Here is a 56,725-nt window from a genome sequence, read left to right as displayed (position 1 = left end):
GTTGAGTTTGTTCAGATACTGTATTTACAAGATCAGTCTTGTTCATTCCATTCACCTCCTCTCAAAGAACGCTATTATCTATGCATTTGTTTTTCGGCTGTCTTACTATCATAAAGCGCTGGGCCCTGTTTTATACAAGATTTACTAAATACTTTCGTAACAAGCCTTATATTAAACGATAAGTCATAAGAATTCAATATTTTTATGCGGAAAATAGCGAAAAGCCGACTTTTATAGAGTCTTTTTGCCTATTTCCAACAAAAAAAGACTCCATTTAAGGAGCCTCTCATTATAAAATAATAGCGATTAATCCTCCAGAGCCTTCGTTTATAATGCGCTCAAGGGTTTCCTTCAGCTTGTATCTTGCATTCTCCGGCATAAGTGAAATCTTGCCCTGAATTCCTTCCCTCACGATGGAATTCAGCGATCGTCCAAAGATATCAGAGTTCCAGATGGATAGCGGATCCTCTTCAAAATCCTGCATAAGATACCTTACGAGTTCTTCGCTCTGTTTCTCTGTGCCGATGATCGGCGCAAATTCTGATTCCACATCAACTTTAATCATATGAATAGAAGGCGCTACCGCTTTCAGCCTGACGCCGAACCTGGAGCCTTGTCGGATGATTTCCGGTTCATCGAGGCTCATGTCGGTCAAGGCTGGAGCAGCTATTCCGTAACCTGTTTGTTTGACCATTCTCAGTGCATCAGCTACCTGGTCATATTCCTGCTTTGCATAGGCGAATTCTTGCATCAGCTGCAGCAAGTGATCTTTGCCCCTGATCTCTACTCCTACGACTTCTTTTAAGATCTGATCATAGAGGTCATCTGGAGCAAACAGGTCAATCTCTGCAATCCCCTGACCCATTTCAATGCCTGCAAGCCGTGCTTCGTCTATAAATTCGAAGTCGCTGAAGCTGCCTACTACCCGGTCGACATCCCTCAGCCTTTTGATATCCTTCACCGTTTCCCTTACTGCTTCTTCATAGCTTTCCCGCAGCCAATGTTCGTCCCTCAGCACCATGACCCAGCTTGGCAGGTTCACATTGACTTCAAGAACCGGGAACTCATACAGCACTTCTCTGAGAACATTGTTTATATCATGCTCTGTCATGCTCTCTACACTCATGGCCAGAACTGGAATATCATATTTCTCGCACAGTTCTTTGCGCAGCTGCTCTGTATCAGGATGATGCGGCTGCACAGAGTTGACCACCAGGATGAACGGCTTGCCGACTTCTTTCAATTCATCGATAACTCTTTCTTCCGATTCGATATAGTCGTACCTTGGAATCTCTCCGATCGAACCGTCTGTGGTGACAACCACTCCGAGAGTGGAATGCTCCTGGATGACTTTTCTTGTGCCGATCTCAGCAGCTTCATGGAAAGGAATCGGTTCATCATACCATGGTGTATGAATCATTCTTGGCCCGTTCTCATCCTCATAGCCTTTTGCGCTCGGCACTGCATAGCCTACACTATCCACCAGCCTTACATTAACATCCAGGCCTTCTCCGACATGGATTCTGACCGCATTGTTCGGAACAAACTTAGGTTCCGTTGTCATGATGGTCTTTCCTGCTGCACTTTGAGGAAGCTCATCCTGTGCCCGCTGGCGCTCACCGTCATTTTGGATGTTCGGCAGCACGACCAGCTCCATAAACCGTTTAATAAAGGTAGATTTCCCTGTACGAACAGCACCGACTACTCCGAGATAAATGTCTCCTCCTGTCCGTTCAGCGATATCTTTGAAAATATCGATTTTTTCCATTCATTTCCCTCCCGATCCAAATAAGTTCCGGATGCTATTCTTGGACATTACATAATATGATGTTGTCCCAAAAATATGATAAGGAATGAAAGTTTTTTCATACAAAAATCAGCGATGGACCTCAGTTCGTTTTATAGACCGGGAGAGAAGCACAATCAATTGTGATCTTCCGTGTGCAAACTGTCCAGGTTATCACCATGTCCGTTTTTATATAAAAAACCCTCCTCCTTTTCTATGAATGTATTAAAAAGGAGGAGAGTTCATGCCAATTATTTATCTCGTGTTGTATAAAGTTATTGATCAGATGCCAAAAAAACAGGCTCTCCGTTCTTTACAGTATAGGGAACGGAACGCACCGGCACAAAAAATGAGTCCTGCACAAGGAGCGGACGGATGTCTTCTCCTTTTTTTACATGCTGCCCCTTTTTCAGCAGATGGTAGAGATCGATAGAATAATCCACATGAACTTTTGAATCATTATCTACAATAAATGGAAGGTTCTTGCCGGAATAAGGGCTTACTGCGTATGGTGCTTCTTTGTAGCCCATCTTTTTATAATCAAGGGTATACCTGCCATTAGTCAATATCTTTTGATATGGCGGATATTTATGGGTTCGAATATATTCTTTCAATCTGGTTTCCAGATCCTGAGCTTTGTTTACGATCACCAGGTCAATCAGCCTTACTTTTGGTTTCGTTTCCGCATCGATGAGCACATATTGAAACGTACCTCCTTTTTCGAACGAATTGCCGGGAGGCTGCTGCATGTATTTTGGAATCAGCCTTCCAAAATCAATCGGATACTTTTCATAAACGTCTGTGGAGGCGTCTTTGTTTTTGATCGGAAGCACAGACGTGTCTTTATGGTAATCATCCACTGCGGACTGAACCATGGCCATCTGATCCTTGTATGGTATACGGTTTTCGCTTTTTTGGCTGTCTGGATACAGGCAGCCCGTCAGGCTGAAGAGCAGGCAGACTAAGAACGTGAGAGAACAGATTTTTTTCATGGTTCTGGCGTACCTATCCTTTCACCGGTCCGCTAAAGACTACGAGAACAATTAAGATGCCTGCTGTAATCATGCAAATATATGCGATAGCCGCCAGTATGTATTTAAAGATTCCTTTCAGTTTCGATCTGCTGATCATAATAGAAAAAACCGCAATAAACATCAATGCGATGGATGAAAGCGCAACCCACATTTTCATTAATCCTGCGTCCATATGTATCCCCCTTTGCATACAGCGTAAATTATAGCATAAAACAAAAGAAAAGCGTAAGCGCTCATGTTTTGGTCCGACAAGCGCTGGAGCAATTACACAGCAACACGCTCTTTGTGTTGTGGCGGAAGTGTGAAGCGACCAAAGACGAATTGTTTTCAATTCGTCCTCCGAGGGCTTATGCTGAAAACAAGAAACACGTTTTCAGCCTTGGGCGCTGTAGCTAGACATTACTTCTTTCTTACAACAAAAAAAGGCAGGCCGATGTCTGATACACCGCCTGCCGAACGACTAAAAACCCCAATTTGCAGATTGATTGGCTATCCGTTAAAGTTGTCCCTACTTGTTCTCGAACATTTTAGATAATGTGCTGAAATCAAGAGGCACATTGTTATTGATTACAGCACTGACAATTTGGTCTTCTTTTTGTTTGGAAACAGGGACACCGGCCAAGGAGGCTACCTGGGAAATCAGTCTTCTTAGAGTGCGCTCATCCCGCAGATTTTCATTGCTGACGGTCTGGGCAAGTTTAAAGATATCTTCTTTCTTAACGTTTGTTTTCTTTTCAACTTTATCAAAAAATTGATTGTTACGATCCATTTTTCGTCCTCCTCCAACAACCTATTCACCATTATCCTATGCGTTAGTCTAATAATCGTGAAAGAAATCGGAGAGATAAACCAAATGGATTATTCCGTAATATTTAAATTAGATAAAAGAGAAGAGACGTCTTCCACTTCATGGGTCCTGCTTCTTCTCATCAGTTCATCCACAGCTTCTTTCGCATTTTTTCCGTCGAACAGCACGTCATGAAGAACATTTGTGATCGGCATCTCTACATTTTCCTTCTGAGCCAGCTGGTAAGCCGCTTTTGTTGTTCTGACTCCTTCGACAACCATGCCCATTTTTTCAAGTACCGCATCGAGCGCTTCCCCTTTGCCGAGCATGTTTCCGGCTCTCCAGTTCCTGCTATGGACACTCGTACATGTAACGATGAGATCTCCGATTCCTGTCAAGCCTGCGAATGTCAGAGGGTTGGCTCCCATTTTCGTTCCAAGCCTGGCGATTTCAGCAAGCCCACGCGTGATAAGAGCGGCTTTGGCATTGTCTCCATAACCAAGCCCGTCAGACATACCGGCTCCAAGCGCGATTATATTCTTCAGTGCTCCGCCGAGTTCAACCCCTACAATATCCGGGTTCGTGTAGACCCTGAAGTTCTGGTTAATAAACAGATCCTGAACAAACTCCGCTTCTTCTACATCGACTGAGGAAACCGTAACCGTGGTCGGCTGCCGTAATGAAACTTCTTCCGCATGGCTTGGCCCTGAAAGCACAACAATGGATTTGCGCACTTCAGCAGGTACTTCTTCTTCAATGATTTCAGATACACGCTTATACGTTTCCGGTTCTATTCCTTTGCTGGCATGGACGATCGTTACCGGATGATCCAAGTGCGGTACCAGATCGCCAAGCACTTCTCTTATCGCCTTTGTAGGAGCGACAAGCAAGATCATGCCCGCGCCTGAGACCGTTTCCTGAAGATCGGTAAATCCGCGGAGCTCTTCTGGAAGCGAGATACCCGGCAAATATTTTTCATTGGTATGTAAAGAATTGATTTCGTTGATCTGTTCTTGTCTTCTTCCCCATAACCGGACATCGTGTCCATTATCCGCTAAAACGAGGGCCAGCGCTGTACCCCAGCTGCCGGCACCGATTACTGCTACTTTTTCCATTCCTACTCCACTCCTTACTTAATGCCCTATTTTTCTTTCATTTCCTTTTAAAAGTCTGGAGATATTGGTGCGGTGCCTCCATATGGAGAGAACACCGATCAGTGAAGCGCATAGCGCCGCGTCAAAAGGGATTGTTTTTAAAATAAACATTAATGCAGGCGTCAAAATCATAAAAACGATGGAACCTAAAGAAACATAACGGGTAGCTGCAATGAGAAGAATCACAACGATCCCAGATATGAGTGAAGGGATGAACGAAGCTACCATAAAAACACCGATGGTCGTCGCTACCCCTTTACCTCCTTTAAATCCGTAATAGATGGGCCAATTATGCCCGATAATGGCCATCGCTCCCGCAGCGATGGCTGCGGTCATATTGTAATGGAGTCCAATTGCAGCCCACACAGGGATCATCCCTTTTAGCCCGTCCAGCAGGAGCACGCCGATGGCAGGTCCTACACCGATAACCCGCAGCGTGTTCGTGGCTCCTGCATTTCCGCTCCCCAATTTGCGTATATCCTCTTTTTTCAGCCCTTTAGTGATGATATAACTGAAACTGAAGGAGCCTAATAAATAAGCACCGATAAACAGCAAGACAATCTGCATGCCGTCTACCTAATCATTTTTTTTGCGGGCAACGATTCTGATCGGGGTACCAATAAAGCCAAACGTCTCCCTTACCTTGTTTTCAAGGAACCTGCGGTATGAAAAGTGAAGAAGTTCAGGATCATTGACAAAAAGAGCGATCGTAGGCGGCTTAATGGCTACCTGAGTGGCATAGTTAATTTTCAGGCGCTTGCCGTTGTCCGTAGGTGTAGGATTCATTGCCACAGCATCCATGATCACATCGTTCAGAACGTTCGTCTGAACACGAAGGGAATGGTTTTCGGCCACTTGATTGATCAAAGGATAGAGAGTATGAAGTCTCTGTTTTGTTTTTGCTGATACAAAAAGAATCGGAGCATAGCTTAGGTACAGGAAATGATCCCGGATCTTCTGTTCAAATTCACGAAGTGTTTTATCATCTTTTTCAACGGCATCCCATTTATTCACGATGATAATGACCGCTTTTCCTGCTTCATGGGCAAAGCCTGCCACTTTTTTATCCTGCTCGATGATTCCTTCTTCCGCATTCAGAACAACACAGACAACATCGGCTCTTTCAATGGCTTTTAAAGCACGAAGAACACTATACTTTTCGGTATGCTCATAGACTTTTCCTCTTTTTCGCATCCCTGCAGTATCAATAATCGTATATTTCTGTCCTTCACGGGTAAATTCTGAATCGATCGCGTCTCTTGTTGTGCCGGCAATATCGCTTACAATCACACGCTCCTTGCCTAAGATCGCATTAACGAGTGAGGATTTACCAACATTTGGGCGTCCGATTAGGCAGAAACGGATCGTTTCATCATCTTCCTCTTCCTCGGGCTGTTCCGGAAAATGGCTGAATACCGCATCGAGAAGGTCTCCAAGGCCAATACCGTGCGAACCCGAAACTGGAAAAGGCTCTCCCATTCCAAGGGAATAAAAATCATAGATCAAATCCTTGCGTTCAGGATTATCTATTTTGTTGACTCCAAGAACAATGGGTTTCTTTGAGCGATGAAGAAGTTTTGCCACCTCTTCATCTGCGGCGGTTACCCCTTCTTTCCCATCGGCAAGAAAAACAATAACATCCGCTTCATCGATAGCGACCTCAGCTTGCTGTCTCATCAGATGCAATAACGGTTCATCTCCGATTTCAATTCCGCCCGTATCAATTATATTAAATTCACGGTTCAGCCATTCAGCTGAACTATAGATTCTGTCTCTTGTCACACCTGGCATATCTTCCACGATAGAAACCCGGTCTCCGACAATACGGTTAAATATTGTGGACTTCCCCACATTTGGTCTTCCGACGATGGCCAAAACTGGCTTTTGCATGTCGACACATCCTTTTTACTTAATAGTCCAAAAAAAGAAAACCCTTCCGCGATGAAGGGCCGCAATAATAGCTAATTTATTTTAGCAGATAAAAGTATAACCCACAACCGTCATTCAGCGCAGACTCACCTTGATACACGTCTTATCATTTTTCCTCTCCCTGCTTCTGCGGACAAAAAATGTCCGAATTGCTTTACGCCTTCAAAGACTAAGCACAGGGCAACTGACAAGGAAACAACATCAAGGAAATTAAGACTTCCCAGTTCAATGCTCCACGTTAGTTTTTTAATAACAACGTGATAGACAGCCTCCCCTTCGCAATATCCCGCTGCGAGCACGATGGGACGAAAACGCGGATGTTTGATTAATAATAAAGAAAGAACAAAGAGAGCACCGGCAAGCAGCCATTTTACTTGTACAACCATCCAAACTGGATCATACATCGAGAATAGAAGCATGGCATTATAGGAAAGAGCGATCAGAAAAGAACAAAATACGTAATATAGGACCATCTTAAACGGCAATCTAAAAATCCATAAATAACAGCTTAAAAACAGAAATAGAAATGTAAAATTAATGCTCACAAGACCGGTGTCCAATACGAAGCCATGCGCGATCAGCAGGGTGAGAAGCGAGGCTGAATAGACCGTCCGCAGGGGCGATGCTTTCATTAAAAACGTACTGTAGGCCCATCCAATCCATGCAAACCAATAAAAGAAAATTCCATCCATCATGCTCTCCTCCTCTACCCCCATTATGGCTCAATCGAATAAAACCTAATCATGCAGTCATAATAAAAGCAAACAGAAAGGAGGCAGCAGCATGGGAAAAGACCGCCAGGAAAAAAAACTCCGCGAATCACACAGAGTAGAATCCGACCGTGACCAGAGTCTGAAATATTCTGGAGCTACATCGCTGGAAGGCCCGGAAGAAGCCAAAAGAAGAAATAACCAAAAAAGCTGAAACAAAAGAAAAGAACTCCGCAGCGGGAGTTCTTTTTTATCTTAATCTTTTTTTAATCCTTTAAGCTGGTCACCGATCATATCGGCAAGCGAGAAGCCTTTTTCTTCCTTCGGGAAGTTCTCACGGATGTTCTGCTGCTCTTTCGCTTCCTGCGCAGCACGGATACTGAGGGAAATTCTTTTTTCTTTCCGGTCAATATCCAACACTTTTACAGTAACCTTCTCACCTTCAGAAAGCACTTCTCCAGGACTTCCAATGTGGCGGTTGCTGATCTCTGAGATGTGTACAAGCCCTTCAACACCTTGTGCGATTTCAACAAAAGCACCGAAGGAAACAAGACGTTTAACCGTACCCTGGATCACTTTGCCTGGGGCAAGACCAGATTCAAGGCTCTCCCAAGGTCCTGGCTGGGTCTCTTTAATGGAGAGAGAAACACGCTCATTATCCCTGTCAACGGAAAGGACCTTAACTTTGACAGCATCCCCTTCTGAGACGACTTCAGACGTATTATCCACCCGTTTATGGGAAAGCTGAGAAATGTGAACGAGGCCGTCAAGACCGCCGATGTCAACAAATGCACCGAAATCGGTTAAACGCTGTACAGTGCCATCAAGCACTTGGCCGGATTCCAAATTGTTCAGGAGCTCTTGTTTCCGCTGTGATTCCAGCTCTTCCTCGACGGCGCGATGGGAAAGAATGACGCGGTTTTTCTCTTCATCGAGCTCCATAATTTTAACCGTCAGAGAGCGGTTTTTGTAATCACTGAAGTCTTCAATGAACCTTTTTTCGACCATGGATGCGGGGATGAAACCGCGTACGCCAAGATCGGCGACGAGTCCTCCTTTTACAACTTCATGAACCGTTACTTCAAATGTTTCATTCTGATCAAACTTTTGTTTCAGTTCTTCCCAGGACTTGACAGTGTCGACCGCTTTTTTGGAAACGGTGAGCTGTTCTTCAGTAAGAGATGTGACTTTTACCGCCACTTTATCTCCTTCTTTTAGAAAATCTGATGCTTTTTCTACGAAAACATTGGAGATTTCATTCACAGGCAATACAGCATCCTGCTTGTAGCCCACATCTATAATGGCCAGCTTATCTTCAACCTTTAAGACAGTCCCTTCAACTACATCTCCAACTTCGAGCACTTTTGTCTCTTCTAAACTTGTGTTCAACTCATCAGCCATTCAACAATGCCTCCTCAATTTCGTATAAGTATATATTTCAACCTTCAATATGAAGGAAGTATACAGTATTCCTTTTACGATACAGAATCCATAAGAAGCTTTTCTATATTTAACATTATAAGGTTTGTTGCATCTTTTGCGGAAGCTTTTTGCTCTCTCATTTCTGTAAAATCGATCGGCTTCCCGAAAATAATGGTGATTTTTTTGCCGCGTTTATACTCGCCTTTAATGGCACATGGCACGACAGCTGCTTCTGATTTAAGAGCGAAAAAACCTGCGCCTGCAAGTCCCTGACCCAATTGGCCTGTTTTGCTCCTCGTGCCCTCAGGGAATAACCCGAGTACTTTTCCCTCTTTCAGTATGCTCAATCCATTCCTTAATGCCTGTTTGTCGCTCATTCCCCGCTTTACAGGAAACGCATTGATTTTTGGAAGGATTGTCTTTAAGACAGGCATACTGAACAGTTCAGCTTTGGCCATAAAATGAACATCTCGTGGTGCGGCCACTCCGACTAGCGGAGGATCAAAATTATTAATATGGTTGCTGCAAAGAAGAATTCCGCCATCGGCAGGTACATTTTCAAGCCCTTGAATATCAATTTTGTACATACTTTTCAAAAAAGCACCGCACACCGCTTTACCGAATTTGTAAAGGTTCACTTTATCCAGCCCTTTCACTCACCAAATGAAGGATTTCATTAACAACATCTTCAATGGACATTGATGTGGTGTCAAGCTCAATCGCGTCATCCGCTTTTTTTAACGGAGCAAACTCGCGCTCTGAATCGCGTTTATCGCGGAGGCTGATCTCTTCTTTCAGTTTCTCAAGATCGGTTTCATACCCTTTGCTTTTATTTTCATCATATCTTCGTTTCGCACGCTCTTCTACAGATGCGATCAAAAACACCTTCAATTCAGCATCAGGCATAACATGGGTGCCGATGTCACGGCCGTCCATTACTACTCCGCCTTCGCTTGCAAGTTCCTGCTGCCGCCTGACCATCTCTTCTCTGACCTCTTGCGGTGTAGCGACAAAGGAAACGTTGTTCGTCACATCCGAGCTTCTAATTTCTTTGGAGACATCACTTCCATCAAGGATGACAGCCTGGCCGTCTCCTGTAATCTCCAATTCTATGTTCGTTTCTTTTAGAAGAGATTGCAGCATGCTGCCGTCATGCAGATCAGACTTGGAAGACAGGGCTTTGTAGGTTAATGCCCGGTACATTGCACCCGAGTCTATGTATATATAGGAAAGCTTGTCCGCGACCAATTTTGCAACTGTACTTTTGCCCGCTCCTGCTGGGCCGTCAATGGCGATTTTTAATTTCTTGTTCATGTTTCCTCCTGCATACACAAAAATCTTTTTTTTTTGAAACCATACGAATAAAAGCAGGTATACACCCTGCTTTTTATAGTTAAGAAATTATATTATTCAACTCCGCTTACAAGGGTATTGTCTGGCTCCAGCGCTTCTGCTTTTCTTAACTATTCATAGGCAACTTTTCGCCATTAACTATAACATAAACGCATCTAGCGGTCTATGGTTTCCATAGTGCCTGGGTTCTTTCCTTTAATGACGCCTTCATAATAAATACTTTTGTTTACGTTCCGTTTCCAAGTGTCATGAGTCAGTATCCATTGTGAAAGGATCAGGAATACAAAATGGATAATGGCCAGCCTTATGAGCAGACCTTCAATTTTTTTCAAGCCGATCAGCCTCCGATACATGAAAATAATATATCCAAGCCTGAAAGGTTCTATTCGTTTAAAAGCTTCTTTTTCTCAGCGAGTTGCTGTTCAAAACAATAGCGGACAAGGTTTTGCTGTGCGGCTTCCCGCAGATTTTCAAAATGGACAGATGCTTTTTCTCTCTCTCCGTCATGCAGGATCCGCAGCACTCTGCATTCTGCTTTCAGATAATGGATAGCGCCTGTCCGCATAGGAAGAACCACACCGCATAAAACCTGCATCCCTTCCTGTAAAGGATGTCCCTCCTGCAAAACAATTCTTAGCCCTCCCGCACTGATATCCGAAGTGACAGTAGTGAAGGGATCAAAAGAAGAGGGTTCCTCTAATGGATGAACCGCAATATCCAGCATGGTTTCGATTCTAATAAATCGCCTCCGCTGCAGCTTTACCAGCGAATTTTCAACCGGATAATGGATGGCCAAGAGCGGAATCCTGTCGATCTTGCGTCCGCATAGTTTTGTATGAAACATATATACATTATGATCATCATGATAAAATGTTGCTTTGAATGCTGTTCCATTCATGAAAAATTCCATTTTCCCTGTTTTTTCATTGAACGGATAATCAATATAGATCTGTTCATCCGACAGTTCCATCACTTTACATTTGTAGCGCGTACCGTGATCCGATACTGCCGGCTCTAAAAATAGAGTGTCTCCTATAGCAAACAACCAAATCCCCCATTATAAGACTATTTTACCATTAATTATGACATATTTCCCAGAAAGTACAAGACCATTTAAAAAAGGGGCCGTCCTGAAAGTCGAAAATTGACCTTCAGGCAGCTCCTTTGACGTGAAAAATCTTCAATGAAAAGTTGATTGGAGTGCAAGGTGCGAGACTCCTACGGGACTAGCGTGGCAGGTGAGACTCCCGCAGGCGCTTGCGCCAAGAGGCTCACCGCACGCCCCGCGGAAAGTGAGCAGCCTGGAGCGGTGATCAACAGCTACCAGACTTCTTGGACAGCCCCTTTTACTATCTTACATGGAGCTGTAATCCGGTTCTCCTTCTTTCAATTTCTTAACCTGTTCTTCGTCTCCGTTTAGTGCACTGATGTAGATTACATACGTTTCGTCGCCGAGAAGACCTAAGAACTCATAACAGTAAACTTCCTGCTGCACATCATTCTTGATGATCGCCATGTGTTTTTCCATGACCTTGAATTTCGGGTTAAGCTTCGTTCTTGCCTGTTTTTCATTGATTTTTGCAGGAGGAATGGTCCGGTCGTGATGGGAAGTCAAGAAATCGGTTCCCTGGTACCCCATTATATCTCCATTGTCCAGAGCAACTTTGATGGAAATGCTGTCCGGATAAATCCTTACGCCATCCTGAACACTTACGAAAGTGAAGACAGCGATGTTATCGTACTGGTTGGCTGAAACGACCTCCATCTTACTTTTCATATGAAGAGTAAGGAACGAAATGGCTTCCTTCTGTGCATCGTTCAAGCTGATCTTCTGGGCCGCTACTTTCCTGTCTTGCAGCACCCATAAAGGATAACCGCCTTTTTTCGTCACATCCATGTAGGTTGTGGCTTTTGTGTCAGGATTGTACATCGTGATGGAATATGCTTTATATTGCGAGCCCTTTCCCGTTTCCTTTACGTTGATCCTTACATTTTTCTTGAGCTGAAAGAACTTGATCGCGAGCTTTTTCGCCTCCTGTTTCGTGATGTTCTTTCCTTCAAGCTTTGATACATTTCGCTTTTTCGCATTATGCATATTCGAAACTTCAGGACCAAAATCCGTCTGAGAAAAACCTTCTGAAGATTTGTCCACGGTCTTAAAACCATCGATAATCGTATTGTCCTCCGGCTGTTTGTTGTTAGCGAGCGCCATTTCAACATCCATCCAGCGAAGGTTGTTTTTTGAAGCCAGTGCTTCGGTCCTGCGAAGTTCATTCTGTATTTCTGAAGAGTTGGCATACAATTTTTTGAGTGTAGCATGTTCTTTATCCGAGAGCGGCTTCTTTTCAAGATCTCTCAGTGAGACACGATAACTGAAATCCCCCATCTTGGTTAAAAAATCTTCCGTCTTATTAAATGGAAGCAAAGAAAGCGGCAATTGCCCAACATTGTTATGTGCTTCTGACGTAAGCCTCCACACTTGGGCCAGTGTCGGTGAAAGCTGGCGCTTGGAGTTCATGGCCAATGTTTCCCCAATTTTGTCATGCAGAGCATCTACATTAAAGTTTAAGTCATGGAATGCACGCTGATAGTTATTTTCTGCCTGAATGAGGATAGCGTTCTTTTGCTGGTGTTCACTGTATCCCCAATACCCTGTACCCGCTATGGCTAATACTAAAAGAGCAATTAATACTGTTCGTATCAATGAAATCACCTCCGTTATTTGGTATAGATGTGCTTACCAATTTTTTTGATTTGAGGCCTTGTCCAGATCCATCCGGATGTCGCTGTATCAGGATTGAAATAATAAAGCGCTTCTCCTGTCGGATCCCATCCGTTCAGAGCATCCATCACAGCTTTTTTCGCTTTCTGATTCGGCGTCAGGTAAATCTGTCCGTCTGCAACGGCTGTGAACGCACCTGGTTCAAAAATGACGCCTGATACGGTATTAGGAAACTCCGGACTTTCCACCCGGTTGATAATGACAGCTGCTACAGCAACCTGGCCGATATAAGGTTCTCCTCGAGACTCACCGTAAACAGCGTTTGCCATCAAATTAATATCATTCTGAGAATAGCCATCGGGGATGTTTTTGCCTGGTCTCGGCTTGCTTACCTTAGCAGCCGGCTTGTTACCTGGCTTTGCCGATGCAGCTTTTTTCCCTGGTCTTGCAGGCTGGGCTGCGTTCTTCCCGCCTCCCTGTTTGACTTGCTTTTCTTTTGGAACGCCGCCATAAGTGGTAAACTTATTGCCTTTGCGAATCTGCTTATGAACCCATCCATAATTGAATTTTGTCTGGTCCGCCAGCTTCTTCTTTGTTGTAAACCCAGCGAGCCCATCAATCTTTAACCCGTTCTCATACTGGAAATTGCGCAGAGCCCAATAGGTTCTCCAGCTGAAGACACCATCTATGGGGCCATTGTAATATCCGATATACTGCAGCCTTGACTGCAGCTCCACTACGTCTTCACCCGTGGCACCTTTTTGGATGACTTGGGGCGTAAAGGCATGAGTGGTCTCCGGAGTGTATCCGGCCATAATACACGACATAGCAACTAAAAAAAACAGCGTCCTTTTTATGTAACGCATTGGTTTTTTCATGAGAAAGTGCCTCCTGTGAAATATTCTCAGCTTTGTATGATAAAAGTAGCTTTTGTAAATCTCAGCATTTTATGCAACGTATTGTACAAGAAAAGCGCACGCGTCCTGCTTAGGTCTGACAAGCGCTGGAGGTCTTACACAGCAACACGTTTTTTGTATTGAGGTGTAAGAGCGAGCGACCAAAGACGAAAACAGTACTCTATTTTCGTTCTCCGAGGACTTAGGAAGAAATAGCTATTTCGTCCTTGGACGCTGTAGCTAGACAAGAATTAGACATAAAAAAACCCGGAGATTTTTATCTCCGGGTTAGGATCCTACATTTTTCTGCCGTGTCAGCCAGGCTGTTTTATGGGCATTTGCGAGCTTCACTTTTTTTAGTCCCAGCCACCATAAGAACAGCATGAAAGGCAGCATGGCGATGAGAAAGTCTTTTTCAAAAACAAGCAGAATCCAGTTATAGATTCCATGCAGTCCGAACGGAATTATGATCGAAAGACTTAAAAACACCTTTTTCCGGGAACCGGATGAAAACTTGGCCTTCCCAAAGTAATATCCACTGATGACTCCGAAAAGAGCATGGCTGGAAACCGGCATTAAAGCTCTGCCCATCGCTTCGTTAACCCCATGCACGTACAGGTAAAAAATGTTCTCCATTGAAGCGAACCCAAGGGATAAGGCCACGGCATAAACGATACCGTCATAAGGCTCATTAAATTCGGCATGCTGATAAGCGCAATAGAAAACAAGAAACCACTTTAGAAACTCTTCGAGCAGAGCAGAAAGAAAAAAGCCTTCTGTAAAAGAAGAAACCATCATTTCCTCTTTAAATCCAAATTGGATGACCATAATCGGAAAAACAAGCAAAGCTCCAAAAATATATAATCGAATGACCATGGAAACAGGCTCGGTTTCATATTTATCTTTTAAATAAAAGAAAGCAAGCAGGGCGACAGCAGGAGCGACCCCTGCCGAAACAATTCCTAACATAGCAGCCCTCTTTTCAGCTGTTTTTTTACAATGGTATCATGGAACACCCAGAATGGAAACCCTAGCTGATGTTTATGAAAAAATTGTAACATCTTCCTAGAAAATATTTTGGATGCGATCTCCCTCACCGGCAGCCAGGAGCACAGCCAGACGAATCCTTGCTTTCTTGCTGTCATAGTCTTTTCCAAGGATAACCCCGTGTTCAGCAAGATCAAACGTACTTCCAAGATAATCATAAGTCGGATATACTTGGCCCTCCTCAGAACTGGTCGTAATGACGACCTTTATGCCAGCATCAACTGCTTCAATAATGGAATTCATCATCAGCGGAGCTACCTGCCCTCTGCCTGCTCCTTCTAGAACAATGCCCTGAACGCCGCTTTCGATGGCCGCTTTAATAAATTTGCCGTCTGCGCCAATATAACATTTGATGATATCAACGGGAGGCACTGCTTTTTCTACAGTATAATATTCCCTTCCGATCGGCTTTTGGTAGGCTACGACCTTATCGTTATCGATAATTCCTAAGTACCCAAAACCAAAAGAATTAAAGCCCTGCAGGTTGGATGCATGGACTTTTTTTACATACCTGGCCGTAAAAATTCTCTCGTTAAATACAACTACTGTTCCCGAACCTTTTAAATCAGGGTCACATGCAGTATAGATGGCGTGCCTCATATTCGTATAAGAGTCACTGCCGATTTCTCCGGGTGAACGCTGTGAACCCGTAACGACTACTGTCCTCGGATCTGCGATGGTCAGATCAAGAAAATAAGCGGTTTCTTCAATACTGTCTGTTCCATGGGTAATGACTACACCATCATAATCTGAATCCTTAAAAAGGTTTTCAATGGCTTCCTTAAGCACGTTAAGATGTTCAAACGTCATATGCATACTCGGGACCTGAAACAGTGAAAAAATACTAACTTCAATATCGTTTGGCAGCTCAATCATTGCCGCCAGCTCTTCCCCCGTCAGAGCGCCTGAAGATAGAAGGCCTGACGTTTCATTCGGCTTGCTGGCAATGGTTCCGCCAGTAGTTATCAACGCTACTTTTTTCATATGTAAACACCTCTTAAGTATCATAACACATGCTTTTCACCGCAAAAACCCACCAATTAATCGGCTTACATAAATAAAAGCAGCACCTGTTTTTATTTATGAGATGCCGATAACGTATCGGCGATCAGTCCGCCATGGAACCTTCCATTCTCAATAAAGATCTCATTAGCATTGTTGCCTGCAGCAATGACACCGCAGATGAACACATTTTCCACATTCGTTTCCATCGTCTCAGGATTGTGGGCGGGCCGGCCTGTTTCATGGTCAATATGGATACCGATTTTTTCAAGGAACCCGTGATCCGGATGATATCCTGTCATGGCAAACACAAAATCTGCCTTGACCGTTTCTTTTTCTCCGTTTTTATCAAAGGTTACTGTATTTTTTCCGATTTCAAGAACGTTGGACTGAAAATGCATGGCGATCTTGCCGCTGTTTACATGCGATACAAACTCTGGCAATACCCATGGTTTTACACTCTTCGAATAATCCTCACCCCGGTAGAGAACCGTCACCCTCGCACCGGCTTTTTGAAGTTCAAGCGCTGTATCGACCGCCGAGTTTTTTCCGCCGATCACCGTCACGTCTTTATCATAATAAGGATGACCTTCCTTAAAATAATGAAAAACATGCTGCTGCTCCTCACCTTGTATGTTCATATAGGTCGGATTATCATAGTATCCTGTCGCAATTATAACAGCCTTCGCCTCGTATTCATTGGAGTCACCTTTAGCCGTTTCTGTCTGGACATGATAAGTTGTACTGTCCCCTTTTTGTACAGCAGTTACTTTCTCAAACGTGCGGATGTTCAGTTCTTTCCGTTTGGCCACCTCGCGATAGTAAGTCAGTGCGTGGATTCTTCTCGGTTTTCTTTCCTCATTGACAAAAGGTACATCACCAATTTCAAGTTTTTCACTAGTGCTGAAAAACGTTTGGTGAGTCGGGTAGTTATAGATTGACTCCACGATATTCCCCTTCTCGATCACCACATAGGAAAGCCCTTTTTCCTTCACAGCGATGGCTGCGGATAAGCCGCACGGCCCCCCGCCGATAATACAAACATCGTACTTCATTTCTCCACTCTCCTGGTTCACAAATCTATAGCTTGCTCTATTTATATAGGCTCACACATAGCCTTTCATTAATAAAAATGATTTATCCCTTAAACCATAAAAAACCCCTATCAATTAATGATAGGGGATTCTGCTGGCATTTGCAAAAGATTAAATCCATCCTCTGAAACGGGAGGCTTCAGCCATCTTGCGCACGCCTACCATATAGGCTGCGAGGCGCATGTTTACTTTACGGTTCATGGCCGTTGTGTAAACGTTATTAAAAGATTTCACCATTACAGTTTCAAGCTTCTCTTCTACTTCTTCTTCTGTCCAATAATATCCCTGGTTGTTCTGTACCCACTCGAAATAGGAAACCGTTACACCGCCGGCACTTGCCAGTACGTCCGGTACAAGAAGGATGCCGCGTTCTGTTAAAATCTTTGTTCCTTCAAGTGTTGTAGGCCCATTGGCTGCTTCGACTACGATGGAAGCTTTAATATTATGGGCATTTTCTGCTGTAATCTGATTTTCAATCGCTGCAGGAACAAGAATATCGCAATCCAGTTCTAAAAGCTCTTTGTTGGATATGGTATCCTTGAATAATTTAGTAACCGTACCAAAGCTGTCGCGCCTTTCCAAGAGATAGTCAATATCAAGCCCTTCTGGATCGTGGAGTGCACCATAAGCATCAGAGATCCCAATGACTTTTGCGCCTGAATCATGCATAAACTTTGCTAAGAAGCTGCCTGCGTTTCCGAATCCCTGGATAACGACTCTTGCACCCTCAATTTCAAACCCGCGTTTTGCAGCTGCTTCTCGAATGCAGATCGTTACTCCTTTTGCTGTAGCTGTTTCACGGCCGTGTGAACCGCCTAGAACTAGCGGCTTGCCTGTGATGAAGCCAGGTGAGTCGAATTCTCTGATCCGGCTGTATTCATCCATCATCCAGGCCATGATTTGAGAGTTGGTAAACACGTCTGGTGCCGGAATGTCCTTTGTTGGACCAACAAGCTGGCTGATCGCACGTACATAACCGCGGCTTAGACGCTCCAGTTCACGGAACGACATGTTGCGGGGATCACAAATGATTCCCCCTTTACCTCCGCCGTATGGAAGATCCACAATTCCTGCTTTTAAGCTCATCCAAATCGAAAGTGCTTTCACTTCTGTCTCTGTTACACTCGGGTGAAAGCGGACTCCCCCTTTAGTCGGGCCGACTGCGTCATTATGCTGGGAACGGTATCCCGTAAATATTTTAGTAGAGCCATCATCCATTTTTACCGGGATGCGGACAGTCAGCATCCGGATCGGTTCTTTGAGAAGTTCATATACTTCTTCAGGGTACCCTAATTTATCAAGTGCTTCCCCAATCACTGATTGTGTTGCGGTTAGCACGTTATTATTTTCATGGTTATCAGATTTGTGATCTGCTGCGTTTTGGGCAGTCATTTGGTTACCTCCCATTATTGTCACCTCTAAAGTTTAGTCAATCTTCAGAGACAGTATACACCTTTGTTAGTCCTATGAGAAGGGGATTTTCAAGATAATCGCGAAAAAGGTAAGCGCTTTCGGTACTTTTTTACTATCAGCCGGCCGGCATAATGAAGCCCCCCCTAGACTTGAAGGGAGGGCGGCCGTTTATTTTTGAAGCGAAAGCTGAATGAGCTTCTCGATCATATCAGGGTAAGAAAGACCTACTTCTTTCGCCGCGTCCGGGAATAAGCTGGTTGGTGTCATTCCCGGCAGCGTATTGACTTCAAGAATGACAGGTTCACTTCCGTCGCTCGGTATAATGAAATCAACTCTGGAATAAACTTCGCACCCCAATACCTCATGAGCCAAAACGGCTTGTTTCTGAAGCAATGATGTGGTTTTTTCATCAAGGCGTGCCGGTACATAATGAACACTTCCGCCTTCCGCATACTTGGATTCATAATCGTAATATTCATTTTTTGGGACAATCTCAACGACAGGGAGAGCATTGACATTTCCTTTTTCCCCCATAACCGCCACTGTCACTTCTTTGCCGGAAACAAATTCTTCAACCATTACTGTATGATCATGCAAAAGGGCTGATGCGATGCCTTTCAGCATTTCATCTTTGTTTTTTGCGATGGTCAATCCGATCGTAGAGCCCTCATGATTCGGTTTGACGACAAGTGGAAATCCGAAAGGAACATCGAGTTTATCCTCGCGGTAGAGCTTTTTCTCCAAAACAACCTCTTTAGCTGTTCTGATTCCAGCATTTTTAAAAAACTGTTTGGAACGGGCTTTATCCATTGCCAGTGCCGATGCAAGAACACCAGAACCAACATAAGGAATCTTCAGCATATCAAGCAAGCTTTGCAGCCTGCCGTCCTCACCGTATTTTCCATGCAATCCGATGAATACGATATCTGCATTCAGCTGAATGATTTCTTCCAGTCGATCAGGATGAAAGTCCACTCCGATTACTTCATGCCCTTTCGCTTCCAAAGCGTTCATAATCTGTTTTCCACTAGATAAGGATACCTCGCGCTCAGCGGATACTCCTCCGTATAAAACTGCAATTTTCATTTGTGTAATCACTCCCACCCCAAAAATATATGTAGTTCATTATATTCCCTGCCACTTTTTGTGAGCTTTTCTATAAGGAAATCCCATATATCATACCATGTTTGCAGGTTGATGTAATGGCTAATGTGTTTTTTTTAAATAAAAAACTCCCGGATTTTCGGGAGTTTAATTAAAATAAGAATTGATTTGGGAAATTGCATTGCTTTCCATCAGGGCTTTGCCGTATTCGATCACTCTGTAGCTCGTAATGGTAGAAGAACTGCCAAATTCAGCTAATAATGCAATGAGTGTATCCAGTTCAATATCGGGAAGATCCTGTTCTTCAAACTTCAGATAGAAACAGTTTTCAAATGAATAGAGTGTTCCACCGTCAATGCTGAGCTGACCAAGGCGTTTTGCCAATGATATGACATCTTCAAAGGAAGAAAATTCATAGAAGATTTCGTCACTTTCATCCAAGGTTACTTGCATTTCAATATAGTCTTCATCATATTCATCTTCGAGTTCATACTCGTTATGACCTTTTGTCACAATGACCACCATTCCTTGCGCCGGTAAAGCAAAAACTTCAACAGCAATCGGTCCGTCTGCTTTGAATCCCACTTCGTCGTCTGCTTCGGTCATCATATCTCTGAATAGTTGGTGAACTTTAGGAATATCCTGCCATATTTCATCTTTGGAGATTCCGCGTTCTTTTAAATCATCAAACGTTAGGAAGATCTTGATCTTGTTATAAGTTAATCGCTCTACCCGCATTTCTGGTCCCCCTTACGATCGATTCCGCAACTCTTTAATACACTATATGAGTGAGAAGGAAGTTGGTGCTAAACTTCTCTTACCACACTTTAATGATCAAGAGCCGGTCGCTTTTCTTGTTTTAATTTTTTATGAATCCATTGTTCCCAATCTGTTTTGGTGTTCCCTATTATGATGTCTTTAAATTTGGTTTTTATATCATTGGATAAATATTCAATTCCCAGTCCTCCTAAGCCGATTTGAAGGTTTGGATACTCTTTATCCACCTTTTCAAGCCATTTTAGGGTCTGAGAAGTATGTTGTTCCATCGTACAGGAAACAACTAGCAATTTAGGGTCGATTTCTTTAATGACAACATTAAGATCCTCGGGAGGGATTCCTTCACCGAGATAGATGACTTCAAACCCTTTTTGCCTCAAGTACAGTGTGAAGATCAGTAAACCTAATTCATGGGTCTCTTTTAATCCGCAAACCGCCATTACTTTTGGCAAGTAACCGTCGACAGGAAGATGATAGAGTATGTTCCCGATCTTCGCCTTCAAAAAAGAGGTCGAATAATGCTCATGGGCAACCGTAATTTTATGGTTCTCCCACATATGGCCGATTTTTACGAGTAAAGAGCCTAGTATATCAATCGTTACTTTTTCTATGGTAAACAGGCTGAATGCACGGTCCAAAACTTCCTTGGCTTTGTTTTCATGGAAAGAAAGGAGTGCTGACAGCAGCTCGTCCGCCAGTTGGACAGCCTTATCCTTCTGGCTGCTGTTCTCGACGACGAACTGATCGATGTTATTTTCATGATGTTCAAGCAGATCTACAGCCTGGCTAATGGTGAAACCGTGATTAATTTTATTCATGAGCCATTTAATGATATAGATGTGTTCATCCGTATATAGCCTGTGGCCAGCTTCATTGCGCTTGGGCTGGATGATGGAATATCTCCTCTCCCAGGCTCTTAATGTTCCCGCCTGGATTCCAAGCATTTTTGAAACGGCTTTAATATTGTATTTCCCTTCCTGTGAAGCCATTTCTATATCCTCCAATAGCTGATTATACCTATAAGTATAGCGGACTGCTTACCTTGTGTAAAATTTGTACAACGCCTCACAAATATACTCGTACATGCATAGAACTAAAAAGATAGGGAGTATGATGTTAATCCCCGTTAATAACTTTTTGTAAAACACATTTTAACTGAAAATTGATAAAAAGGACAGCCCCGGTATACAGGGCTGGCCGGATCAATCCTCATGTATGCTTAAAATTCTGAATCCAGACTGGCTGAGCTTTTCCACAAACTTTTCAAGATTTGGTGTTTTTTCCACTTTCATTACCATCCGTCTTACGAGCTGATCCGTTTCATCAAATGTAGTCAGTGAGATAATATTCTCGTGAAATTGCTTTGTAATCTCAGACAATCGGGCAATCCTCCCTTCCGTTTCAAGGGAAGCGAAGGATATTCTAATCCCGGGCTTTTTCATGCCGAACGCGCTTTGAAACTGCTCCAGCACATCATACCGGGTAACGACGCCAAGCAATTGATTATGTTTGTCAGTTACGGCAACGATCGGCATATCCTTTACCATCAGCAGGGTCCTTTCAAACATTTCATCTTCACTGATGGTCAGGTTTCTGCAGCAGGCAATATCGCCGGCTTTTGTTTTTGCTAAAAATTGCTCCTTTGTCTTGCCGCTCGCAAAAAAAGCTTCATAGATGGAATGCCGTGTAAGAATCCCTTTAAACCTGTTATCAGAGACGACCGGAACTCCGTCAATATCATACTTTTGCAGAAGATCAAGCACTTGTTTTGCAGACTCTTTTTCCTTCACAAAATGTGTCTTACGCAGTGGGATCATATTGCTTTTTACAAACATACCCTTTCACTTCCTCCCCGCAGCCACTCGTTTTAAATTTTAAGAATATTTAAAATCTTTTATTGAAAATACTGTAAAATTGACTTATCATTGAATTAACCAGTGAAAAACTTAAAAAAGAATGGAGAGGAACATCATGACTTTATTAAAAATCAAGACAAAATCTCTCGTGTTAAATAAAGATCTAAGGTATAACGAAAAACTTGGACTCCCAGTTGAAGTCTATTGTCCGAATTCCCATAGAACTATAGCTTTCGGGCGCATCGAGACGATGAATGACCATTTTGTAGTCATTAATTCAGAGAAACATTCCATCGCTGATCACTTCTTTTTCGGATGCCCCAGCGCGATCTAGCTCTTCATTTATGATACAGATTTATGTTGTACTCAGATTTAACATACTCCAATACCTGATACCTGTTCTTCCACATTTCCGGCCTTGGCCATAAATCGTCTCCGCGTTCAATAATCTCTTTCCTGATGCTTTCATATTCATCATCTGCTTTTGCACATTTCTTATTGAGCCGTTTCCACTGAACCCCTGCCACTAGAAAATAAATCCCGATAAACCAGATCATCCTGTCACCTGCGAGTGAAAACAACGCCGCCCGTACACTTTCAGCATGGGTTAACTTAAAACCATACAAGTAGATCAACGACAGGCAGCCCATGAGCGAACTATAAAACGCCCACCATTTCATCTGTCTATCATACTGGTCTTTCTGTTCTTTCTTTTCAATCAGCGTCTGAAGCACCACTTTGCAGATTTCTGAGATAAAAGGCTCGACCTTCCAGTAGTTGATTGCGTTCATATAAGCCCCCTCCTGCTTCAACGTATGCAAAATAAGATTAAATCATTCCCAATGGCTTCCCGTTTTTATCTCGTCTCCAGAGGCCTTTTTAATGGGCTTTGTTATAAAAAAAGGATGCTGACGAATTTTGCATCAGCATCCTTTTACTACTTCATGATTCTATTTTCACCTTCTGCACATCGTCATTTCCTTTTAACGGATCCGTTACTCTCGGAAACCAATAGTTATATGTAAGGATAAAAACAACGAGGAGCAAGAAAATAACAAGCAGAGATTGGGCCAGCGGCAGCCGGTTCTTTTTTTTCTCTTCTGAAGAACTCTCAGGCTCCACTGCATTTTCTTTCCTTATCTGTTCCGTTTTTCTTTTATGAAATTCCTTCCTCGAAGGCAGCGGACGATCGTTTATTAGTTCAGATTGTTCACTCATGTTCTTCATGAGTACCACCTCCGTTGTCCTCTATTGGATAAGATTTAGGATGGGTTGTGAGCCATCCTTTGGAAATCAGCAGCCCAAGAAAAAAATCGATAAAAAAATGAGCGGTCATCGGAACAAGCAGATTCTTAGTGTATTGGTATAAATATCCGAGAAGAAAGCTAAGTAGAACCGCTGCACTGAAAAGTACAGGCTTTTTTATATATCGTACATGGAGGACTGCAAAAAGTATACTTGTTAAGCTCAAGCCGAGCAAGGGCTGTACAGCACCCCGAAAGAGCCACTCTTCTGAAAACGAAATGACAGCTGTTAGTACAGCAATATGCCAGACCGGAACCGAGCGGAAGATGCGCTCATTGATCCCTCCGTCATCCAAGTAACGTTTCGGCATCCATTTATGCAGAAGGAGGTTAATAATGACTACCGCTAATGCGGTTCCTGCTCCCAAAACTATGATATTAAAGCTTTCCCATCGAAACTTGTTCAGATCAAAGCCCGCAAACCACATGATGGCTGTTCCGGCAGCAAAGAATAGAATTTGGGAAATATATATATTAGTGCGTAATTCCCGGTCGCTCATTTGCCGGATCAGCTGTGCTTGATCCCAATTCTTCATGATGATCATCACTTTCCTGATTAAAAATTAGTTGCAGCTCATTTTGCCAATTCACAGCTGCAGCAGGCTGAGGATTAGTACGAGTTTCCTTTTGGATGAAATGTCCGATATCTGCCTTGCAGTGGCTGCAGCAATTATCCGGGCGTTCCCCCATCTCATCATGAAAGATGTGTGCAATCTTTTCTCGTTTGCAAAAATCTCCTCTTGTCCATTCTACCATTTCTTCTATTTTTTTGCGTTTCAGAGCTTTTCTGTTTTTCATTTTTTGAAGAATACGTTCCTTGGCTTCATCCGGCAGCACATTTCCTTCGTTTAAAAAGTAACCCTCTTTTTCAAACTGATAAAGCAAAAATCTTCTTGCGCTGTCACTCATCTCAAACCTTTCCAGCATACCCGAAAATGAAACGCGGTCAGCCGCAGGAAGTGAAGCACAATGGAGTACCTGTCCCTCATCTGGAAACTCATGGTCAATAAACATCCCCGGAATTTCTTCATCCCCTCTGCAATATAACAAAACAGCGAGACTCTCTTTGCCGTCTCTTCCCGCCCGGCCGATTTCCTGGACATAAGACTCCATGGCAGAAGGCATATGAAAATGGACAACAAACCGGATGTTTGGTTTGTTGATGCCCATGCCGAAAGCATTCGTACAGCAAATGATATCAAGTTCATCATTTAGAAACTGTTTTTGGATCAACAGCCGATCCTCATTTTCAAGCCCCCCATGGTAGGCAGCTACACGATTCATCCCTTTTTCTCTCAGAGTTTCTGCAAGGTTTTCAGCCCATGATCTTGTCGAGGCATAAAGAATTCCAGGTCCATTTAATGAGGAAGCGAGTTCAATGGCACGATTCAGTTTATCCAGATGCTCCGTGCAGTGCTCTACTGTTAACGTGATGTTCGGCCGGTCCACACGATAAACATGCATCGTACAGCTTTTCATTTTAAGCTTTGCTGTGATATCATCTCTGACTTCCGGTGTAGCGGTCGCTGTCAGAGCAAGACAAGGGGGATTCCCAATATTGCTTCGGAACGACGCCAGTTTTAGATAACTAGTCCGAAATTCATGGCCCCATTGGGATATACAATGCGCCTCATCAACAACGAACAGAGAGACGGAGATTTTTTTCAGTTCGTTGAGTACAAATTCATTTTCAAGTATTTCAGGAGAAACGTATATAAATTTATAAGAAGAGAGCCTGTGAAGCACTCTTCTTTTTTCTTCAAAATCCATAAAACTGTTTAAAGCCACCGCTCTTTTTTCCCCAGAACGCTTAAGCTGTTCCACCTGGTCTTCCATCAGTGAAAGAAGAGGTGAGACAATGATGATTGAGCCGGAAAGAATGTTGCCTGGAAGCTGATAGCATAATGATTTTCCTTTACCAGTAGGCATCATGGCCAGTACGTCATTTCCCATCAGAATGTCTTCGATCACTTCCTTCTGTCCAGTGCGGAATTCATCATATCCGAATTTTTTACTTAACAGGGCTTCCAGCTCCAATTCGATCACCTGCCCTTCCTAGTACGAGACGTATTTTAAAGTAAGAGATGTCATCTCCGAGGCTTTCTTTTATGCGTTTTAGTTTTTTAGTCTGCAGCTTTTCAAAGGCAGCTATTATCTTTTCTTGTTCCTGCTCGGTTACGTAAGGTTCGACCGAAAAGTTGGGATAGTGGATCGCAATCTCTACTAAGTGGTCTTCAATTGTGCTTTTTTTCATCTTTCTGATCATGATGATCTGTTCCATGCTATTTCCAGATCTCAGCAATCTCCACGTCTTTTGAGCGGATACTGTGAGAGGATCGTTTATTTCCAGACAGTTTACGAGTTTGTTCAATACCGGGTAAAATTTTTGCCCTTCTTCTGCATGCATGAGAAGATAGTGGAGCACAGAACGGAAAATAAGCTCAGTATCCTCTACAGGCAGCCCTAATACACTAGCCGCTTGGTTATTCGTGAGACCTGTTCTTCCGTACCTGCTTAATTTTAATACAAATATCTCTGCATGGCGGCCGGGCAGTTCACCGAGGAGTGAAAGAAATTCTCTGTATAACTGATCCGCCTCCGCCTGCCTCTCGTTCTGCTTCGGAAATATTCTTTTCACAAGATAAAGCGTCACCGGGTCTCTTGAAACCGGCAGAAAATCATAATTGTTTCGGGTACTGTGAGATAATGCTTGTATGTATAGAGCAAGAAGCCTGTAAAATGGAAGTTCTGCGTTTCTGTAGCGAAGACCGTTAAAGGCGAATAGATACGGACGATCCTTCAGAAGCTTGGCTAATTGTTCATCCCCTTCTTCTGTAATGATATACCGGTCTTCCAGCCTTTTGGCCAAACTGCGCTCAATGAGATGGCTGATCGTCTTTTCAAACTCTTCACGTTCGAAGCTCGGCAAGACCCCAAATAAAAAAGAGAGATTAAAAAGGTGTCCGTCAGAAAGTGTCTGCGAGGTTTTCTTCCCTTTTACCAAATGCAAGATTCCAGACAGACTTCGTTCACCGTTAAATTGTTTCAAACAATAGAGGAGTATGCCATCTCGTGTATTCATCATCCATCACCACACTTAAATAATCTTTAGCCTACACGCATCTGTAAACTAATAAAGAAGCAGAATTCGTTTAGCGGAGAAAAACCAGGGGAAACATGAAGTTAAAGGGAGTTGTGACATAAACCATTATTTTTTCTATTGAATTATAGGTAGCTAATAAATTACAATATGAATAGCACACATATATTGAAGTATAACATTTTGAATGTGTTCGTGTTTTATTGCATTGTTCTTACCATGATAAGGAGGTTATAAATATGCCAAAGTACACAATTGTAGACAAAGACACTTGCATTGCCTGCGGAGCTTGCGGAGCTGCTGCGCCCGATATTTATGATTATGATGATGAAGGCATCGCCTTTGTTACTCTCGATGAAAACCAAGGAATTGTTGAAATTCCAGATGTATTGATCGACGATATGCAGGATGCTTTCGAAGGCTGCCCAACAGATTCTATTAAAGTGGCAGACGAACCGTTTGACGGCGATGCATTGAAATTCGAATAGAAGAAAATACAAAGCCCTTCATGCTGATGCTGGAGGGTTTTTATTTTCTCTTTCATTTAAAATTAAATGATAACCATTGTCAATTATAAATTTTGCGTAAACGATTTCACCGTCCTTCTCTAAAGTTCTCACCTTTTTCTTCTTTATTTCGTTTTAGATTTTCTCTCAAATTTCGTTTGTACTCTAAATAGCCCTGTGTTAAATTATCAATATTATATAAATATTCTGGCTATATAAGCTGTAATTACAAACTGGGAGTGGATGAGATGTTTCGTGTGCTGGTAGCAGATTCAATAGCAAAAGAAGGAATGGCAGCTCTGGAGAAAGAGTCCGGCGTTTCAGTCATTTATGGCAGTGTTGAGGACGTTCAAGATCCAGAGAGTATCGACGCTTTGGTCGTAAGAAGTGCCACTAAAGTAACAAAAGAACTTCTATCCCTTTTTCACAACATTAGAATTGTCGCGCGTGCAGGTGTCGGTGTGGATAACATTGATATCGATGCAGCAACACAGCGCGGAGTTCTGGTCATTAATGCACCTGATGGAAACACGATTTCCACAGCTGAGCATACATTTGCGATGATCATGGCAATCCTTCGAAAGATTCCTCAGGCGAACCAATCGATTAAAGAAGGAAAATGGAACCGTTCAAGCTTTACAGGAGCTGAGCTTTCCGGAAAAGTGCTCGGGATCGTAGGACTTGGGAGGATTGGAACAGAGCTTGCCAAACGGGCTCGTGCGTTTGGTTCAAAAGTGCAAGTGTTTGATCCGTTTCTAACGACAGAAAGGGCAAAAACCCTGCAGGTCGTTCCTGTTACCCTGGATGAACTTCTCGAGAGCAGTGATATTATTACCGTCCATACACCGCTTACGAAAGAAACAAAAAACCTCATCAACACCGAGAATCTATCAAAGACCAAACAAGGCGTTTATTTGATCAACTGTGCGAGGGGCGGCATCCTTGATGAAGAGGCCCTTTACGCCTACCTATCAAACGGCCATATTGCAGGCTGTGCCCTTGATGTGTTCGTGCAGGAACCGGCTGTTGAGAACCGGCTTGTTCACCTGCCGAACGTGATCGCCACTCCTCACATCGCGGCTTCAACCGCAGAAGCACAGATGAATGTTGCTGCACAGGTTGCCAAAGAAATCTTAACCTTCTCCAAAGGCAAGCCCGTCAAAAACGCGGTGAACCTCCCAGCCGTCTCCAATGACGACTTTCAGAAGATCTATCCTTATTATGAACTTGCTAAAGTTTCCGGCCAGTTTCTATCACAGTCATTCTCTTCTCCGATTAAAGAGATTAAGATTACCTTTGCCGGAACTATCACAGAATTGGATACAGGATTAGTATCAAGAGGCCTTCTTTCCGGATTCTTACAGCCAAGAGTAGACCGGATTGTCAATGATATCAATGCCACGCTCATCGCGAAAGAGCAAGGCTTCTCATTTAGCGAAAAATACAGCACAGAAACACAAGGCTATGAAAATATCATTGAAGCCCGTGTTATCGGCGAAACAGAAAGCTTCAGCCTTCAATCCACGTATATCAACGGCTATGGCCCAAGAGTGGTCAACATCAACGGATATTCCACTGATTTTGTTCCTGAGGGATTCCTCGTATACATTGAGCATGTCGATAAGCCTGGTGTCATCGGCAGAGTCGGAAAGCTGCTCGGTGATCTGGAGGTCAACATCGCTGCAATGCAGGTGGGGAGAAAGATGGCCGGCGGTGAAGCGATCATGATGCTTACATTTGACAAAGAGCTGGATCAGGATGTATTACTGAGGATCAAGGAGCTCTCTGACGTAGTATCCGCTACTACTATAAACCTGTAATAACAACAAAAAAAGGGGCTGTCCAAGAAGTCTGTAAGCTGTTGATTTCCGTTCCAGGCTGCTCGCTTTTACCGGCGCGAGCTCCTGCTTTCGCGGGGCGTGCGGTGAGCCTTACCGGGGGGAGTCTCACCTGTCACGCTAGTCCCGCAGGACAAGGAAGGCTCCGGCAGCTTTTTATCGCACGAAGAAAATGTGAAGTTCATTTTCGAGGAGTCTCGCATCTTCCACTTCAATTAACTTTTCCTTGAAGATTTTCAAGCCAAAAAGGAGCTGCTGAAGGTCAATTTTCGACTTTCAGGACAGCCCCTTTTTTTATGCTTTAAAACGAGATTTCTTTTCGTTCTCCTTTAGTAAACGTCATTACAGACGTATAACCGGCTTCCCTTGCCAGTTGGAAAGCCTGTCCATAATCAGCACCCACATGGGACGGTTCGTGAGCATCAGAAGAAAATACGATCGGAATCCCTTTGCTTCGACACATTTTTAGTAATACTGGTTCTGGATAAAGCCGCTGAACCGGTTTGCGCAATCCGGCAGTAGAGATCTCAACGCATGTTTTTGAATTCTTGAGCGCGTCTGTCGCCCGTTCATATTGTTCAAGAATAAATTCCTCATCATTCGGTATGTAGTTGAAAATTTTAACAAGGTCGATATGCCCAATGATATCAAAAAGATTGGAATCTGCCAGTGTTACCACTTGATCATAATATTGTCTGTAGACCTCATAAAGATCCCTGCGTTCCCACTCTTTCCGGTACTCAGCAAGATCAATGCCAAAGTCTCCAACCCAATGGACGGAACCGATCACATAATCAAAATCATACCTTGATATAAAACTTTCCATCTCTTTATGCCGGCCTGGCGTATAATCCATCTCGATCGACATCTTTACATCCAGATCTTTCGACCATGCTTCATGAAACAAGTCTACATAGTCTTTCATGTCATAATATCTTCGTTCTTCCATCCAAGGTTTGCTCACTATATCTTTCGTTTGGTAAAAATGATAGGCATGTTCAGAGATTCCAAAATGGCTGATCTCTCTTTCTCTAGCCTGGTTAACAAACCTTTCAAGATAGTCCAGTGTTAGCGTTCCCTTTTCTAAATGATTGTGATAGTCTGTCGGCAAGCTTGTTCCTCCTCTAATTTTTCAACCTAATTCTTGGGCAAATCCTTATCCACTTTTGTAACATGAATTTCGGCCTCCTTCAAGTGTTTTTCAAAACTTTCTCCTGACTTTGCCTTGCCGCCCTTGCCGCCCACAAACAGAATTCCGATGCACAAGGTGATAGCCAATACAACAAGAAATCGCCTTCCGTAATCTTTCATCTTTTCCTCCCTGAAACTAGAATCACCTTTTCATGTTATGCGGCTCTGCATTAAACAGAACAAAAAAACTGCTCCTCCCGTTGTTAGTTGTGTCTAACAAGAGGGGTGCAGTTCACTTCAGCCGTTTGTTTTATGGTGTTTTTGTTTCTTATGGAACAAGAATAATCGAGGTGTTTTCCTATTCTTCAACAGATAGCGGCAAAAAGATCGAAAATGTCGTACCTTCGTTCAGCTTGCTGTGAACAGAAATCGTGCCGCTGTGGCTGACCACGATATTTTTGGCGATCGCCAAGCCAAGCCCGGTTCCGCCTTTCTTCCCCCGTGTTCTGGCTTTATCCGCTTTATAAAAACGTTCGAAAACAAAAGGCAGATCTTCTTCTGCGATTCCTGATCCATTGTCGGTAACTTCGATCTTCAATCCTTGCCCAGCGGAACCGACCCGGATGGAAACTTTACCGCTGCTGGCTGTATGGCGGAGTGCATTGTCGATCAGGTTGGTCAACACTTGTTCGATCCGGTCAGGATCAAGTCTTGCCGTACCATCTGTATTGATATCCAGGATGAGCTCGATTTCCCTTTCCCTCGCGATTCCATAGAATTTGCGGACTACCCGTTCAAAAAATTCAGTGACAGATACATTAATGGGGTGCAGTTTCATCTGGCCCGCTTCAAGCCTCGCAAGATCAAGCAGTTCATTTACAAGGCGGCCCATGCGCAGAGATTCATCATGTATAATCTTAACGATTTCCTTTTCTTCTTCCTTGGAGCCGGCCACATCATCAACGATTGCTTCACTGTATCCTTGAAGCATGGCAATCGGTGTTCTGAGTTCATGAGAGACATTCGCGATGAAATCTTTTCTTAATTTATCCAACCGTCTTTCTTCTGTCATGTCCCGTAAAACGGCAACAGCTCCCCTTACATAGGACTGGTTATAGAGAGGCGTCATGAGCACCACCCAGCTTCGCCCCTGAATATCAATTTCAATGTATTGTTCTTTTTCAAGGGTAACAACATTCTCAAACAGCTCTGAAAGCTGATCAGGCAAGGTCTTATCTTTGTTACGGTCCATCCCCTGTTCATAATACCAGGCCTGCAAGAAGCGTTCAGCCGGCGGATTGGATACAAGTATGCTCATTCTCCTGTCAAAGGTAATAACCCCGTCTGCCATTGAACTAAGGATTCCTGAGAGCTGTTCTTTTTCCTGATTCAGAGCAGTAATAAAGTTTTTCAGCTGCCTTCCCATCCGGTTAAAGGCCATGGCAAGTTCTCCGATCTCATCGTGCGTCAGCATCGGAACCTTCATATCAAACTCTCCTCTGGCCATATGGGAGGCCGCCTCCCGCATTTTACGCAGTGGTGCGGTGATTCGGCTCGAAAGAAAGAACGCAAAGATCGTCGTTAAGATAATGGCAATTCCTGCTGATAAAAAGATAAGGCGCTTCGTATAGTTCGTACTTTCGGCGATGTTTTCGAGTGACTGGTAGATGTACACCGCACCCGTTTTCCCGTTCTCCATTTTAAAAGGCAGTCCGACGATCAGCAGCCGGTTATGTTTTTCTTTACCATTTGACATAACGGGAAAATCGCCTTTTTTAACGACTTTGTTTCCTTTTTTGTAGACGGACGCCAGTGAATCATTTTTAAAGAACACTTTAACTGGCAAGTCCGGTTCCTCATTCTTCCTCGGTGTCGGAGAATAGTATTCTTTTTTATCCATGATGAACATCGCATTTAATGAATAAGCGTCGACAAGCTCTGAAGAAATCCGCAAAGCCTCTTCCCTGTTGTCATAATGCTCCACGAGCTCCACCATTTTTTGGGCAAGCTTGGTAAGCTGCTGCTCTGCTTGTTCATCGTGGTATCTTTCTACGAATTGTGTAAGCAGCACTGTTAAAATAAAAAGGACTACGGAAACAAGAAGCAATATGGTTACCCAAAGTTTTCCGACTACACTGCGCCAGATCATTCTTGTTCAGCTACCTCAAATTTGTAGCCCACTCCCCACACTGTCGCAATCATCGATGCTGCCTGAGGGGAAACTTTATTTAGCTTCTCGCGCAGCCGTTTGACATGAGTATCAACCGTCCGAAGATCTCCGAAGAACTCATAATTCCAAACATCTTTTAAAAGCTGCTCCCTTGCATACACTTTATCAGGGGTCTTCGCCAGATAATACAGCAGTTCATACTCTTTAGGTGTCAGGTTGACTTCTTTTCCCCCAGCGATCACGCGATGAGCGTCATGATCGATCGTCAGGTGCGGAAACACGATGATATTTTTAGCGACGGATTCAGTCTGCAGGAACTTGGTAGATGAAGACCTGCGCAGCAGTGCCTTCACTCTGAGGATGACCTCTCTGGGGCTGAACGGTTTTACGATATAGTCGTCAGCACCTGATTCAAATCCTTGTATCCGGTTCATCTCCTCACCTTTAGCCGTTAGCATGATAACAGGCGTGGCTTTCCTTTGCCGGAGTTTTTCACAGACTTCCGTTCCATCCATGCCGGGCATCATCACGTCCAGCAAGATCAAGTCGTAATTTAAGGTCAAAGAGTAGTCAAGCGCTTCCTCTCCGTTCTCCGCTTCATCTACTTCGTAATTTTCTCTTTCAAGATACATTTTTAAAAGCTTGCGAATCCTTTCTTCATCATCAACAACAAGAATTTTCGCTTCTTTTTCCACTGCTGTTCCTCCATTTCATATGTATCTGCCCTTCTATCATACATGAACACTTTGTATATCACAAAACCCTTCATACCAGGAAACAAACCTGGATGAAGGGTATAGGCCTGCGCTAATTATGCGTAGGAATGAAGACCGGAAATCACAAGGTTAACCGCAACAAGGTTAAACATGATGATGACAAATCCGATGACGCAGAGCCAGGCAGACTTCTCGCCATGCCAGCCTCTTGAAAGCCGAAAATGCAGATAGGCCGCATAGAACAAGAAAGTGATCAGTGCCCATACTTCTTTTGGATCCCATCCCCAGAACCTTGTCCATGCCTGCTGTGCCCAGATCATCGCAAAAATGAGTGCGCCAAGTGTGAAAACAGGAAAACCGATAGCAACAGAGCGATAGCTGATCTCATCAACAAGATCCGGTTTAAGATTCATAAGTTTTGGCTGAATGGCTGCGGTGATCCGCTTTCTTAAGATCAGCCGGATGATCCCATACAGTACTCCGCCCATGAGCAGGGACCAGATGAATGTGTTAAATTTCTTTGGTGCTTCATCACCATTCATCCAGGATGGAGATTTCAGTAGCGGTCCGAAATGATTGTCTGCCTGCGTTCCGTTCGGAGGGCCTACGAGAGCCGGCAAATTGTACGTCAACTCCGTTTTTTGATCCCTCTTGTCCGTCCAATCAAACTTCGTCTCATAGCCGGCTGCTGAAGAGATCGCACTTACAAGAACGAAACCGAGTACACATAAGAGCAGATACATAATGATCTCAAGCATCTTTGTCTTTTTGGATGAAATGCTTTGATCAACCACGCGAATCAGGTAGATGAACCCTGCCGCAAATGAGATGGACAGGATGCCTTCGCCGAGGGCTGCAGTCGTTACGTGTATTTTCAGCCAATCACTTTGAAGTGCCGGAATGAGCGGTGCGATATCTTTCGGGAACATGCTGCCATATGCGATGACCAGCAGGGCGATCGGCATTGCGAACACCCCAAGGGCATTTGTTCTGTAAATGCCATATAAAAGGATGAAAGCAAACACCATCATCATCCCAAAGAAAGTAGTGAATTCAAACAGGTTGCTGACCGGTGCATGTCCGCTCGCGATCCATCGCGTAACGAAATATCCAAGCTGTGAGATGAAGCCCAGGATGGAAAGTACATATCCAGTTCTTCCCCATTTCTTAGTATAGGCTGCTTTTTCCTTTCCTTTTTTGTCAGAAAGAGACATGGCAAAGACAGCTGTTGCGATTAAATAAATAATAAATGCAATGTAAAGCAAATTACTGCTAAGTTGAGCCATAATAACCTCCAGTCAGGGCTTAAGCGCTTTTTTCATCACTTTGGTCAACAGGCATGACCAGCCCGGATTCCTCCGAAATGGCCTGCATTTCTTTTTTCAGGCCAAACCAGTTTTTATTCGTATGGGCAGCAATCCATAATTGCCCGTTTTTCTGCTGAATCCAAATTCTGCGGTGATTCCAGTACAGTCCCTGGACCACCCCAAGCATGAAGATAATTCCGCCAACAATAATGATTGGAAGTGTTCTGTCCTTCTTGACGGTTAACGCTGATACGTTTTTCGTTCCGAGACCGGAGAAGGTCATCTTATACTTGTTGTTGCCGGCTTCTACGTTCTTACGAATTCCTATAAAAGCGGTTTCTCCTTTTGGCGTCTCTGGGGTAAACATCTTAAATACGAATGCCGGGTTGTCGGGCACGCTGTTTTCTGTTGTCGGCTGGCCGTCTTCATCGAGCTTAAAGTTCGGGAAGTATTCAACCATTTTCACTTTGTAGCCGTTTCCAAGATCATACGCCGACTTTGGATTAAAGAGATTGATCTTGATTTCCCCAAAGCTTTTCCCCGTCGATTTCTTTTCAAGCTTCAGGTTCATTCTATGAAACTCGTTCAGCTTGAAATCTACTTGATAAAGGGCATAATCCCCGAATGTCAGCGGCTCATTCACTTTAATCTTAGCATCTTTAACTTTCTTCAGTTCCGGAGCTGCTCCTACAACTTGGGCAGGATTTGCATGATAGAGCGTGATATTGCTCTGATAGTTCTTCGGCACCTCGTTGCCCACCTGGTTTAGTGCGTTGGAGAACTGCTTGTCCTTTTTATTGTAGAGCTCCATAACAAACTTATGGTTCTTTAAATAATACTGGCCTTCGTCTGTTTTCGTTCCAGGTACAGCAGTCGTTTCCCCTTCTCTGATCCAAAGTGTCTGATCTGTATACATATCCGGGAAAAAGCGAAGCATGGCTCCGATCAAAAAGATGATGAGCCCTGTATGGTTCACATAAGGACCCCATCTGGAAAACCGGTTTTTCTCTGCCAGTATGTTGCCGTTATCTTCTTTAATTCTGTAGCGTTTGCCTGACAGAACCTTCTTCACCTGCTCAAGTGAGATCCCATGATCAGAAACCGCAAAAAGACGCTGCCTCTTCATAAAGCTTTCATGGCGTGTCACCCGCTGGTGTTTAAGCGCCCTGTAAAGAGGAACGCCCCTGTCGATGCTCACGATAATGAGAGAAATACCAAGAGCTGCAAGGAGCAGTAAAAACCACCAAGAACCATATAGGTTGTGAAAACCGAGCAGATAGAAGATTTGTCCCGGTGTCCCGTATTCCTGTTTATAATACGTCGTTGGATCCACATTGGGAGGTATGTACATTTCTTGCGGGAAAATGGTGCCGATTGCTGCTGCTATTAAAATAACAATAATGATTCCAATGCCCACTTTTACGGATGAAAAGAAGTTCCAGATCTTATCAATAAACGTTTTGTTATAGGTCTGGGAACGAATCGCGCTGCCCTCATACCTCATGTTGATCAGCTCGCGCGAATTTTCGTTGCTTAACGGCTTCCCGCACGATTCACAAATCTCAGTTCCGAACGGATTCTTGTGGCCGCATTCACATTGTATCGTTTTCAAATTTGCACACCCCGTTACGGCTTGATTTTTTCCATATACTTTTTAATCGTTTCATTAGAAAGTGATTCACTCGTTTTCTCAATGATGTTTCCGTTCTTATCAACAAGGAATGTTGTAGGAATCGGTCCGATGCCATAAGCCTTCGTCACTTCCCGTGAACCATCGAGTGGAATAGGAAAGGACAGATGAAAGCGGTCCGCAAAATTTTTCACAGAAACATTGGATTCTCCAACGTTGACGGCCAGAATCTCTACTCCATGTTTCTGATACTCTTTATATTCCTTTTGCATATATGGCATCTCGCGCTGACAAGGCTTGCACCATGTTCCCCAGAAGTTCAAGAACACTCCTTTTCCTTTGTAATCTGACAGCTGGACTTTGTTTCCCTGCAGATCCGTCAGCTCAAAATCAGGTGCCTTATCGCCCTTTTGCACACTGCCGCTCTTATCTTGAAACACATTATTGTAAAAGGTATAACCGACGGCAAGAGCTATGACGGCAAGAAGAATTGAGCGAAACACCAGTCTTCTTTTCTTTTTCAATTATGACGCCCCCATTTTATATGTTCCCAACTTAACTATAACGCTTGAAATTTTATTTATGGCCTCTCTTTTTTGACGGTTGTGTGACAGCCTGGTTGCGCAGCTGTTTCACTTCATGCGGCGTCAGTTCTCTGAATTCGCCGGGATTCAGCCCTTTCACATCTAAAAAAGCATAACGCTCCCTCTTCAGTTTCATCACAGGATGTCCGATCGCTTCAAACATTCTTCTGACTTGCCGGTTTCTTCCTTCGTGTATGATCAGTTCAATAATTGAGGTCTGTTTCTTCCTGTCCCCTGAGATGAACTTCACTTTTGCAGGCGCGGTCTTGCCATCTTCAAGCACGACCCCCTTTTCCAGCTTTTTCAGCACTTCACGTTCGGGAATACCTTTTACTTTCGCAATGTACGATTTGTCCACCTTATATTTCGGATGCATCAGTTCATTGGCAAATGCACCATCGTTGGTCATGATCAAAACACCAGAAGTGTCATAGTCCAAACGGCCGACCGGAAAGATCCGCTCTTCCACGATATCCTGAAAATAATCCGTAACAACCTTTCTACCTTTGTCGTCCGAAACAGCAGTGATGACACCCGAAGGCTTGTACATCAGAAAGTATACAGGCTGTTCCCTTTCTATTTGCACTCCATTTACTTCGATGCGGTCTTTTGGAGAAACCTTCGTACCAAGCTCCTGCACAACGGTTCCATTGACTTTAACTTTTCCTTCCAATATTAATTCTTCAGCTTTTCGCCTTGATGTAATGCCGCTCTGGGCAATTACTTTTTGTAAACGTTCCATGATTTCACCTCATTTAACATCATACTCTCTACACTTCCATTTCTCAAGCTGAGCTTCAATGTTCTTCACACAAAAACACACCGAACATTTGTGGGTTCGGTGTGTTCTATGAAAATACGATGGTAACGACGATGATAGAAGCGATAAATCCAACCAGGTCAGCAAGGAGTCCTACTTTCAGCGCGTACCCCATCTTGCGGATGCCGACCGCTCCAAAGTAGACGGTTAAAACATAGAACGTCGTATCTGTGCTTCCTTGAATCGTAGAGGCCAGTCTGCCTATAAATGAATCAGGCCCGTTGGAAGCGATAAGATCAGAGGTCATGCCAAGTGCTCCGCTTCCTGAAATGGTGCGCATCAGACCGAGCGGCACCACTTCTCCGGGGACGTGAATAAAATCAAAGAACGGTTTCCCGAAATCAAGCAAGAGATCAAGCGCACCTGAAGCCCGGAACACGGATATAGAAACGAGCATTCCGACCAGATAAGGTATCATGGAGACAGCGAGGGAGAACCCTTCTTTTCCGCCTTCTACAAAGGCTTCATAGGTCGGAACTTTTTTTACTGTTCCATACAGTAAAATGAAGCCGATCAAAAATGGGATAAACCAGATTGAAAATGAATTTATGAAACTCATAATCTATTTCTTCCCCTTCCTGCTTGACCGATAATAGAAAAAACGGTCAATACAAAGTGCAAACACCGTCGAGACTCCCGTTGCGAGCAGCGTTGTCCCGACAATGTCTGTAGGATTGGAAGATCCATAATTCATTCTGATCGCAATAATCGTTGTTGGAATCAGCGTGATGCTTGATGTGTTGATCGCCAGCAGGGTGATCATCGAGCGGCTCGCTTCATTTTTCCCGCCGTTCAGCTTCTTCAGCTGTTCCATCGCTTTGATCCCCATTGGTGTGGCTGCGTTCCCAAGGCCAAAAAGATTAGCTACCATATTGGATAAAATATAGCCGAGTGCAGGATGGCCTTCGGGCACATCCGGAAAGAGGCGCTTGACGATTGGACGGAACAGAAGGGCAAGCATTTCCAGCAGTCCGCCCTTTTCGGCAATTTTCATGAGGCCGAGCCAAAAAACAAGGATACTGACCATTCCTAGACTGATTGTTACTGCTTCCTGTGCGCTTTTAAAAACAGCCGCGTTCACCTTATCGACGTTTCCAGTCAGCATGGCGACAATGAACCCTGTCACCATCATCCCCACCCAGATGTAATTAACCATGTTTTACACCTGAGCTGATTGAGAAAAGGGATGCCACCATGTCCTTGAACACACTCCAGAATGTCTTGCTGTCTTCCTTCACCAATCCTTTTCCTTCATAATATAAAGGCAGATCGGCGATCATCGTTTCCCCCAGCATGACTTTCATTTTCCCAATCGGTTTGGGAATGGCTCCTTCTTTCCACTTCCCTCCTTTTGGAGGCTGGTATAGAGTGACGGATTTCTGAACTTCTTTTTTCTCACTTTTCATGAGAGGGTATCGAAAATCTCTTGAAGCTTCAATCTTATTTTTATAGGCTTTCAGCTTGATTCCGTCAACGACCCCTTTTTTCACGATGCTGGCAAGGTGAAACGTCCGATAACCCCAATTAAACATAGCAGCATGATCTTCCCAGTCGTCCGGATCGTTCAGCGTTACCGCAATGAGCCCCATTCCGTCTTTCTTGGCTGTCGATACGAGTGTTCGTTTTGCAAGCCTTGTATAGCCGGTCTTTCCTCCCGTAGAATAGGGATACCGTTTAAGCATTTTATTTTTGTTTCGCCAAACCCGATCCCACTTCTCGCCTTCTTGAGGAGATCGGTAGATAGCAGAGGACGATATCTCTCGGAACTGAGGATTCTCCATGGCATAACGTGTGAGCACTGCCATATCATAGGCGGTGGAATAATGGTCATCATGATCATCAAGTCCGTGCGGGTTACGGAAAAGCGTGTTCTTCATGCCGATTTCCCGGGCTTTTTGATTCATCATGTAAACAAAACCATCAAAGCTGCCTCCGACATACTCTGCGATGGCTACAGCTGAATCATTCCCTGAGCGAAGCATTAAACCATATACCAGATCATTTAGGGAAATATGCTCACCTGGCTTTAAATAAAGTGAAGAACCTTCCGTTTTGGTCGCTTTTTCGCTGACCGTCACCCGGTCCTGAAGTTTTCCAGATTCAATCGCGAGTATAGCAGTCATGATTTTGGTGATGCTGGCGATCCGCATCGGCCGGTGTTCATTTCTGGCATAAAGGATTCTTCCTGAATCCTGATCCATGAGGATAGCAGCTCTCGCGGAAACACCAGGACCATCAGCATGAGCTGAAAATGGCGCGTAAGGAAAGATCATTACGGCTATTAATATCGGCAGAATCCATTTTTTCGATGTATAGAGCATAAGTATCCCGTCCTTAGTTGTTTTGTACAAGTTTATGCAAAAACAGGACGGTTATGATGGTAAATTATATCCAATTATGTTTCGTCACCAGGTAAGAATCTGTGTTTCCCGTCGAATCGCTGTCCGTAATCGGTTGCCTCCTGAAGGGCTCTCTCTTCTGTTGGAATTCGGACAGATAGGATAACAGCGTTTAAAACAAGAAAAAGAAGAGCTGTGAAATAGGCCTGAAAGACAAGAGGGATCGTGATGATCTCCATGGTTACGATACAATAGTTTGGGTGTCTGATATATTTGTAAGGGCCTCTTGCCACCACTTGTGCCCCAGGCAGAATAATAATTTTCGTGTTCCAAAAGGCTCCGAGCGATCTGAGGCACCAAACACGGGCCATCTGGGCGAGTAAAAAAAGAGAGAAAGGAATCCACCACCAGGTGGCCGGCTCTTTATGGAATAGTGTGACTTCCAGGAGCAAGAAGAAAAAAAATGAAGCATGAATCGCCACCATCCATTTGTAATGTTCCTGTCCTGCTTCAAACGCTCCTTTCGAACGAAGAAACGTTTCATTCCTCCTTGCGATTACAAGCTCTGCAAGCCTTTGAAGAATCAGTGCACCGAGAAAAAGAAAAAACACGATCATTCCCCCCCTATGTCCATTGTATGTACAGCAGTTCAGAAGAAAAACCGGGTCCAAGCGCTGCCATCAGTCCGGTTTCACCCCGTTCAGGCATTCTTGCCATAAACCGTTCCATCACATAAAACACCGTAGCTGACGACATATTGCCAAACTCTTTCAGCACCGCTTTGGAAATCTCCGTCTTTTCCGGCGGTATCTCAAGAGCATCAATGTAGGCATCTAATACTTTTTTTCCTCCCGGATGAGCAATAAAGTGTTTGATATCCCTCCCGGTTAAGCTGTTCTTTTCGAGGAACCCGTCCACGTTCGGTTTCAGCCAGCCCCGGATAATATTCGGTATGTCCCTTGAAAATACCACATAGAGTCCGTTATCTTTCACATCCCACCCCATGACATCTTCAGAGTTCGGCATAAGTGTGGACATCGTATCTTTCACTTCAGGTATCGCTTGAAATGCTGAGGCTTCTGCCGCATCCGACTCATCGCCGCAAAGAAGCGCACAGCCGACCCCGTCTGAAAAGAGCGATGTGCCGACAAGGTTGCTTTTACTGTGATCATCATGCTGGAACGTTAAGCTGCACAGCTCCACACTTAGTACGAGGACGTTTGCTTTCGGATACGCCCGGCAATAATCATAGGCTCGGGAAAAGCCCGATGCCCCTCCCGCACAGCCAAGCCCCCAGATCGGCACCCGTTTTGTATGGGGTGAGAATGGCAGTTCATTCATGATTCTTGCCTCAATGCTCGGTGTGGAAAAACCAGAACTGGAAATAAAGAAAATCGCATCAATCTCCTTATATTCAATATTCCTTCTTAAAAAGGGGGAATCTTGCAGACATTTTTTAATCGCTCTTCCGCCATACTTGGTTGCGGTTTCGATGTAAAAATCGTTCTTCTCCTGAAAAGAGTGCGTTTCTTTGAACCACTCCAGCGGCTTCGCAAAATGGCGGGTCGCAATCTCGCCATTGTGAAACACCTTCAGAAGTCTCTCAATATCTTTAAATGATTGAGAAAATAATCCCCGTGCAAATTCGAGAGCCTGTTCTTGTTCCAGCTTATGTGGAAGATTCGTTGTTTGAACGGATACAATTTTGGGCATGTTGAAACCTCCGTATGGGTAGTTACGTAAGTTTTCCCTTTTAATACCGGTTTTACGCCCTTATTTCTTTCTAATAAAAAAAGCATCCATTAAGGAGACGTTTTTTTACTGCTGTTTTACTGTTTTCCAAATCTTTTTAACATCAGACCAATCCACGTTCTGAAAGAGAGAAAGAAAGTTTTCCTCCCTGTTCATGTAAAGTCTTCTTCTTTCCAGGGCATCCTTCAAATGAAGCAAGCAAACCAGGGCTGCGATGTCTTTAATCGCCAGCTGCTCTCCATCATCCGTGATTAATTGTTCCGAGATGTGCGGCAGGAGCTGTTCCTCAAAATATCTCACGTAAAGAAGCTGAAAACTTTTTTCTTGTCCTTCTTGTTCATAGAATACTTCTGAACGGTTAAAAAAATCTTCCGGCGAGTTCGGCTTTTCCTTTTCCAGCTCATATCCTGTACATGCTCTAATTTTCAAGGCCTTCAACTCCTGTTCCCATTATTCCATCGTTTCTTGAAACTTTGAAAAAAACAGATCCGCTTCCTCTTCAATCGATTGATCGTTCACTTTCTCAGGGAGCGGCGGAAGTTCGTGCAATGACTTTAAACCAAAATGCTCCAGAAAATTCTTTGTCGTACCGTATAGAATAGCCCGGCCGGTTCCTTCTGCACGGCCTGTTTCTTTGATGAGCCCTTTAGAAGAGAGCGTCTGCAGCGGCTTTTCAGTCTTTACCCCTCTGACTTCCTCTATTTCAGCCCTCGTGATCGGCTGTTTATAGGCGATGATTGCAAGTGTTTCCAAAGCTGCCTGTGACAGGCTGGAGTGGGAGGGAGCAGATACAAGCCTTTCATAATAGCCGGCATGTTCGCGCTTCGTAACAAACTGGAATGAACCGGCGATTTCAATGATTTCCATGCCTCTCGTATCAGACTTGTAGTCTTTGACCAGCTCATCAAGAAGCTCTTCAGCCGCATCCATGCCGATCTGCAGAACGTCTGCTATCTGCTTTTTTTCAATACCCTCTTCCCCCGAAACAAATATTAGCCCTTCAATGACCGCTTTATGTTCTGCTGATTGACTCAAACTTCATTCTCCTTTGTTGCATAAATAAAAATTTCGCTAAAATTGTTTTCTTGCTCACATGTCACATCTTTCGTCTTCATTAATTCCAGCACAGCCAGAAAAGTGACAACAAGATGTTCCCGGTTTGAGGAGGTGAAAAGATCGGAAAATTTCTTTCTGCCGCTCGAATAACGGATCTCATTGATGATCTGCTTCATCCTTGTCTCAATCGGGATCTCCTGGCGCTCAATCGTTGTTTTTCTCGGCGCCTTCTCGAGTTTTTTAGTAAAAATCTTCTGCATGGCGGCGAGCATATCATAGATCGTTACGTTAGCTACGGGATTGACTTCTTCTTCTTGGTTTTCATAGTACGTCAGATCCATAGCCTCCCTTGTAAAGATCATGCTTCTGGCCGTTTCTTTCTCCTTCAGGCCGACTGCAGCCTGCTTAAATTTTCGATATTCAATAAGCCTGCGGACGAGATCTTCCCGGGGATCTTCATCCATCTCAATCTCCATCTGCTGATCAAGATCCTGTACGTCCTGTTTTGGGAGCAGCATCTTGCTCTTGATGGCGAGAAGCGTTGCCGCCATGACCAGGTATTCACTGGCCACATCCAATTTTAATTCCTGCATCGTATGTATATAGTTCATATATTGCTCTGTAATCGCAGCAACGGGTATATCGTATATATCGATCTCGTACGAAGTGATCAGATGCAGGAGCAGATCGAGAGGACCTTCAAATGCATCGACTTTCACGCTATACTTCATAGTAGTAACCCCTGTTTCCAAATTCAATATTGTACCGGAATTATACCATATTTTTAACACAGTTCCTTTTTGCATCTTAAAATTTTTAGTAAGATAGACTGTAAAAAGCAAACCAGGAGGCCATTGATGTACCCAGAAGCATACATTGAATACCTTGCCTACTTCCACGGATCGAGGGACTTTTTCGAATGCCATGAAGTACTTGAAGAGCATTGGAAAAGCGAAGGTCAGCAAAACGGCGTCTGGGTCGGATTGATCCAGGTCGCGGTCTCACTCTACCATCAGCGGAGAGGCAATGACATTGGAGCACTCAGAATGATGAAGAGCGCAATCGGTAAACTGTCCGCACATAAAAAGGATCTCACGAGGCTCGGACTTGATGGCACAGCACTGCTGGAAAGGCTCATGATAAGATTGGATGAGATTGAATGCCGAAAGCCTTTTACAGACCTGAATCTTCCTGTTGCAGATGAAGCACTCATGGACCAGTGCTGCCGCTGCATTGAAAAACAAGGCTCGGTTTGGGGCAATGAAAGCGATATGGCGGATGAAAGGATCGTGCACAAGCATAAACTGCGTGACCGGAGTGATGTTATTTTAGAACGTGAAGCGCAAAAGCAGCTGCGGATGAAAAAGAAGAGCTGAGGCCGGGCGGCGCACTTCAAACCTTTTCCCACAAGAATATCCCACAAAAAAACCCCCGGGAAACCGGGGGTTTTCACTATTCTTATTCTTCCCAAACTTTAACTTCTTTCATTACATCGCCTTGTTTGATTCGAAGAACCGTGTCCATGCCTTCGGTAACTTGTCCGAAAACAGTATGAACGCCGTTTAAATGCGGCTGCGGCTCATGAACGATAAAGAACTGGCTTCCGCCTGTGTCTTTGCCGGCATGTGCCATTGAAAGAGAACCAGCCACGTGTTTGTGAGGGTTTCCGGCTGTTTCGCATTTGATCGTATAGCCAGGGCCGCCTGCACCTGTTCCTGTCGGATCTCCGCCTTGTGCTACAAAGCCAGGAATTACACGATGGAATGTTACCCCATTGTAGAAACCTTCGTTTGCTAATTTTTCAAAGTTAGCTACTGTCCCCGGTGCTTCTTCCGGAAAAAGCTCAATGGAAATTTTTTCGCCGTTTTCAAATTCGATAGAACCTTTTTTCATAGATATAACCTCCTGAATTCAACATACTTCATTATTTTATGCTTTTTTTGGCCCAGAGTCCAGCGAGGTCCGCAAGCTCATCTTAATTGCCGGCAAACACGCCGTTCTTTAAAGGAAGATCCAGGCGTAAGAGATCTTCATAAGATTCTCTTTTCACAACGAGGCGAGCTTCCCCTTTTTCAGCAAAAACGACCGCCGGCCGGGGTATGCGGTTATAGTTGTTGGACATGGAATAGCCATAAGCACCCGTGCAGAAGACAGCAAGCAAGTCTCCGCTCTTCGTCTCCGGGAGCATGATGTCCCAGATCAGCATATCCCCTGATTCACAGCATTTCCCGGCGATTGAAACTTTTTTCGTCCCTTTTTCACCGGCACGGTTTGCAAGCGCGGCTTCATACTGGGCTTGATATAGAGCAGGACGAATGTTATCGCTCATGCCCCCGTCGACAGCCACATAGTGACGGACAGAAGGTATATCTTTTTGAGATCCGATTGAGTAGATGGTCGTTCCTGCATCTCCGACCAGTGAACGCCCGGGTTCAATCCAAATTTCCGGAACAGCAACAGAGGCGCTAGATGATAACCTGGTGATCTCCTGGATCATCGCGTCAATGTATTCTTTCGGTTCGAGCGGTTCATCTTCTTCTGTATAGCGGATGCCGAATCCGCCTCCGAGGTTCAGGACTTCAGGAAAGAAAGAAAATTCTGTATCCCATCTACCGAGATATTCGTAAAGCTTTTGAATTGCCAGAACAAATCCCGTGGTCTCAAATATTTGTGAACCGATATGGAAATGAACGCCCAAGAGGTTAAGACGGTGTGATTCAAGCGACTCTAGAACCGCCTGTTCTGCCTGCCCGTTCTGAAGGTCAAAACCGAACTTGGAATCCTCCTGCCCAGTCAGGATGTACTCGTGTGTATGAGCTTCAATACCCGGAGTGATCCTCAGCAAGATGGATGTGTTCTTGTTCAGCTGATTGCAAAGGCTTTCGAGCATGCGGAGTTCATGAAAGTTATCGACAACAAAACATCCGATCTCCGATTGAAGAGCATATTGAAGTTCCTGGTAACTTTTGTTGTTTCCATGAAAATGAATACGATCCGCCGGGAAACCAGCTGAAAGAGCGGTATACAGCTCCCCGCCTGATACAACATCCAGGCTCATTCCCTCCTCGTCCATCAGTTGGACTTGCGCCAAACATGAGAACGCTTTGCTTGCATAAGCCACTTGTGCTTTGATCCCTTGTTCCTCAAACGCTTTCTTGAACGACCTCGCACGCTTTCGGATCAGCTCTACATCATAAATATAAAGCGGTGTACCATATTCACACGCCAGCTGAACGGTGTCAACCCCGCCGATTGTTAAGTGATTGTCATCATTGATTGAACTAGTACCATGTAAATACATGAAAAAATCTCCCCTCTGCTTTTCCATTAGAGATTCTGTTCCGACGAAAAACAAAGACAGCTAATGTATTAAGGTACATTAGCTGTCTTACACCGTACCCCCATTTGCCGGAATAGTTCTCCACTGCATGATGCAGTGACAGTCCGCTGTCTGTTCGGCAGCGACCCAGCATGAGGATGTATGGACCATCTTCACACTTCGGCAAATTGGCCTTTAAAATGATTTCTTCATGTCCATTCACTCCATCATCCTACTGATCCGCTTTGCGCCTCTACCCCATTATATATAAATGAGGCATATCCAATTGTTATGAACAAATTTATCACAAATTTTTTCTTTCGGCAATACTTCTTAGGAAGTCGGCTGTTTTTTGCTGTTCTGCGGATGGACGATGCTTGGCCTGATCTTTGAGAGCGGCACAGCGAGCCGGATGACAATCTGCAGGAAGGCTTTTGCGTTAAACGGTATAAATGGCCATAAGTAAGGGGTATTCAAGTTCTTCATCGAGCACAGATAAAGCATTATTAAGGTGATCCCACCTACAAATCCCGGCACATGGAAAATGGCAGTTAAGATAAGCAGCAGGAGCCGGAGCATCTTATTGGCTACACTCAGCTCATAGCTTGGAGTCGAGAAACCGCCGATCGCCGCTACGGAAACATAGAGAATAACTTCTGGAACAAACAGTCCGACATCGATCGCGATCTGTCCGATCAATACGGCAGCGATCAAACCCATGGCCGTCGACAGCGGACTGGGGGTATGGATAGCCGCTACCCTCAATATTTCTATCCCGATCTCAGCAAAGAGGATCTGCAGAAATAAAGGAATATGCGTCGTTTTGTTCGGACCGATAAAATCAATATTAGGAGGAAGCAGGTTTTCCTGAGTGGCATAGAGGTACCAGAGAGGCACAAGTAAAAGTGAAGCGATAATCCCTGCGAAACGGACCCATCGGATAAAAGCTCCTACCATCGGGGTCTGCCTGAACTCTTCAGCATGCTGAATATGGTGGAAATAAGTAGTCGGGGTAATGATGACCGATGGGCTTGTATCCGTAATAATCAGAACATGCCCCTCCATGAGATGCTGTGCAGCGACATCCGGCCGCTCGGTATAACGGACGAGCGGAAAAGGATCCCAGCCTTGCTTTACAAGAAATTCTTCGATCGTTTTATCGGCCATTGGAATACCGTCGATGTCAATGCTCTGCAATTCTTTTTTGACAAGGTTGACGAGCCCGGGATCGGCAATGTCATCAATATAGCAGATACAGATGTCTGTTTTGGATCGTTTACCGACCTGCATTATTTCGTGGCGGAGCCGTTCATCCCTGATCCGCCTGCGGGTAAGAGCTGTATTGACAATTATATTTTCCGTATATCCATCACGGGAGCCGCGGACTACCTTTTCTGTATCCGGTTCTTCCGGCTGCCTGCCCGGATAGCTACGGACATCCACGATGAAAGCTTGGTCTTCCCCTTCAAGAAAGACGGCAATCAATCCAGAAAGCATGCGGTCAATAGCAATCTCCAAATTGTCGGTCAGTTCCACCTGCTGGTGAGACAGATGTTCATGAAGAATTTCTTTTACATTGGAGGGAGCCCGATGCCCATGGTCCATGTCCATGAGCTCTCTCATGATCTCAATGATAAAAAGGCTGTCACATAGTCCAGTGCAATAATAGATCTGGACTTCTTTTTTTAATAGATGCAGTTTCCTGACACCCACATCAAAGCTGATTCCGATGCCCAGCCGTGATTTCAGCTGCTGTTCGTTCTCTTGGATTTTTTTACTGATTGGTGTCTTTTTCCTTTCTTTCGATCCCTGCATTATAACCGCTCCTTTCTAAAATGGTTTCAACCGCCATACTTGTAATCGGGGCTCCTTTTTCCACTGCGTCATGGCCGGCCATCTTTCCGATATCACCGATACCGATGACGATCGGGAGGTTCAATTCATCAAGTATATAGACGGTATCTCCGTTGATCCTGCCTGTCTCAAAATCGGGAACACCGCTCTTGTCAATCCCGTATTCTGTAAAGCTCCCATACCGGTCGATGGAAAAATGAACTTTAGTCCATTCCGAATGATGGGTTTTGGATGCGACGGCTATTGCGCCGAGCACCTCGATGTCCCGATGGCTGCACACAATTCTCATTGCGAGTTCTCCCGGGCCTTCGCCGCGGAATCCGCAATCATCGAACATGACGAGGACGGGATCGTGGGGCGTCTGCATGATCATTCTTACAAGCTGGTGCCCGCTTATTTTCGAAGGGTTCCCCCAGGACTGGGATATACAGCGTCCACCTATTTTTCTGGCTACATGCTCTACTGCTCGCAAAGCATATAAATCTCCGTCTGTAATGAGGATGACACGCTTCTTTCCCAATGTTTTCACCCCTTAGGCTTAAATATTAATGCGACCAGAAAACCGAATAGAATGGCAGATGAGATACCGGCTGAAGTCAGTTCAAAGATTCCCATGGCTATTCCAATAAACCCATGATCGTCTGCTGATGCCATCGCACCATGCAGCAGGTTATGCCCAAAGCTCGTGATCGGAACAGTAGCTCCTGCACCTGCAAATTTAATAAGATTATCATAAATTCCAAATGCATCCAGCGCTGCTCCAACGACAACAAAGGAGGTGGTGACGTGTGCAGGAGTTAATTTAAACACATCCATCATGAGCTGGCCGACTACACATATGGCGCCTCCGACTAAAAATGCCCATAAATACTCCATTACTTAAGCACCTCCTTTGTACTTTCAAGAACTACTCCGTGAGCAATCGTTGGAATGGATTCTTTCTGCTGCATCATCGTCGGATTCAGGAGTGCACCAGTGGCTACGACTAAAATTCGGTTCAAATTACCTGATTGGAGTTCTTTTACAAGGTGGCCGTATGTTACGACTGCAGAGCAGGCACAGCCGCTTCCGCCGGCAAACACTTCCTGATCAGGACGGTACATCATCAGACCGCAATCTCTGTGATTCTTTGAGATATCTACACCTTGCTCACTTAAGAGCATCTTAACGATCGGTGAACCGACTGCTGAAAGGTCCCCTGTTACGATTAAATCGTAGTAATCCGGGTTATTCCCTGTCTCTTTAAGGTGAGCCGCGATAGTATCTGCTGCTGCAGGCGCCATCGCTGAACCCATATCAAAAGGATCCTTGATCCCAAAGTCTTTTACTTTTCCAATCGTGGCTGCGGTTATTTTTATGGATGATGGTTCTCTGCTGACGAGAGCAGCCCCCGCTCCTGTCACCGTGAACGTTGCCGTATCCGGCTTTTGTCCGCCATATTCGGTTGGATACCGGAATTGTCGTTCAGCTGTAGCGTTATGTGAACTTACGGCCGCTACTACCCGGTTGGCGTAGCCCCCATCCACCAGGGCAGCACCGACTGCAAGAGATTCCATCGAAGTGGAACAGGCTCCGAAGACACCAAGGAAAGGAATTTCATTCGCTCTTGCCACATAGTTTGCTGTTACAACCTGATTGAGCAGATCGCCAGCAAGGAAAAAATTAATATCCTCGTTTGACAATTTTGCCTTGTTCAGACAGCTCGTGATTGAATCTTCCATCAAACGGCGCTCTGCGAGTTCCCAGTTCTTTTCATTACAATGAAGTTCTTTGTACTTTACATCAAACATCGCTCCGAGCGGGCCTTCACTTTCCATTGGGCCTACAGCTGTTCCTGTTGAATTTAAAAAGACCTGTTCTCCAAATTTCCACGTTTGCCTTCCGAGCAGTTTCATATCCATCGTTCCTTTACATTAGTGTTTTAAACGCATACCTGATCATTCCGAAGATATAGGCTGATACAGCTCCGAATACAATAACAGCGCCCGCCAGTTTGAATAAGTTCGTGGCGATACCAAGTACAATCCCTTCACTCTTGTGTTCAAGCGCTGCGCTGGTCACAGCGTTGGCGAACCCTGTAACCGGGACAGCTGATCCTGCACCGCCGAACTGTCCGATCTTGTCATACACCCCGATGCCTGTCAGCAAAGCGGCGATTAGAATCAGTGTAGCTGCAGTTGGATTGCCTGCTGTCTGTTCATTAAAGTTGAAATAGGTCATATAAAACTTCTGAAGGGCTTCACCTATAATACAGATGAATCCACCCACCAAAAATGCCTTCAAGCAGTTAATGAAATAAGGTGGTTTCGGCTGCAAGGGTTTGATTTTTTCGGCATAAGCCTGCTGCTGTTCTTTACTGGACATGTTCATTTCTCCTGTCTTATTGATTTACGTATACCATCCAATGAAACAAAGATCCCAACACTTTTCCTAATACGATCGCCATTAGTATCACGAGAAGTTTTTCTCCGAACCCGATTCTTTTTGCCAGGATCGGGAGTACGTTCAGCACTTCGGTTAAGGCCGCGGCAAGCATTCCGATAAATACACCGCAAAAGATCCCGATCGGAATGAGAAGCAGCGGCGAGGCATGGATGGAGGCATTTCTCAAGTTCAGCCATCCCCCGATCACTGCCCCTAACACAACACTCCACTCATAAGCCCGTATAAAACAGTACGTTTTACTGAGCTGCATCAGCCGGGGAATAATCCCCAGAACCGTTAAAAAAGCAACAAATCCCGATCCTACAGCAATACCACCGCCTAAACCGATAAAAGCAAGGAAAACACTCTTAATCTCCATGGATCTTCTTCTCGGTCTCTTTGTTCTCATGAATAACGACATACTGATCCAGATCCTGCTGGTATTTAAACATTTCAACTTCCAGAGGACTCGGTTCTTCGTTCAGCCTCTTCTTGAACACATGGTTAAAAAATAAGACCATTCCGAGCCCAAGCCCAAATGAATAGGGAATCTGCAGAAGAAGAGGCTGATTGTTATAGCTGCCGGTAATCATAAAATAGATCTTCTGATGGACCACCTGCATGCTTACATCCTCGTGAAAATTCATTATGGCAAGGGCTGAACCGATAAACAGGAGCAGCCAAACAAGTACAAAGTATACAGGTGCCATTTTCTTCTTTTTAAATTGTATTTCAAGTATCGTTTGGGCGGGGCCTACCGTTTGGATATCACAATTTGGCAGAACATCCTGGATCTTTTTCACGACTTTCATAACATCAAGAACAACCAGATGCTTATCTGCCGGTTTTACTTGATGAATAATCAGGTCCTGTAGCTTTTTGGCAGCTGCCGGTGATGCGACAATCTGTGCGACCGTTCCAAGTGTAACGGGCTGCTGAAGAACAACCTGAACCTTTTGTCTCATACGTATGTAAACAGTAGATTCCTCCATGGTTGTGCCTCCTGTTTTCTTCGACATTCGTTTTTAGTATGTATTTGGCAAAGTTGTCTCATTCTTCATACCCGGATTATCCATCAATTGCCAACAAGAAAAGCAAAAGCGCCGAGCTTGACATTCCATCTATGCAAAATCTTTGCAAAATAAAAAAGCCAAATGGACTGGTTAATCCATCTGGCTTTTCATCTGAGCTAATATTTTCTTTTCAAGGCGAGATACTTGGACCTGTGAGATGCCAAGGCGCTCAGCCACTTCCGATTGTGTCTGGTCTTTGTAGTAGCGGAGATAAACGATAACCCGCTCCCTTTCATCTAGAGATTCGATGGCCTCCTGCAAGGTGATTTTGTCAAACCATTTGTTATCAGCTGTATCTGCGATTTGGTCAAGAAGTGTGATAGGATCTCCGTCGTTTTCATAAACGGTCTCGTGGATCGACGTCGGTGCACGCACAGCTTCCTGTGCAAGCACAACTTCCTCAACGGTGATCTCCAGCTTTTCAGCGACTTCATTGACAGTAGGTGTTCTGCCAAGACCTTTTGACAATTCATCCTTCGCTTTCCTTACTTTGTTCCCCATTTCTTTCAGCGATCTGCTGACCTTTACTGTACCATCATCCCGGATGAACCGCTGGATCTCTCCGATGATCATCGGAACGGCATACGTAGAAAAGCGTACGTCATAACTCAGGTCGAACTTATCCACCGACTTTAGGAGGCCGATGCTGCCGATTTGAAAAAGATCGTCCGGTTCGTATCCCCTGTTGATAAAACGCTGTACAACTGACCAGACAAGGCGCATGTTCTTCTCCACGATCAAATCACGGGCAGATTGGTCGCCTTCCTGGCTTCGTTTGATCAATAACTTGATTTCCTCATCCTTTAAGTACGATTCATTCTTACCGCCTTTAACCTCGACATCCATAAGGCATACCCCTTAATTGATAACCGCTTTATTTTTTGCCAGGAATTTAGTCAAGTGAATCGTGGTGCCATAGGAAGGTTCTGAGATCACTTCCACCTCATCCATAAAATTCTCCATGATCGTAAAGCCCATTCCAGACCGTTCAAGCTCCGGTTTTGAAGTGAACAGCGGCTGTCTCGCCTCGTCGAGATCCTGGATTCCTATCCCCTTATCTCTGATTGTCAGCTTAACCGTATCTTCATCAATAGTGACTTCAATGTATACGATTCCATCCGCACGATTCTCATAGCCATGAATAATAGCATTGGTTACCGCTTCAGAGACGACCGTCTTAATCTCTGTCAATTCATCCACTGTCGGATCCAGCTGGGCAATAAAAGCAGCGACTGTAACCCTCGCGAACGATTCATTCTGGCTCAGCGCCGAAAACTGGATTTTCATTTCGTTTCTCATGTTTAAGCCACCCCCAGTGTTTGTAGGGCATATTCTTCATTTTCTTCCAGCCTGATAATCTTAAAGAGGCCAGACATGTCGAATAGACGTTTAACTGCCGGAGAGATCGCGCATACCACCATCTCACCGTGGTTGTTCTTGATCTGTTTATACCTGCCAAGGATAACGCCGAGGCCAGAACTGTCCATGAAAGCCAAACCTTCAAGGTTCAGCATGATATGTTCAATCTTTTTGCTCTTTAAAATATCATCAACCTTTGACCTCAGTTCATCAGCGGTATGATGGTCCAGTTCCCCTTCAAGGCGTATACATAAAACGGTATGCTTAATCTCCAGCCCGATGTTAAGACTCAACTTTCTCTCCTCCTTTTTCTTGATACGAAAATGTTTCGATAAAAAAAGGACGAAATCCTCCACTATTACAAAACTAGTGCGGATTCGTCCATATTAGTCAAATCATGCAATTAAGACGATTTTGCCATATGGCCAATCGTACGTTTAAATAAACTCCACCATGAAGCGCTCTTCACATTCTCAGATGCAAGCAGCGGGCTTTTGGTGATCGTTTTTCCACCTTTAACAATACTGAGTGTCCCTACCTGCTGGCCTTTTTTGATCGGCATCTTCAGATCAGGAGTAACTGTGATCTTTGGATTCACTTTGTTTTCTTTTTCACCGCGCTTGGAAAGGACAGAAATACTTTCAGAAGTTACAACCGCCAGCCTCTGCTTGTTCCCCTTCTGGATTTTAACCTGCTTCACAATTTGATGGCGATCATACAATTTCTTAGTTGCGTACTGAGAGAAGGCATAATCAAACATTTCGGTGATCTGCTTGTTCCGTTCCTTCGGATTCGGTGCACCCATCACAACAGCGATGACACGCATATCATGCTTTTTAGCTGTAGCTGTAAGGCAATACTTGGCCTCCTGGGTAAATCCGGTTTTCAAACCGTCTGTCCCTGGATAAAACTTTACAAGCCTGTTCGTGTTCACGAGCCAGAATTTTTTCGATGTGTTTTGGCGAAGGTATTCTTCGTAAAGGCCGGTATATTTCGTAATCTCTTCATGCTTCAAAAGTTCTTTGCCCATAATTGCCATATCGTGAGCAGAAGAATAGTGGCCGGCTGCAGGCAGTCCCGTCACATTTTTAAAGAATGTCTCATTGAGTCTCAGCTGTTTTGCTTTTTTGTTCATCATGTCTACGAAAGAAGACTCGGATCCTCCGATTTTCTCAGCCATCGCGACAGAAGCATCATTGGCACTGCCGATGGCGATTCCTTTCATCATGTCATGAACGGTCATCTCTTCGCCCGGCTCAAGGAAAATTTGAGAGCCTCCCATTGACGCGGCATACTCACTTACCCGGACGGGATCAGTGAGTTTAATTTTACCGGAATCCAGTGCTTCCATGATTAAAATCATCGTCATAATTTTTGTCATGCTCGCAGGCGGCAGCTTTTTATGGCTGTTCTTATTAAATAATACCGTACCTGTATCACGCTCGATTAAAATGGCAGATGAAGAATTTGGAGCAAGCTTTAATGTTTTTTCAGCAGCAAACGTACGACCTCCGCCAACGGATAGCAGGAGTGCCATCGCAACAGCAACCACTATGTATCGTTTCATTGCATTTTCCCTCCAATTCATGATACCCCTATTTTTTCCATTAATTTTCCGTTTATACAGGGGATGGAAGAAAAGCAAAAAGGATCATCCGAATGGATGATCCTCAAGAGAAATAATTATTCTTTGATCTCTTTGTATACAAGAGTAGGAGCTGTAACACTTTCTGATGATACCGTGTAAGCCGCATGAATTTTCTCAACGACTGCTTTCACGTCTTCTGTGTTGCTGTAGATCGTAACCAGCGAATCTCCAGCAGCAACTTGATCGCCGACTTTCTTCTTCAGCATAAGTCCGACAGCCAAATCAATTTCAGATTCTTTAGTCGCACGGCCTGCGCCTAGAAGCATAGCTGCTGTTCCGATTTCATTAGCAACGATCTCTGAAACATATCCATCTTGTTTGGCTTCTACTTCAAAAGTATATTTCGCCTGCGGAAGTTTAGATGGATCATCGACTACGGATGCATCCCCGCCTTGTGCACTCAAGAACGTTTTCAGCTGTTCCAATGCCTTGCCGTTCGTCATGACTTCTTTTAATTTCTCGCGTGCTTCTTCAAGGGATTCAGCTTGTTTAGCCAGATAAACCATGTGGCTTCCAAGCGTTAGGCAAAGCTCTTCAAGATCTTCAGGACCTTGGCCTTTTAATGTATCAATGGCTTCTTTTACTTCAAGTGCGTTACCGATGGCAAATCCGAGAGGCTGGCTCATGTCAGAAATGACAGCCATTGTATTTCTGCCAACGGTATTCCCGATTTGAACCATTGCTTTTGCGAGTTCCTCTGCTTCTTCAACGGTTTTCATGAACGCGCCTGCACCCGTTTTAACATCAAGAACGATTGCATCTGCACCAGCTGCGATCTTCTTGCTCATGATCGAGCTTGCGATCAATGGAATGGAGTTAACAGTCGCTGTAACATCACGCAAGCCGTATAATTTTTTGTCAGCGGGCGTCAGATTACCACTTTGGCCGATAACGGCTACCTTATTTTTATTCACGAGAGAGATGAACTCTTCGTTATCGATCTCTACGTGGAAACCTGGTACAGCTTCAAGCTTGTCGATCGTTCCGCCGGTATGGCCAAGGCCTCGGCCGGACATTTTAGCGACAGGAACATTCAGAGCAGCTACCAATGGAGCCAGGACTAATGTTGTTGTGTCACCTACGCCGCCAGTAGAGTGTTTATCCACTTTGATTCCTTCAATGCCGGACAAATCAATCTGATCGCCGGACTCCACCATCGCTAGGGTAAAGTTCGCACGCTCTTCTGTTGTCATGTCCTGGAAATAGACAGCCATCGCGAAGGCTGCCATCTGGTAATCAGGCACGCTTCCGTTAGTATAGTTCGTAATAATAAAATCAATTTCTTCTTTCGTCAGTTCTTTGCCGTCTCTCTTCTTTTCAATCAAATCAACCATTCTCATATTCAAACACCGCTTTCATCACAAAGTAACATTTTTGACTAATTCTTTAACCAAGTTGATAAATTTCGGTTTTGTCCGGTTGGCAACTGCCACCACTTGTTCATGCGTAAGCGGTTCAAGCTCATCCGCGATCGCCATGTCGGTTATACAGGAGATTCCGATGATTTTCATGCTCATATGGCTGGCAACGATTACTTCTGGAACGGTAGACATTCCTATTGCATCTCCGCCTACCGTACGCAGCATGCGAAGCTCGGCTTTGGTCATGTAGGTCGGGCCAGTGATCCCGGCGTACACTCCCTGCTGCACTTTAATTCCAAGGTTTGCTGCTGTATCTTTCGTAAATTGAACAAGTTCAGGTGTATATGCTGTGCTCATGTCAGGAAAACGTGGTCCAAGTTCAGCATCATTTGGCCCGATCAGAGGGTTCGCTCCTGTCATATTCAAATGATCATCAATGATCATGAGGTCACCAGCCGAAAATTCAGGGTTCATACCTCCGCAAGCGTTTGTCACGATTAGAAGTTTTACGCCAAGGCCTTTCATTACACGGACAGGAAAGGTAACATCCTGCATGCTGTAGCCTTCATAGAAATGAAATCTTCCTTGCATTGCTAAAACCGTTTTTCCGTTAAGCGTTCCGATGACCAATTTACCTGCGTGGCCTTCAACCGTTGATACCGGGAAATGAGGGATTTCGCTGTAATCGATCTGAACTGCGTTTTCGATCTCATCTGCTAGCTCCCCAAGACCTGAACCAAGAATAAGGCCGATTTCAGGATGCATCCCCTCTGTTCTGGATTGGATCATATTTGCTGCTTCATTCATTTTGGTTAATAGTGTAGCCATTTTTCTTCCTCCCCTTAAATGCTTTTTACGATTCCTTTTACAAGACCAAGAAAATTGGATTTAACCCGTTCTGTTGTTTCCATTACTTCATCATGGGTCAACGGCTGATCTAGAATTCCTGCTGCCATGTTCGAAATGCAGGAAAGTCCGAGAACCTTCATTCCAGAATGGCGGGCTATGATTACTTCGGGGACAGTGGACATACCTACTGCATCTCCGCCCAATGTTCTGAGCATGCGAATCTCTGCCGGCGTTTCATAGCTTGGACCAGAATTCGCCACATAGACTCCCTCTTTTAACGTTATGCTGAGGGATGAAGCTGTACTGCGCGCAATTTCCTGCAGGCACTGAGTGTAAGCTTCAGACATATCGGGAAACCTGACCCCAAAGGAGCTGTCGTTTGGTCCGATCAAAGGATTGTCGCTCAGATTATTGATATGATCTGTAATCAGCATCAGATCTCCTGCTTCAAAAGAAGTGTTGATCCCGCCTGCTGCATTGGTCACGAGGACACTCTCCA

At 44.3% G+C, this 56,725-nt stretch carries 67 protein-coding genes and 1 riboswitch (2 of these 68 running past the window's edge); of the genes, 6 read left to right on the top strand and 61 right to left on the bottom strand.

The features are described from left to right. The 9 genes from OKX00_RS10430 to OKX00_RS10390 form a co-directional block, all read right to left on the bottom strand. A protein-coding gene (locus tag OKX00_RS10430) for an HU family DNA-binding protein (protein ID WP_053358048.1) crosses the window boundary here: on the bottom strand, window positions 1–46 show its 5' end (the start). It extends 227 nt beyond the left edge of the window; the window shows 46 of its 273 coding nt (coding positions 1–46); the start codon lies at window positions 44–46; its stop codon lies off the left edge, out of view. A 243-nt stretch (window positions 47–289) separates the two neighbouring features. Next, the gene (gene spoIVA / locus OKX00_RS10425) at window positions 290–1,768 is read right to left on the bottom strand and encodes a stage IV sporulation protein A (RefSeq protein ID WP_265410312.1); all 1,479 of its coding nucleotides are present in this window, start codon (window positions 1,766–1,768) and stop codon (window positions 290–292) included. Between the two features lie 293 nt (window positions 1,769–2,061). After that, window positions 2,062–2,778 carry a hypothetical protein gene (locus tag OKX00_RS10420; protein ID WP_265410311.1) on the bottom strand — a complete coding sequence of 239 codons (717 nt, stop codon included), beginning with the start codon at window positions 2,776–2,778 and terminating at the stop codon, window positions 2,062–2,064. Window positions 2,779–2,791: 13 nt separating this feature from the next. After that, window positions 2,792–2,992, bottom strand: coding sequence for a DUF2768 domain-containing protein (locus OKX00_RS10415; protein ID WP_053358045.1), 201 nt, complete (start codon window positions 2,990–2,992; stop codon window positions 2,792–2,794). Window positions 2,993–3,328: 336 nt separating this feature from the next. After that, entirely contained in the window at window positions 3,329–3,589 is a 261-nt protein-coding gene (locus OKX00_RS10410) for a stage VI sporulation protein F (protein ID WP_053358044.1), read from the bottom strand. A gap of 89 nt (window positions 3,590–3,678) precedes the next feature. Continuing rightward, on the bottom strand, window positions 3,679–4,722 hold the full coding sequence (locus OKX00_RS10405) for an NAD(P)H-dependent glycerol-3-phosphate dehydrogenase (protein ID WP_265410310.1): 1,044 nt from the start codon (window positions 4,720–4,722) through the stop codon (window positions 3,679–3,681). A gap of 18 nt (window positions 4,723–4,740) precedes the next feature. Further along, the gene (gene plsY, locus OKX00_RS10400) at window positions 4,741–5,328 is read right to left on the bottom strand and encodes a glycerol-3-phosphate 1-O-acyltransferase PlsY (protein WP_265410309.1); all 588 of its coding nucleotides are present in this window, start codon (window positions 5,326–5,328) and stop codon (window positions 4,741–4,743) included. A 9-nt stretch (window positions 5,329–5,337) separates the two neighbouring features. Next, window positions 5,338–6,651 (bottom strand): ribosome biogenesis GTPase Der, encoded by a 1,314-nt coding sequence (gene der, locus OKX00_RS10395; protein ID WP_053358041.1) that lies wholly within the window; start codon window positions 6,649–6,651, stop codon window positions 5,338–5,340. Between the two features lie 125 nt (window positions 6,652–6,776). Then, entirely contained in the window at window positions 6,777–7,385 is a 609-nt protein-coding gene (locus OKX00_RS10390; protein ID WP_265410308.1) for a YphA family membrane protein, read from the bottom strand. 88 nt (window positions 7,386–7,473) lie between these two features. On the opposite strand from OKX00_RS10390, the gene OKX00_RS10385 reads away from it, so the two are divergent. After that, entirely contained in the window at window positions 7,474–7,614 is a 141-nt protein-coding gene (locus tag OKX00_RS10385; RefSeq protein ID WP_082316214.1) for a YpzI family protein, read from the top strand. A gap of 41 nt (window positions 7,615–7,655) precedes the next feature. Here the strand turns inward: OKX00_RS10385 and rpsA are convergent, their stop codons facing one another. The 15 genes from rpsA to OKX00_RS10310 all read right to left on the bottom strand — a co-directional run bounded on the left by rpsA (window position 7,656) and on the right by OKX00_RS10310 (window position 22,065). Further along, complete coding sequence (gene rpsA, locus OKX00_RS10380; protein ID WP_265410307.1) at window positions 7,656–8,801, bottom strand: 30S ribosomal protein S1; 1,146 nt, start codon at window positions 8,799–8,801, stop codon at window positions 7,656–7,658. A 74-nt stretch (window positions 8,802–8,875) separates the two neighbouring features. Then, window positions 8,876–9,460 (bottom strand): lysophospholipid acyltransferase family protein, encoded by a 585-nt coding sequence (locus OKX00_RS10375; RefSeq protein WP_062235338.1) that lies wholly within the window; start codon window positions 9,458–9,460, stop codon window positions 8,876–8,878. 1 nt (window position 9,461) lies between these two features. Next, a complete protein-coding gene (cmk, locus tag OKX00_RS10370; protein ID WP_265410306.1) occupies window positions 9,462–10,136 on the bottom strand; it encodes a (d)CMP kinase in 675 nt (224 codons plus the stop codon). Between the two features lie 194 nt (window positions 10,137–10,330). After that, entirely contained in the window at window positions 10,331–10,507 is a 177-nt protein-coding gene (locus OKX00_RS10365; protein ID WP_156316371.1) for a DUF5359 family protein, read from the bottom strand. Between the two features lie 50 nt (window positions 10,508–10,557). Then, window positions 10,558–11,220, bottom strand: a complete 663-nt coding sequence (locus OKX00_RS10360; RefSeq protein WP_265410305.1) for a flagellar brake protein — start codon at window positions 11,218–11,220, stop codon at window positions 10,558–10,560. Window positions 11,221–11,529: 309 nt separating this feature from the next. Next, window positions 11,530–12,879, bottom strand: coding sequence for a germination protein YpeB (gene ypeB, locus OKX00_RS10355; RefSeq protein WP_265410304.1), 1,350 nt, complete (start codon window positions 12,877–12,879; stop codon window positions 11,530–11,532). Between the two features lie 14 nt (window positions 12,880–12,893). Next, window positions 12,894–13,724, bottom strand: a complete 831-nt coding sequence (gene sleB / locus OKX00_RS10350; RefSeq protein ID WP_265410517.1) for a spore cortex-lytic enzyme — start codon at window positions 13,722–13,724, stop codon at window positions 12,894–12,896. Between the two features lie 357 nt (window positions 13,725–14,081). Continuing rightward, a complete protein-coding gene (prsW, locus tag OKX00_RS10345) occupies window positions 14,082–14,762 on the bottom strand; it encodes a glutamic-type intramembrane protease PrsW (protein ID WP_053358033.1) in 681 nt (226 codons plus the stop codon). A gap of 96 nt (window positions 14,763–14,858) precedes the next feature. Next, entirely contained in the window at window positions 14,859–15,824 is a 966-nt protein-coding gene (locus OKX00_RS10340; protein ID WP_053358032.1) for an asparaginase, read from the bottom strand. 92 nt (window positions 15,825–15,916) lie between these two features. Further along, window positions 15,917–16,897: a YpdA family putative bacillithiol disulfide reductase gene (locus tag OKX00_RS10335; protein WP_256225963.1), complete on the bottom strand. Its 981-nt coding sequence runs from the start codon at window positions 16,895–16,897 to the stop codon at window positions 15,917–15,919. A 150-nt stretch (window positions 16,898–17,047) separates the two neighbouring features. After that, window positions 17,048–18,328, bottom strand: coding sequence for a Glu/Leu/Phe/Val family dehydrogenase (locus OKX00_RS10330; protein ID WP_053358030.1), 1,281 nt, complete (start codon window positions 18,326–18,328; stop codon window positions 17,048–17,050). Between the two features lie 189 nt (window positions 18,329–18,517). Then, entirely contained in the window at window positions 18,518–19,435 is a 918-nt protein-coding gene (locus tag OKX00_RS10325; protein WP_265410303.1) for a D-alanine--D-alanine ligase family protein, read from the bottom strand. 165 nt (window positions 19,436–19,600) lie between these two features. Further along, a complete protein-coding gene (locus tag OKX00_RS10320; RefSeq protein WP_053358028.1) occupies window positions 19,601–20,191 on the bottom strand; it encodes a genetic competence negative regulator in 591 nt (196 codons plus the stop codon). Window positions 20,192–20,280: 89 nt separating this feature from the next. Further along, window positions 20,281–21,219 (bottom strand): MerR family transcriptional regulator, encoded by a 939-nt coding sequence (locus OKX00_RS10315; RefSeq protein WP_265410302.1) that lies wholly within the window; start codon window positions 21,217–21,219, stop codon window positions 20,281–20,283. A 213-nt stretch (window positions 21,220–21,432) separates the two neighbouring features. Beyond that, a complete protein-coding gene (locus OKX00_RS10310) occupies window positions 21,433–22,065 on the bottom strand; it encodes a CBS domain-containing protein (RefSeq protein ID WP_265410301.1) in 633 nt (210 codons plus the stop codon). A 136-nt stretch (window positions 22,066–22,201) separates the two neighbouring features. Here OKX00_RS10310 and OKX00_RS10305 point away from each other — a divergent pair, with 136 nt between their 5' ends. Next, window positions 22,202–22,420, top strand: coding sequence for a hypothetical protein (locus OKX00_RS10305; protein ID WP_265410300.1), 219 nt, complete (start codon window positions 22,202–22,204; stop codon window positions 22,418–22,420). Between the two features lie 4 nt (window positions 22,421–22,424). Here OKX00_RS10305 and OKX00_RS10300 read toward each other — a convergent pair whose 3' ends face one another. The 5 genes from OKX00_RS10300 to OKX00_RS10280 form a co-directional block, all read right to left on the bottom strand. After that, window positions 22,425–22,877, bottom strand: coding sequence for a DUF2663 family protein (locus OKX00_RS10300; RefSeq protein ID WP_265410299.1), 453 nt, complete (start codon window positions 22,875–22,877; stop codon window positions 22,425–22,427). A gap of 151 nt (window positions 22,878–23,028) precedes the next feature. Then, complete coding sequence (locus OKX00_RS10295; RefSeq protein ID WP_053358023.1) at window positions 23,029–23,313, bottom strand: hypothetical protein; 285 nt, start codon at window positions 23,311–23,313, stop codon at window positions 23,029–23,031. Next, window positions 23,297–23,926 carry a CPBP family intramembrane glutamic endopeptidase gene (locus OKX00_RS10290; protein ID WP_265410298.1) on the bottom strand — a complete coding sequence of 210 codons (630 nt, stop codon included), beginning with the start codon at window positions 23,924–23,926 and terminating at the stop codon, window positions 23,297–23,299. The genes OKX00_RS10295 and OKX00_RS10290 overlap by 17 nt, the downstream gene beginning before the upstream one ends. Continuing rightward, window positions 23,865–25,436: a RecQ family ATP-dependent DNA helicase gene (locus OKX00_RS10285; protein ID WP_265410297.1), complete on the bottom strand. Its 1,572-nt coding sequence runs from the start codon at window positions 25,434–25,436 to the stop codon at window positions 23,865–23,867. Before OKX00_RS10285 ends, OKX00_RS10290 begins: the two co-directional genes overlap by 62 nt. Beyond that, the gene (locus OKX00_RS10280) at window positions 25,402–26,475 is read right to left on the bottom strand and encodes a YpbB family protein (RefSeq protein WP_265410296.1); all 1,074 of its coding nucleotides are present in this window, start codon (window positions 26,473–26,475) and stop codon (window positions 25,402–25,404) included. Before OKX00_RS10280 ends, OKX00_RS10285 begins: the two co-directional genes overlap by 35 nt. A 254-nt stretch (window positions 26,476–26,729) precedes the next feature. Between OKX00_RS10280 and OKX00_RS10275 the strand changes: the two genes are divergently transcribed. The 3 genes from OKX00_RS10275 to OKX00_RS10265 all read left to right on the top strand — a co-directional run bounded on the left by OKX00_RS10275 (window position 26,730) and on the right by OKX00_RS10265 (window position 29,064). Further along, window positions 26,730–26,978, top strand: a complete 249-nt coding sequence (locus OKX00_RS10275) for a ferredoxin (RefSeq protein ID WP_062235300.1) — start codon at window positions 26,730–26,732, stop codon at window positions 26,976–26,978. A 266-nt stretch (window positions 26,979–27,244) separates the two neighbouring features. Then, window positions 27,245–28,816, top strand: coding sequence for a phosphoglycerate dehydrogenase (serA, locus tag OKX00_RS10270; protein WP_265410295.1), 1,572 nt, complete (start codon window positions 27,245–27,247; stop codon window positions 28,814–28,816). Between the two features lie 41 nt (window positions 28,817–28,857). Next, window positions 28,858–29,064 carry a hypothetical protein gene (locus OKX00_RS10265; protein ID WP_265410294.1) on the top strand — a complete coding sequence of 69 codons (207 nt, stop codon included), beginning with the start codon at window positions 28,858–28,860 and terminating at the stop codon, window positions 29,062–29,064. Between the two features lie 71 nt (window positions 29,065–29,135). Here OKX00_RS10265 and OKX00_RS10260 read toward each other — a convergent pair whose 3' ends face one another. The 16 genes from OKX00_RS10260 to OKX00_RS10185 all read right to left on the bottom strand — a co-directional run bounded on the left by OKX00_RS10260 (window position 29,136) and on the right by OKX00_RS10185 (window position 43,070). After that, window positions 29,136–29,945, bottom strand: a complete 810-nt coding sequence (locus OKX00_RS10260; RefSeq protein ID WP_265410293.1) for a histidinol-phosphatase — start codon at window positions 29,943–29,945, stop codon at window positions 29,136–29,138. A gap of 26 nt (window positions 29,946–29,971) precedes the next feature. Continuing rightward, window positions 29,972–30,145 (bottom strand): hypothetical protein, encoded by a 174-nt coding sequence (locus OKX00_RS10255; protein ID WP_156316370.1) that lies wholly within the window; start codon window positions 30,143–30,145, stop codon window positions 29,972–29,974. 178 nt (window positions 30,146–30,323) lie between these two features. Then, window positions 30,324–32,114, bottom strand: a complete 1,791-nt coding sequence (locus tag OKX00_RS10250; protein ID WP_265410292.1) for an ATP-binding protein — start codon at window positions 32,112–32,114, stop codon at window positions 30,324–30,326. Next, window positions 32,111–32,830, bottom strand: coding sequence for a response regulator transcription factor (locus OKX00_RS10245; protein WP_062235285.1), 720 nt, complete (start codon window positions 32,828–32,830; stop codon window positions 32,111–32,113). The genes OKX00_RS10250 and OKX00_RS10245 overlap by 4 nt, the downstream gene beginning before the upstream one ends. Before the next feature lie 116 nt (window positions 32,831–32,946). Next, complete coding sequence (gene ccsB, locus OKX00_RS10240) at window positions 32,947–34,137, bottom strand: c-type cytochrome biogenesis protein CcsB (protein WP_256225970.1); 1,191 nt, start codon at window positions 34,135–34,137, stop codon at window positions 32,947–32,949. Window positions 34,138–34,156: 19 nt separating this feature from the next. After that, window positions 34,157–35,770, bottom strand: a complete 1,614-nt coding sequence (locus OKX00_RS10235; protein ID WP_265410291.1) for a cytochrome c biogenesis protein ResB — start codon at window positions 35,768–35,770, stop codon at window positions 34,157–34,159. Between the two features lie 14 nt (window positions 35,771–35,784). Continuing rightward, on the bottom strand, window positions 35,785–36,312 hold the full coding sequence (gene resA / locus OKX00_RS10230; RefSeq protein WP_053358013.1) for a thiol-disulfide oxidoreductase ResA: 528 nt from the start codon (window positions 36,310–36,312) through the stop codon (window positions 35,785–35,787). Window positions 36,313–36,364: 52 nt separating this feature from the next. After that, window positions 36,365–37,114, bottom strand: coding sequence for a pseudouridine synthase (locus OKX00_RS10225; protein WP_053358012.1), 750 nt, complete (start codon window positions 37,112–37,114; stop codon window positions 36,365–36,367). 106 nt (window positions 37,115–37,220) lie between these two features. Further along, the gene (locus OKX00_RS10220) at window positions 37,221–37,751 is read right to left on the bottom strand and encodes a spore maturation protein (RefSeq protein WP_053358011.1); all 531 of its coding nucleotides are present in this window, start codon (window positions 37,749–37,751) and stop codon (window positions 37,221–37,223) included. A 3-nt stretch (window positions 37,752–37,754) separates the two neighbouring features. Beyond that, window positions 37,755–38,348: a nucleoside recognition domain-containing protein gene (locus tag OKX00_RS10215; protein WP_053358010.1), complete on the bottom strand. Its 594-nt coding sequence runs from the start codon at window positions 38,346–38,348 to the stop codon at window positions 37,755–37,757. Next, window positions 38,341–39,513, bottom strand: a complete 1,173-nt coding sequence (locus OKX00_RS23240) for a D-alanyl-D-alanine carboxypeptidase family protein (RefSeq protein WP_322114359.1) — start codon at window positions 39,511–39,513, stop codon at window positions 38,341–38,343. Before OKX00_RS23240 ends, OKX00_RS10215 begins: the two co-directional genes overlap by 8 nt. 74 nt (window positions 39,514–39,587) lie before the next feature. Next, window positions 39,588–40,148, bottom strand: a complete 561-nt coding sequence (locus OKX00_RS10205; RefSeq protein WP_175501823.1) for an isoprenylcysteine carboxyl methyltransferase family protein — start codon at window positions 40,146–40,148, stop codon at window positions 39,588–39,590. A gap of 7 nt (window positions 40,149–40,155) precedes the next feature. Continuing rightward, window positions 40,156–41,244 (bottom strand): type III polyketide synthase, encoded by a 1,089-nt coding sequence (locus OKX00_RS10200; protein WP_091004827.1) that lies wholly within the window; start codon window positions 41,242–41,244, stop codon window positions 40,156–40,158. A 105-nt stretch (window positions 41,245–41,349) separates the two neighbouring features. Beyond that, complete coding sequence (locus OKX00_RS10195; RefSeq protein WP_265410290.1) at window positions 41,350–41,712, bottom strand: hypothetical protein; 363 nt, start codon at window positions 41,710–41,712, stop codon at window positions 41,350–41,352. 21 nt (window positions 41,713–41,733) lie between these two features. After that, window positions 41,734–42,318, bottom strand: coding sequence for an SMC-Scp complex subunit ScpB (gene scpB / locus OKX00_RS10190; protein WP_265410289.1), 585 nt, complete (start codon window positions 42,316–42,318; stop codon window positions 41,734–41,736). Continuing rightward, entirely contained in the window at window positions 42,315–43,070 is a 756-nt protein-coding gene (locus OKX00_RS10185) for a segregation/condensation protein A (protein WP_053358005.1), read from the bottom strand. Before OKX00_RS10185 ends, scpB begins: the two co-directional genes overlap by 4 nt. A gap of 126 nt (window positions 43,071–43,196) precedes the next feature. Between OKX00_RS10185 and OKX00_RS10180 the strand changes: the two genes are divergently transcribed. Continuing rightward, window positions 43,197–43,715 carry a DUF309 domain-containing protein gene (locus OKX00_RS10180; RefSeq protein WP_265410288.1) on the top strand — a complete coding sequence of 173 codons (519 nt, stop codon included), beginning with the start codon at window positions 43,197–43,199 and terminating at the stop codon, window positions 43,713–43,715. Between the two features lie 82 nt (window positions 43,716–43,797). Here the strand turns inward: OKX00_RS10180 and OKX00_RS10175 are convergent, their stop codons facing one another. The 16 genes from OKX00_RS10175 to OKX00_RS10100 form a co-directional block, all read right to left on the bottom strand. Beyond that, window positions 43,798–44,232 (bottom strand): peptidylprolyl isomerase, encoded by a 435-nt coding sequence (locus tag OKX00_RS10175; protein ID WP_053358003.1) that lies wholly within the window; start codon window positions 44,230–44,232, stop codon window positions 43,798–43,800. An 82-nt stretch (window positions 44,233–44,314) separates the two neighbouring features. Further along, a complete protein-coding gene (gene lysA / locus OKX00_RS10170; protein WP_265410287.1) occupies window positions 44,315–45,640 on the bottom strand; it encodes a diaminopimelate decarboxylase in 1,326 nt (441 codons plus the stop codon). A 105-nt stretch (window positions 45,641–45,745) separates the two neighbouring features. Next, window positions 45,746–45,922, bottom strand: a riboswitch (Lysine riboswitch). Between the two features lie 69 nt (window positions 45,923–45,991). Next, window positions 45,992–47,473 (bottom strand): spore germination protein, encoded by a 1,482-nt coding sequence (locus tag OKX00_RS10165; RefSeq protein ID WP_062235252.1) that lies wholly within the window; start codon window positions 47,471–47,473, stop codon window positions 45,992–45,994. Continuing rightward, window positions 47,433–48,032, bottom strand: coding sequence for a stage V sporulation protein SpoVABEA (locus OKX00_RS10160; protein WP_265410286.1), 600 nt, complete (start codon window positions 48,030–48,032; stop codon window positions 47,433–47,435). Before OKX00_RS10160 ends, OKX00_RS10165 begins: the two co-directional genes overlap by 41 nt. Before the next feature lie 5 nt (window positions 48,033–48,037). Further along, entirely contained in the window at window positions 48,038–48,388 is a 351-nt protein-coding gene (gene spoVAE, locus OKX00_RS10155; RefSeq protein ID WP_062235246.1) for a stage V sporulation protein AE, read from the bottom strand. Then, complete coding sequence (spoVAD, locus tag OKX00_RS10150; protein WP_062235244.1) at window positions 48,388–49,407, bottom strand: stage V sporulation protein AD; 1,020 nt, start codon at window positions 49,405–49,407, stop codon at window positions 48,388–48,390. The genes spoVAE and spoVAD overlap by 1 nt, the downstream gene beginning before the upstream one ends. 13 nt (window positions 49,408–49,420) lie before the next feature. Continuing rightward, the gene (gene spoVAC, locus OKX00_RS10145) at window positions 49,421–49,876 is read right to left on the bottom strand and encodes a stage V sporulation protein AC (protein WP_265410285.1); all 456 of its coding nucleotides are present in this window, start codon (window positions 49,874–49,876) and stop codon (window positions 49,421–49,423) included. A gap of 16 nt (window positions 49,877–49,892) precedes the next feature. Then, window positions 49,893–50,315: a stage V sporulation protein AB gene (locus OKX00_RS10140; protein ID WP_053357997.1), complete on the bottom strand. Its 423-nt coding sequence runs from the start codon at window positions 50,313–50,315 to the stop codon at window positions 49,893–49,895. After that, window positions 50,305–50,928, bottom strand: coding sequence for a stage V sporulation protein AA (locus OKX00_RS10135; protein ID WP_053357996.1), 624 nt, complete (start codon window positions 50,926–50,928; stop codon window positions 50,305–50,307). The genes OKX00_RS10140 and OKX00_RS10135 overlap by 11 nt, the downstream gene beginning before the upstream one ends. A gap of 171 nt (window positions 50,929–51,099) precedes the next feature. After that, window positions 51,100–51,855: an RNA polymerase sporulation sigma factor SigF gene (gene sigF, locus OKX00_RS10130; protein ID WP_053357995.1), complete on the bottom strand. Its 756-nt coding sequence runs from the start codon at window positions 51,853–51,855 to the stop codon at window positions 51,100–51,102. 12 nt (window positions 51,856–51,867) lie between these two features. After that, the gene (gene spoIIAB / locus OKX00_RS10125; RefSeq protein WP_053357994.1) at window positions 51,868–52,308 is read right to left on the bottom strand and encodes an anti-sigma F factor; all 441 of its coding nucleotides are present in this window, start codon (window positions 52,306–52,308) and stop codon (window positions 51,868–51,870) included. A gap of 2 nt (window positions 52,309–52,310) precedes the next feature. Beyond that, a complete protein-coding gene (gene spoIIAA, locus OKX00_RS10120; RefSeq protein WP_053357993.1) occupies window positions 52,311–52,661 on the bottom strand; it encodes an anti-sigma F factor antagonist in 351 nt (116 codons plus the stop codon). Window positions 52,662–52,771: 110 nt separating this feature from the next. Continuing rightward, a complete protein-coding gene (locus OKX00_RS10115; protein ID WP_416054319.1) occupies window positions 52,772–53,935 on the bottom strand; it encodes a D-alanyl-D-alanine carboxypeptidase family protein in 1,164 nt (387 codons plus the stop codon). 116 nt (window positions 53,936–54,051) lie between these two features. Then, window positions 54,052–55,356: a pyrimidine-nucleoside phosphorylase gene (locus tag OKX00_RS10110; protein ID WP_265410284.1), complete on the bottom strand. Its 1,305-nt coding sequence runs from the start codon at window positions 55,354–55,356 to the stop codon at window positions 54,052–54,054. An 18-nt stretch (window positions 55,357–55,374) separates the two neighbouring features. Next, entirely contained in the window at window positions 55,375–56,205 is an 831-nt protein-coding gene (locus OKX00_RS10105) for a purine-nucleoside phosphorylase (RefSeq protein ID WP_265410283.1), read from the bottom strand. A 14-nt stretch (window positions 56,206–56,219) separates the two neighbouring features. Next, window positions 56,220–56,725, bottom strand: partial view of a purine-nucleoside phosphorylase gene (locus tag OKX00_RS10100; RefSeq protein WP_265410282.1) — the 3' portion only. 313 nt of this gene lie beyond the right edge of the window; 506 of the gene's 819 nt are visible here — the last part of the coding sequence; the start codon falls outside the window, past its right edge; the stop codon is at window positions 56,220–56,222.

Source organism: Fictibacillus sp. KU28468 (genome assembly GCF_026153615.1).
Taxonomy (GTDB): domain Bacteria; phylum Bacillota; class Bacilli; order Bacillales; family Fictibacillaceae; genus Fictibacillus_C; species Fictibacillus_C marinisediminis.
Note: the sequence above shows the minus strand (reverse complement) of the source record. Positions and strands in the feature narration are given on the sequence as shown.

Bases quoted from the DNA above. Each gene is read 5' to 3' on its own strand.
- spoIVA (WP_265410312.1), bottom strand. From the start codon at position 1,768: ATGGAAAAAATCGATATTTTCAAAGATATCGCTGAACGGACAGGAGGA.
- OKX00_RS10420 (WP_265410311.1), bottom strand. From the start codon at position 2,778: ATGAAAAAAATCTGTTCTCTCACGTTCTTAGTCTGCCTGCTCTTCAGC.
- OKX00_RS10415 (WP_053358045.1), bottom strand. From the start codon at position 2,992: ATGGACGCAGGATTAATGAAAATGTGGGTTGCGCTTTCATCCATCGCA.
- OKX00_RS10410 (WP_053358044.1), bottom strand. From the start codon at position 3,589: ATGGATCGTAACAATCAATTTTTTGATAAAGTTGAAAAGAAAACAAAC.
- OKX00_RS10405 (WP_265410310.1), bottom strand. From the start codon at position 4,722: ATGGAAAAAGTAGCAGTAATCGGTGCCGGCAGCTGGGGTACAGCGCTG.
- plsY (WP_265410309.1), bottom strand. From the start codon at position 5,328: ATGCAGATTGTCTTGCTGTTTATCGGTGCTTATTTATTAGGCTCCTTC.
- der (WP_053358041.1), bottom strand. From the start codon at position 6,651: ATGCAAAAGCCAGTTTTGGCCATCGTCGGAAGACCAAATGTGGGGAAG.
- OKX00_RS10390 (WP_265410308.1), bottom strand. From the start codon at position 7,385: ATGATGGATGGAATTTTCTTTTATTGGTTTGCATGGATTGGATGGGCC.
- OKX00_RS10385 (WP_082316214.1), top strand. From the start codon at position 7,474: ATGGGAAAAGACCGCCAGGAAAAAAAACTCCGCGAATCACACAGAGTA.
- rpsA (WP_265410307.1), bottom strand. From the start codon at position 8,801: ATGGCTGATGAGTTGAACACAAGTTTAGAAGAGACAAAAGTGCTCGAA.
- cmk (WP_265410306.1), bottom strand. From the start codon at position 10,136: ATGAACAAGAAATTAAAAATCGCCATTGACGGCCCAGCAGGAGCGGGC.
- sleB (WP_265410517.1), bottom strand. From the start codon at position 13,724: ATGTCGTGTATTATGGCCGGATACACTCCGGAGACCACTCATGCCTTT.
- prsW (WP_053358033.1), bottom strand. From the start codon at position 14,762: ATGTTAGGAATTGTTTCGGCAGGGGTCGCTCCTGCTGTCGCCCTGCTT.
- OKX00_RS10340 (WP_053358032.1), bottom strand. From the start codon at position 15,824: ATGAAAAAAGTAGCGTTGATAACTACTGGCGGAACCATTGCCAGCAAG.
- OKX00_RS10335 (WP_256225963.1), bottom strand. From the start codon at position 16,897: ATGAAGTACGATGTTTGTATTATCGGCGGGGGGCCGTGCGGCTTATCC.
- OKX00_RS10330 (WP_053358030.1), bottom strand. From the start codon at position 18,328: ATGACTGCCCAAAACGCAGCAGATCACAAATCTGATAACCATGAAAAT.
- OKX00_RS10325 (WP_265410303.1), bottom strand. From the start codon at position 19,435: ATGAAAATTGCAGTTTTATACGGAGGAGTATCCGCTGAGCGCGAGGTA.
- OKX00_RS10320 (WP_053358028.1), bottom strand. From the start codon at position 20,191: ATGCGGGTAGAGCGATTAACTTATAACAAGATCAAGATCTTCCTAACG.
- OKX00_RS10315 (WP_265410302.1), bottom strand. From the start codon at position 21,219: ATGGCTTCACAGGAAGGGAAATACAATATTAAAGCCGTTTCAAAAATG.
- OKX00_RS10310 (WP_265410301.1), bottom strand. From the start codon at position 22,065: ATGTTTGTAAAAAGCAATATGATCCCACTGCGTAAGACACATTTTGTG.
- OKX00_RS10305 (WP_265410300.1), top strand. From the start codon at position 22,202: ATGACTTTATTAAAAATCAAGACAAAATCTCTCGTGTTAAATAAAGAT.
- OKX00_RS10300 (WP_265410299.1), bottom strand. From the start codon at position 22,877: ATGAACGCAATCAACTACTGGAAGGTCGAGCCTTTTATCTCAGAAATC.
- OKX00_RS10295 (WP_053358023.1), bottom strand. From the start codon at position 23,313: ATGAAGAACATGAGTGAACAATCTGAACTAATAAACGATCGTCCGCTG.
- OKX00_RS10290 (WP_265410298.1), bottom strand. From the start codon at position 23,926: ATGAAGAATTGGGATCAAGCACAGCTGATCCGGCAAATGAGCGACCGG.
- OKX00_RS10280 (WP_265410296.1), bottom strand. From the start codon at position 26,475: ATGATGAATACACGAGATGGCATACTCCTCTATTGTTTGAAACAATTT.
- OKX00_RS10275 (WP_062235300.1), top strand. From the start codon at position 26,730: ATGCCAAAGTACACAATTGTAGACAAAGACACTTGCATTGCCTGCGGA.
- serA (WP_265410295.1), top strand. From the start codon at position 27,245: ATGTTTCGTGTGCTGGTAGCAGATTCAATAGCAAAAGAAGGAATGGCA.
- OKX00_RS10255 (WP_156316370.1), bottom strand. From the start codon at position 30,145: ATGAAAGATTACGGAAGGCGATTTCTTGTTGTATTGGCTATCACCTTG.
- OKX00_RS10250 (WP_265410292.1), bottom strand. From the start codon at position 32,114: ATGATCTGGCGCAGTGTAGTCGGAAAACTTTGGGTAACCATATTGCTT.
- ccsB (WP_256225970.1), bottom strand. From the start codon at position 34,137: ATGGCTCAACTTAGCAGTAATTTGCTTTACATTGCATTTATTATTTAT.
- OKX00_RS10225 (WP_053358012.1), bottom strand. From the start codon at position 37,114: ATGGAACGTTTACAAAAAGTAATTGCCCAGAGCGGCATTACATCAAGG.
- OKX00_RS10220 (WP_053358011.1), bottom strand. From the start codon at position 37,751: ATGAGTTTCATAAATTCATTTTCAATCTGGTTTATCCCATTTTTGATC.
- OKX00_RS10215 (WP_053358010.1), bottom strand. From the start codon at position 38,348: ATGGTTAATTACATCTGGGTGGGGATGATGGTGACAGGGTTCATTGTC.
- OKX00_RS23240 (WP_322114359.1), bottom strand. From the start codon at position 39,513: ATGCTCTATACATCGAAAAAATGGATTCTGCCGATATTAATAGCCGTA.
- OKX00_RS10205 (WP_175501823.1), bottom strand. From the start codon at position 40,148: ATGATCGTGTTTTTTCTTTTTCTCGGTGCACTGATTCTTCAAAGGCTT.
- OKX00_RS10200 (WP_091004827.1), bottom strand. From the start codon at position 41,244: ATGCCCAAAATTGTATCCGTTCAAACAACGAATCTTCCACATAAGCTG.
- OKX00_RS10185 (WP_053358005.1), bottom strand. From the start codon at position 43,070: ATGAAGTATAGCGTGAAAGTCGATGCATTTGAAGGTCCTCTCGATCTG.
- OKX00_RS10180 (WP_265410288.1), top strand. From the start codon at position 43,197: ATGTACCCAGAAGCATACATTGAATACCTTGCCTACTTCCACGGATCG.
- OKX00_RS10175 (WP_053358003.1), bottom strand. From the start codon at position 44,232: ATGAAAAAAGGTTCTATCGAATTTGAAAACGGCGAAAAAATTTCCATT.
- lysA (WP_265410287.1), bottom strand. From the start codon at position 45,640: ATGTATTTACATGGTACTAGTTCAATCAATGATGACAATCACTTAACA.
- OKX00_RS10165 (WP_062235252.1), bottom strand. From the start codon at position 47,473: ATGCAGGGATCGAAAGAAAGGAAAAAGACACCAATCAGTAAAAAAATC.
- spoVAE (WP_062235246.1), bottom strand. From the start codon at position 48,388: ATGGAGTATTTATGGGCATTTTTAGTCGGAGGCGCCATATGTGTAGTC.
- spoVAD (WP_062235244.1), bottom strand. From the start codon at position 49,407: ATGAAACTGCTCGGAAGGCAAACGTGGAAATTTGGAGAACAGGTCTTT.
- spoVAC (WP_265410285.1), bottom strand. From the start codon at position 49,876: ATGTCCAGTAAAGAACAGCAGCAGGCTTATGCCGAAAAAATCAAACCC.
- OKX00_RS10140 (WP_053357997.1), bottom strand. From the start codon at position 50,315: ATGGAGATTAAGAGTGTTTTCCTTGCTTTTATCGGTTTAGGCGGTGGT.
- OKX00_RS10135 (WP_053357996.1), bottom strand. From the start codon at position 50,928: ATGGAGGAATCTACTGTTTACATACGTATGAGACAAAAGGTTCAGGTT.
- sigF (WP_053357995.1), bottom strand. From the start codon at position 51,855: ATGGATGTCGAGGTTAAAGGCGGTAAGAATGAATCGTACTTAAAGGAT.
- spoIIAB (WP_053357994.1), bottom strand. From the start codon at position 52,308: ATGAGAAACGAAATGAAAATCCAGTTTTCGGCGCTGAGCCAGAATGAA.
- OKX00_RS10115 (WP_416054319.1), bottom strand. From the start codon at position 53,935: ATGAAACGATACATAGTGGTTGCTGTTGCGATGGCACTCCTGCTATCC.
- OKX00_RS10110 (WP_265410284.1), bottom strand. From the start codon at position 55,356: ATGAGAATGGTTGATTTGATTGAAAAGAAGAGAGACGGCAAAGAACTG.
- OKX00_RS10105 (WP_265410283.1), bottom strand. From the start codon at position 56,205: ATGGCTACACTATTAACCAAAATGAATGAAGCAGCAAATATGATCCAA.